Genomic DNA, 54,853 nt, shown 5'->3' on the forward strand with positions numbered 1-54,853 from the left:
GTCCTTGTCCAGCCCGGCCCGCTCCAGCTGGCGCGGGAGCAGGTGGTCGCGGGCGATGACGACCTTCTCGTCCTCGGTGTAGCCGTCCAGGCGGACGATCTCCATCCGGTCGGCCAGGGCCTCCGGGATCGCCTCCAGGACGTTGGCCGTGGCCAGGAAGACGACGTCGGACAGGTCGAGCTCGACCTCCAGGTAGTGGTCCCGGAAGGTGTGGTTCTGCGCCGGGTCGAGCACTTCCAGCAGGGCGGCGGCCGGGTCGCCGCGGAAATCGGAGCCGACCTTGTCGATCTCGTCGAGCAGCACGACCGGGTTCATCGACCCGGCCTCCTTGACCGCCCGGACGACCCGGCCCGGCAGCGCGCCGACGTAGGTGCGCCGGTGCCCGCGGATCTCGGCCTCGTCGCGCACACCGCCGAGGGCGACGCGCACGAACTTGCGGCCCATAGCGTGGGCGACGGACTCGCCGAGGCTGGTCTTGCCGACGCCGGGCGGGCCGACGAGCGCGAGCACGGCACCGCCGCGCCGGCCGCCGACGACGCCCAGCCCCCGGTCGTTGCGCCGCTTGCGCACCGCCAGGTACTCGGTGATGCGCTCCTTGACGTCCTCCAGACCGGCGTGCTCGGCGTCCAGCACGGCCTTGGCGCCCTGGATGTCGTAGGCGTCCTCGGTGCGCTCGTTCCACGGCATCTCCAGGACCGTGTCGAGCCAGGTGCGGATCCAGGAGCCCTCGGGCGACTGGTCGGAGGACCGCTCCAGCTTGTCGACCTCCTTGAGGGCGGCCTCGCGGACCTTCTCGGGCAGGTCGGCGGCCTCCACACGGGCGCGGTAGTCGTCGGACTCCTCGCCCTCCTGCTCGCCGTTCAGCTCGCGCAACTCCTTGCGGACCGCCTCCAGCTGACGCCGCAGCAGGAACTCGCGCTGCTGCTTGTCGACGCCCTCCTGGACGTCCTTGGCGATGGACTCGGCCACGTCCTGCTCGGCGAGGTGGTCGCGCAGGTGCTGGGTGGCGAGCCTGAGCCGGGCCACCGGGTCGGCGGTCTCCAGCAGTTCGACCTTCTGCTCGGTGGTCAGGAACGGCGAGTAGCCGGAGTTGTCGGCGAGCGCCGAGACGTCGTCGATGGCCTGCACGCGGTCGACGACCTGCCAGGCGCCGCGCTTGCGCAGCCAGGCGGTGGCCAGGGCCTTGTACTCCTTGACCAGTTCGGCCACCTGTCCGGGCAGCGGCTCCGGGACGGTCTCGTCGACGCTGGTGCCCTCGACCCAGAGGGCCGCGCCGGGGCCGGTGGTCCCCGCACCGATCCTCACCCGCCCCCGGCCGCGGATCAGCGCGCCCGGGTCGCCGTCGGCCAGCCGGCCGACCTGCTCGACGGTGCCGAGGACACCGGTGTTCGCGTACGTCCCGTCGATGCGCGGCACCAGGAGTACCCGGGGCTTCCCGGGCGTTGTCCGAGCGGCGGCCTGCGCGGCCTCCACCGCCGCACGGACCTCGTTGTCGCTCAGGTCCAGCGGGACCACCATCCCGGGCAGCACGACCTCGTCGTCGAGCGGCAGCACGGGCAGGGTGAGCGGTGTGGACGTCGAAGCCATGATCTCCCCTTCGGCAGTCAAGTTGAGCTATGCCGACTCAATGCTTGGGGAGGGCCGGTTGTTCCCCGAGAGGTGTTCGCTCTGAGCGATCCGCCCGCGGCGCGTGCCCCGGGTCCCGTGCGGGCGCCGGGTCCACGTACGGGGGGCGGCTCCGCGTACGGGGGCGGGTCCGCGCAGGGGGGCGCCGGGCCGGCCTAAGGGAATTTGCCCCTGGAAAGTGCCCACGGGAAGCAACGCCAGGCGGCGGCGCGCACCGCCGCCGCCCCGCCCCGCGAAAACCCCGGCGCCGGACGCCCCGGACCTGCCAGGATTCCCCCATGTCCCCCTCGTACGACATCCCCGACGTGCTGGACCGCCGCGAAGGCCCTCACGGAGAGGTGGTGCTGCGGCGGCGGCCCGGCGGGCGGCTGGAGATCATCGCCAACGGCTGCTTCCTGATGGACACCTCCGACGGCCGCTCGGAACGGCGGCTGGTGGACGCGGCGCTGGCCGCCCTGCCCGGCGGGACACGGCCCGACGTGCTGATCGGCGGACTCGGCGTCGGCTTCTCCCTCGCACACGCGGCCGCGAACCCGCGCTGGGGGCGGATCACCGTGGTGGAGCGTGAGCGCGCGATCGTCGAATGGCATCGGGACGGCCCGCTCTCCGCGTTCTCCGCCCGGGCCCTCGCCGACCCCCGTACCCATGTCGTCGAAGCAGATCTCGTGGCGCACGTCCATGAGACATCCGACACGTACGACGCGCTCTGCCTCGACATCGACAACGGCCCGGGCTGGACGGTCACGGAGGACAACGGAAATCTGTACAGCGGCACCGGACTCGCCGATTGCGCACGGGTGTTGAGACCCGGCGGAGTTCTCGCCGTGTGGTCCGCCCAGCCGTCACCGGAATTCGAAGAAACCTTGCGGAATGCCGGGTTCCAACAGGTGCGTACCGAAGAGATCCCCGTTGCCCGGGGCGTTCCGGACGTCGTGCACCTCGCCATCAGCCCTGGATAGCAAAGGCGTGCTGCCTCCCCGTACGCTGCTCCTCTGACGCCGATCATTCAAGCGTCAATCGCAACCATGCGCAGACCGAGGAATCACCCCACTGATTCCGGAAAGCACACCCCAGGGGCGGGCGATGGAGCAGACACAGACCTCCCACAACGGTTCGGCGACGGCTACCCCGGGCGCGCAGCGCCGGGTTCTCGTCGTCGAGGACGACGCCACGATCGTGGACGCCATCGCGACCCGCCTGCGAGCCGAGGGATTCCTCGTGCAAACGGCGGGTGACGGCCCGGCCGCTGTCGACACGGCCGAGGCCTGGCAGCCGGACCTGCTGATCCTCGACATCATGCTGCCCGGCTTCGACGGTCTGGAGGTCTGCCGGCGCGTGCAGGCCGCCCGCCCGGTGCCGGTGCTGATGCTCACCGCGCGCGACGACGAGACCGACATGCTGGTCGGGCTCGGGGTAGGCGCCGACGACTACATGACCAAGCCGTTCTCGATGCGGGAGCTGGCGGCGCGCGTGCACGTGCTGCTGCGCCGTGTGGAGCGGGCCGCGATCGCCGCCGCGACGCCGCGCAGCGGCATCCTGCGCCTCGGCGAGCTGGAGATCGACCACGCCCAGCGCCGGGTCCGGGTGCGCAGCGAGGACGTCCACCTCACGCCGACCGAGTTCGACCTGCTGGTCTGCCTGGCGAACACCCCGCGCGCGGTGCTCTCCCGCGAGCAGCTGCTCGCCGAGGTCTGGGACTGGGCGGACGCCTCCGGCACCCGCACGGTCGACAGCCACATCAAGGCGCTGCGCCGGAAGATCGGCGCCGAGCGGATCCGCACCGTGCACGGTGTGGGCTACGCCCTGGAGACCCCGACGCCATGAGCGGCGGGCCGGCCGCACGCAAAGACCCCGGGGAGCCGGAACCCTGGGGGAAGGTGAGCCCGTTCTCCATCAAGACCAAGCTGGGCGCGCTGGTCGTCATCTCGGTGCTGATCACCACGGGTCTGTCGGTGATCGCGGTGCACACCAAGACGGAGCTGCGCTTCATCACGGTCTTCTCGATGATCGCCACGCTCCTCATCACGCAGTTCGTGGCCCATTCGCTCACCGCGCCGCTGGACGAGATGACGGCCGTGGCGCGTTCCATCTCGCAGGGCGACTACACCCGCCGGGTGCGGGAGAACCGCCGTGACGAGCTGGGCGACCTGGCCGTGACGATCAACGCCATGGCCGACGAGCTGGAGGCCCAGGACCGCCAGCGCAAGGAGCTGGTGGCGAACGTCTCGCACGAGTTGCGCACGCCCATCGCGGGGCTGCGCGCGGTGCTGGAGAACATCGTCGACGGCGTCACCCAGGCCGACCCGGAGACCATGCGCACGGCGCTGAAGCAGACCGAGCGGCTGGGCCGGCTGGTGGAGACGCTGCTGGACCTGTCGCGGCTGGACAACGGCGTCGTCCCGCTGAAGCGGCGGCGGTTCGAGGTGTGGCCGTATCTGTCGGGCGTGCTGAAGGAGGCCAACATGGTCGCCTCGGTGCGCGCGGGCATCGCCACCGGCTCGGGCAGTCACACACGCACGGACGTGCACCTGCACCTCGACGTGCACCCGCCGGAGCTGACCGCGCACGCCGACCCGGAGCGCATCCACCAGGTGGTGGCCAATCTCATCGACAACGCGGTCAAGCACAGCCCGCCGCACGGCCGGGTGACGGTCAAGGCGCGGCGCGGGGCGCAGCCGGAGTCGCTGGAGCTGGAGGTCCTGGACGAGGGCCCCGGCATTCCCAAGTCGGAGTGGCACCGCGTCTTCGAGCGGTTCAACCGCGGCAGCGCCAAGCGGCAGGGGCCGGGCAGCGACGGCGGCACGGGGCTCGGGCTGGCGATCGCCCGCTGGGCGGTCGATCTGCACGGAGGCCGGATAGGAGTGGCCGAATCCGAGCGAGGTTGCCGGATTCTTGTCACTCTTCCGGGAGAGCCATCAGTACCAAGTTGACGTAAAGTTCGAAGCGGAGCCCCAAGATCCACCGGCGTCCGCGCTGACGGACACGTGTGATCAGGCACAGGCCCGCGCCATCGGTGCGACGGGCCCTGCCCCGCTCTTGCCTCCTTGAGCGGAACCACGCTTGTTTCCCGCCATTTCAAGCCCCGAAACACGCTCCAAGATGTGACTTGCGCGACGTTGAACGGGCCCGGCCTGACCTTCCCGGTCCGGGAGGCGTAGCCTTGATTCCCGCTGTCCATCATCTTGTGAAGCGGAAGAGGGCGGTTGCCGCCGTGTCGCCACAGTCCCCCAGTAACTCGAGCATCTCGACCGAGACCGACCAAGCGGGCAAGAACCCCGCGGCGTCCTTCGGTGCCAACGAGTGGCTCGTCGACGAGATCTATCAGCAGTACCTCCAGGACCCGAACTCGGTGGACCGAGCCTGGTGGGACTTCTTCGCCGACTACAAGCCCGGGGCGGCCGCCGCCCCGGCTCCGGCGGGTACCGCGGCCGCGGGGGCCGCGGGGACCACCACCGCTCAGCCCACGGCCCCGGCCCAGCCCGCGGCCCCCGCTCAGGCCGCTCCGAAGCCCGCCGCCGCGCCGGCCGCGAAGCCGGCCGAGGCCAAGCCCGCCGCGCAGGCCCCGGCCCAGGCCGCCGCCCCGGCGAAGGCCGCCCCGGCCCCGAAGCAGGCCGCCGCCAAGCCGGCCGCCCCGAAGGCCTCGCCCGACGGCGCGGGCCCCTCGGCTCCGGAGCAGGTCGTGCTGCGCGGCCCGGCCGCCGCGGTCGCGAAGAACATGGACGCCTCCCTGGAACTGCCCACGGCCACCTCCGTGCGCGCGGTCCCGGTGAAGCTGCTGTTCGACAACCGCATCGTCATCAACAACCACCTCAAGCGGGCGCGCGGCGGGAAGATCTCCTTCACGCACCTCATCGGCTACGCCATGGTCCAGGCGATCAAGGCCATGCCGGCGATGAACCACTCGTTCGCGAAGGTCGACGGCAAGCCCACCCTGGTCAAGCCGGACCACGTCAACCTCGGTCTCGCCATCGACCTGGTCAAGCCGAACGGCGACCGCCAGCTCGTCGTCGCGGCGATCAAGAAGGCCGAGACGCTGAACTTCTTCGAGTTCTGGCAGGCCTACGAGGACATCGTCCGCCGCGCCCGCGACGGCAAGCTGACGATGGACGACTTCACCGGGGTCACGGTCTCCCTGACCAACCCCGGCGGCCTCGGCACGGTCCACTCGGTGCCGCGCCTGATGCCCGGCCAGTCCGTGATCATGGGCGTCGGCGCCATGGACTACCCGGCGGAGTTCCAGGGCACCTCCCAGGACACCCTGAACAAGCTCGGCATCTCGAAGGTCATGACGCTCACGTCGACCTACGACCACCGGGTCATCCAGGGCGCCGCCTCCGGCGAGTTCCTCCGTCAGGTCGCGAACCTCCTCCTCGGCGAGAACGGCTTCTACGACGACGTCTTCGAGGCGCTGCGCATCCCCTACGAGCCGGTCCGCTGGCTCAAGGACATCGACGCCAGCCACGACGACGACGTCACCAAGGCCGCCCGCGTCTTCGAGCTGATCCACTCCTACCGCGTCCGCGGCCACGTCATGGCCGACACCGACCCGCTGGAGTACCAGCAGCGCAAGCACCCCGACCTGGACATCACCGAGCACGGCCTCACGCTCTGGGACCTGGAGCGCGAGTTCGCCGTCGGCGGTTTCGCCGGCAAGTCGATGATGAAGCTGCGCGACATCCTCGGCGTCCTGCGCGACTCGTACTGCCGCACCACCGGCATCGAGTTCATGCACATCCAGGACCCCAAGCAGCGCAAGTGGATCCAGGACCGCGTGGAGCGCCCGCACTCCAAGCCGGAGCGCGAGGAGCAGCTGCGCATCCTGCGCCGGCTGAACGCGGCCGAGGCGTTCGAGACGTTCCTGCAGACGAAGTACGTCGGCCAGAAGCGCTTCTCCCTGGAGGGCGGCGAGTCCGTCATCCCGCTGCTGGACGCGGTGCTGGACTCGGCCGCCGAGTCCCGCCTGGACGAGGTCGTCATCGGCATGGCCCACCGCGGCCGCCTGAACGTCCTCGCCAACATCGTCGGCAAGTCGTACGCGCAGATCTTCCGCGAGTTCGAGGGCAACCTCGACCCGAAGTCGATGCACGGCTCCGGCGACGTGAAGTACCACCTGGGCGCCGAGGGCACCTTCACCGGCCTCGACGGCGAGCAGATCAAGGTCTCCCTGGTCGCGAACCCCTCGCACCTGGAGGCGGTGGACCCGGTCCTGGAGGGCGTCTCGCGCGCCAAGCAGGACATCATCAACAAGGGCGGCACGGACTTCACGGTCCTGCCGGTGGCGATCCACGGCGACGCGGCCTTCGCGGGCCAGGGCGTGGTGGCCGAGACCCTGAACATGTCGCAGCTGCGCGGCTACCGCACCGGCGGCACGGTCCACATCGTCATCAACAACCAGGTCGGCTTCACGGCGGCGCCCGAGTCCTCGCGCTCCTCCATGTACGCCACCGACGTGGCCCGCATGATCGAGGCCCCGATCTTCCACGTGAACGGCGACGACCCGGAGGCGGTCGTGCGCGTCGCGCGCCTGGCCTTCGAGTTCCGCCAGGCGTTCAACAAGGACGTGGTGATCGACCTCATCTGCTACCGCCGCCGCGGTCACAACGAGTCGGACAACCCGGCCTTCACCCAGCCGCTGATGTACGACCTGATCGACAAGAAGCGCTCGGTGCGCAAGCTGTACACCGAGTCCCTCATCGGTCGCGGCGACATCACCCTGGAAGAGGCCGAGCAGGCGCTGCAGGACTACCAGGGCCAGCTGGAGAAGGTCTTCACGGAGGTCCGCGAGGCCACCTCGCAGCCGGCGACCATCGAGCCGTCGGACCCGCAGGCCGAGTTCCCGGTCGCCGTGAACACCGCGGTGACCACGGAGGTCGTCAAGCGGATCGCCGAGTCCCAGGTCAACATCCCCGACCACATCACCGTCCACCCGCGTCTGCTGCCGCAGCTGCAGCGCCGGGCGGCGATGGTCGAGGACGGCACGATCGACTGGGGCATGGGCGAGACCCTCGCCATCGGCTCCCTCCTGCTGGAGGGCGTCCCGGTCCGCCTGGCCGGCCAGGACTCCCAGCGCGGTACGTTCGGCCAGCGCCACGCGGTCATCATCGACCGCAGCACGGGCGAGGAGTACACGCCGCTGCAGTACCTCTCCGAGGACCAGGCGCGGCTGAACGTCTACAACTCCCTCCTGTCCGAGTACGCGGCGATGGGCTTCGAGTACGGCTACTCGCTGGCCCGTCCCGAGGCGCTCGTGATGTGGGAGGCGCAGTTCGGCGACTTCGTCAACGGCGCCCAGACGGTCGTGGACGAGTTCATCTCGTCGGCCGAGCAGAAGTGGGCCCAGACCTCCGGCGTCGTGCTGCTCCTGCCGCACGGCTACGAGGGCCAGGGCCCGGACCACTCCTCGGCCCGCCCGGAGCGCTTCCTCCAGATGTGCGCGCAGAACAACATGACGGTCGCCATGCCGACGTCGCCGTCGAACTACTTCCACCTCCTGCGGTGGCAGGTGCACAACCCGCACCACAAGCCGCTGGTGGTCTTCACGCCGAAGTCGATGCTGCGCCTGAAGGCGGCGGCCGCGAAGGCGGAGGAGTTCACGACCGGGCAGTTCCAGCCGGTCATCGGCGACGCGACGGTCGACCCGGCCGCCGTGAAGAAGGTCGTCTTCTGCGCCGGCAAGGTCTACTACGACCTGGAGGCCGAGCGGCAGAAGCGCGGCGTCACGGACACGGCGATCATCCGCATCGAGCGCCTGTACCCGCTGCCGGGTACCGAGCTCCAGGCGGAGATCAAGAAGTACCCGAACGCCGAGAAGTACCTGTGGGCCCAGGAGGAGCCGGCGAACCAGGGTGCCTGGCCGTTCATCGCGCTCAACCTGATCGACCACCTGGACCTGGCGGTCGGCGCGGAGGTCCCGCACGGCGAGCGGCTGCGCCGCATCTCGCGCCCGCACTCCTCGTCCCCGGCGGTGGGTTCCGCGAAGCGGCACCAGGCCGAGCAGGAGCAGCTGGTGCGGGAGGTGTTCGAGGCGTGAGCCTCTGAACTCCCCTGCTGTGAAGGCCCGGTCCCCGCGTGGGGCCGGGCCTTCGCGCTGGGAGGCGGAGCACGGTCGCCGGTCCGGTACGTAGGCTGTCTCCGGCACCACCATCCGGGACGAACGCAGGAGAACAACCCCATGTACTTCACCGACCGCGGCATCGAGGAGCTGGAGAAGCGGCGCGGCGAGGAGGAGGTCACCTTCGAGTGGCTGGCCGAGCAGCTTCGGACGTTCGTCGACCTCAACCCCGACTTCGAGGTGCCGGTGGAGCGGCTGGCCACGTGGCTGGCGCGGCTGGACGACGAGGACGACGAGTAGGCGATCAGGGGTCCGGCCGGGCCCGGGGGATCAGCGGTCCCCCTCCCGTCCGGGGTCTGCGGACTCGACGGGCTCGCCGAACGCGCCGGGCTCGCCGAGGGGCCACTCGGGCGGGAGCGCGGACCGTCCGGGGCGCCACTCGCTGGGCAGCGTGAGCCCGTAGGACAGGCCCATCGCGCCGTGGGCGAGGAGCAGGACCCCGGCCGCGGTCCAGCCGCCGGCGTGCTGCCGCAGGCCCCGGACCAGGAGCGGCACGCCCACCGCCATCTGGGCGAAGGCCAGGGCGCGGGCCCGGGGGCCGCCGGCCCAGGGCATCCAGGGGCCGAGGCGGGTGTGGTCGACGGTGTGCCGCGCCGTGACGGTCTCGCGCCGGCCCTGCCGGCCGGCCGGGAGACCGTGGGACCGGTGGGCGACGGCCTCCATCAGGCGGCCTGCGGGCTCGCCGAGGGTGAGTTCGGGCGGCAGCGCGACGCCCACGCGCGCGAGGACCGCGAGCAGACCGCGCAGGCGGGCGGGCGCGTCGGCCGCGGGGTCCGGTTTCGTCAGCCGGTCCAGGGCCTGGACGTCCAGGACGGGGTCGAGGCCCAGGCGTGCGGCGAAGGTGCGCATCGCCTCGTCCTCTCCGGCCGGGACGCCGCTGGCGAGCCAGTCGAAGCCGACCGGGCGGCGGAAGCCGGAGGCGAGGGTGAACCCCGCGTGGTCGCCGTCCCACCACAGCGCGAGGACCGGCCAGGGCGCTCCGACGGCGAGGGCCGTGGCCCAGCCGGTGACCACGCGGTCGACGGGCTCGGCGGCGTCCCGCCAGGGCCGGCCGTCGGGGACCAGGACGCTCCACGAGTCGCCGGCGCGGGTGAGCCGCATGGGTGCGCGCAGCAGGTGCGCGACGGGGGCGACGGCACCGGGCGCCGCCCGGCACAGCAGCAGGGCTCCGGGCCCGGTGCGAGCGGCTTGCGTCGACATGGTCACACGGTAGGGCGAATCGCCCGACTTCGAATACTTATGAGCGCCCCGTCATCCTCAGAACGGGTGCCTTGACTTTCCCCCAGCGCGATATATCGTGAATGAAAGAAGACGCGATATGGCGCGTCGAGTCGGGGAGGTCCCACCATGTCCGAGTGGTCCGTCGCGGAGCCGAGCAAGCTCACCTTCGACGAGCCCGTGAGCGATCTTCACGTGCGCCTCGTCAACGGAACGGTGAACGTGGTGGGCACGGACGAAGGTTCCGCCCGCCTGGAGATCTCCGAGATCGAGGGCCCGCCGCTGGTGGTGACCCAGCAGGGCGGCGTCCTGACGGTCGCTTACGAGGATCTGCCCTGGAAGGGCTTCCTCAAGTGGCTTGACCGCAAGGGCTGGCGCCGCAGCGCGGTGGTCTCCCTCGCCGTCCCGGCCGGTACGCGCGTCGAGGTGGGCGTGGTCGGCGCGGCGGCCGTGGTCTCCGGGATCCAGGGCCCGTCGCTGGTGAAGGGCGTCACGGGCGACACGACGCTGGTGGGCCTGTCCGGCCCGGTCCGCGCCGAGACGGTCTCGGGGAACCTGGAGGCCCAGGCCGTGACGGGCGACCTCCGGTTCAACTCGGTCTCCGGCGACCTCACCGTGGTGGAGGGCTCCGGCCCCTCCGTGCGGGCCGACTCGGTGAGCGGCTCCATGATCATCGACCTCGACCCGGACGGCCCCACGGACGTGCGGCTGACCAGCGTCTCGGGCGAGATCGCGATCCGGCTGCCGTACCCGGCGGACGCGGACGTCGAGGCGAACACGGCGAGCGGCTCCGTCTCCAACGCCTTCGACGGCCTGCGGGTGCACGGCCAGTGGGGCGCCCACAAGATCACGGGCCGCCTCGGCGCGGGCACCGGCAAGCTGCGGGCGACCACCGTCTCCGGATCGATCGCCCTGCTGCGCCGGCCGTCCCGCGAGGACGACGAGCCGGCCGGCACGCGCCCCGGCACCGGCGGCTCACCGGCAGCCCCCGGGAGCGGCCCCCAGGACGACTCGGGAGACAATTCCGTCTCCGGCCCGGGCGACGGCGCCACCGGCGTCCCGGCCGACGGCACGACCGACAAGAAGGTGCTCTGACATGCCCCCCGTCTTCGCCCACGGCCGTCTCCGCCTGTACCTGCTGAAGCTGCTGGACGAGGCCCCCCGGCACGGCTACGAGGTGATCCGCCTCCTCGAGGAGCGCTTCCAGGGGCTGTACGCGCCGTCGGCGGGCACGGTCTACCCGCGCCTGGCCAAGCTGGAGGCCGAGGGCCTGGTCACCCACACCACCGAGGGCGGCCGCAAGGTCTACTCGATCACGGACGCGGGCCGCGCCGAACTGGCCGACCGCAGCGGCGAGCTGGCCGACCTGGAGCTGGAGATCCGCGAGTCGGTCGCGGAGCTGGCGGCGGAGATCAGGGCCGATGTGCGCGGGGCCGCGGGCGACCTGCGGCGCGAGATGCGCGCGGCGGCGACCGAGGCCCGCCGGGACACCGGCGGGCGCGGCACCCCGGGCACCCCCTTCGGCGACTTCACCGACCCCGGCGACAAGGAGGCCTGGCGGGTCGCCAAGGAGGAGATGCGGCGCGCCCGCCAGGAGTGGAAGGAGCAGGCCCGCCGCGCCAAGGACGAGAGCCGCCGCGCCCGCGAGGACGCCCAGCGCGCCCGCCGCCAGGCGAAGGAGGCCCAGGAGCAGGCCCGCGCCCAGGCCCAGGAGCAGGTGCAGCGCATCGCCCGCCGGGTCCAGGAGCAGGTGCAGGACCACTTCACCCGGGGCGACTGGCCGACGGGCCTGCGCGAGGGCCTGAGCGAGCTGGTCAAGGAGGTCGGCGAGTTCGGCAAGGACTACGGCAAGGACTTCGGCTTCGACTGGACCGGCACGGGCGCGCCGGAGCCCGGGGCGTCCCGTCCGGCGTCCTCACCCCCCGCCGAGGACTTCCCGGCCTCCTACGAACCGGCCTGGGCCCATGAGGACGCCGCCGCGTCCACCGGCGACCCCGCCCGCGACCTCGACCGTCTGCTCGACCGTTTCCGGGACGACATCCGCGACGCGGCCCGGGACCACGGTGTCACCCCGGACCAGCTGCGTGACACCCGCCGCCATCTGTCGACGGCGGCAGCCCACATCGGAGCGCTGCTGCGCGCACCGAAGAAGTAGGCGCCCCGCCGCTCAGCCGGCCTTGGCCTCGCCGCCACGCCCGTACAGCACGCGCGTCAGCGACGCGTACGTCACCCCGTGGTCGGCGAGGACCTCGGACGGCACGCCCGGGCGCAGGGTCAGGGCCAGCAGCAGGTGCTCGTCGCCGATGTGCCGGTCCCGCTGGGCGAGCGCCACCCGCAGCGACCTCTCCAGCACGTCCTTGGCGTCCCGTCCGAAGGAGGGCCTCCCCGACCACCAGCGTGTGTCCCTGCGGTCGCCGGCCATCGCCCCGACGCCGTGGGCCTCCTCGACCCGGGCGACGATCTCGGCCACGTCGATCCCCAGCCCGGCGAGCGCGTCGCTCTCGGCCCGGGACAGCCCGGCCCGCCTCCGCGCCCGCGCCAGGGCCTCACGCACGGACTCGCGCGCTTCGGGCCCAAGCCCCAGCGCGGCGAGCGCGAAGGACCCCCGGCTGCCCTCCCGGTCGAGCAGGGCCAGCAGCAGATGCCCGGGCTCCACAGTCGGCGCGCCGCTGCCTGCCTCCACGTGCTCGAACGCGCTCTTCACCACGTCCCGGGCGTCCTTCGTGAACCGTTCGAACATCAATGCCTCCCGTACTTCTTGTGCACGGCCTGCCTGCTCACACCGAGTTCGGTGGCGATCTCCTGCCAGGACCAGCCCTGGTTGCGGGCGTTGCGCACCTGTACGGCTTCCAGCTGTTCCAGCAGCCTGCGCAGCGCGGCGACGGCCCGCAGGCCGACCCGTGGATCGCGGTCACCGGCGCGCTCGGCCAGATCGGTTGCTTCGGTCATGATGTCAACATAGGTTGACAGGGAGGGTTCGTCAACCCCAGTTGACATGCCGAACGGCCGGCCCGTTCCCGGACCGGCCGTTCCAGCACCGCGCGGCGCGAAGCTCAGGGGTTGGTGAGCACGACCTTCCCGAACTGCTCACCGGAGGCGAGCCGCTCGAAGCCCTCCCGGGCGCGGTCCATGGGCAGCACCTCGTCGATCACCGGCCGCACACCCGTGGCGGCACAGAAGGAGAGGAGGTCCTCCAGTTCGTCCTTGGTCCCCATGGTCGAACCGACGACCTTCAGCTCCAGGAAGAAGATCCGGGTCAGTTCGGCGTGCGAGGGCCGGTCCCCGCTCGTGGCACCGGAGATCACCAGCGTGCCGCCGGGCTTCAGCGACTTCACGGAGTGCGACCAGGTCGCGGCCCCGACGGTCTCGATCACCGCGTCGACCCGCTGCGGCAGCCGCGCCCCGGACTCCAGCGCCTCCACGGCGCCCAGTTCCAGGGCCCGCTTGCGCTTGGCCTCGTCCCGGCTGGTGGCGAAGACCCGGAGCCCGGCGGCCTTGCCCAGCACGATGGCGGCCGTGGCGACACCGCCTCCGGCGCCCTGCACCAGCACGGAGTCACCGGGCCGGACGCCCGCGTTCGTGAACAGCATCCGGTAGGCGGTCAGCCATGCCGTGGGCAGGCAGGCGGCCTCCTCGAAGGACAGCTCCTTCGGCTTGGGCAGGATGTTCCAGGTCGGCACGGCCACCTGCTCGGCGAAGGTGCCCTGGTAACGCTCGGTCAGGATGGAGCGGGGCTCCGCGGGGCCGACCCCGTGCCCGCTCTGGCCGATCACGGAGTGCAGGACGACCTCGTTGCCGTCCTCGTCGATCCCGGCGGCGTCGCAGCCGAGGATCATCGGCAGCTTGTCCTCCGCGAGGCCGACGCCGCGCAGGGACCAGAGGTCGTGGTGGTTGAGGGAGGCGGCCTTGACCGTGACGGTGCTCCAGCCGGGACGGGGTCCGGGAGCCGGGCGCTCCCCCAACTCCAGGCCGGACAGCGGCTGGTCGCGGTCGATTCGGGCGGCGTAGACAGCGAACATGACCTTGACGATAGGTTCCGGACCGACCTCACGGAACCACCGGCCGCTGTGAGACACACCCTCTTGCCAGAATCCCGGCGGGCGTTGCCGCACACCGGGGCCGCGCGCTCACGGCCGCCGGACCGGCCACCGCGGCCGCGCAGCCGCCCCCACCACAGAAGAAGGACCCCGCCCGATCCCGGACGGGGTCACCTCGTACGACCGGTGGCGTCAGCGCCGGGCCACGCCCTCGGCGCGGGCCGCCGCCGCGACGGCGGCCGTCACCGCCGGCGCCACCCGCTCGTCGAACGGCGAGGGAATGACGTAGTCGGCCGAGAGGTCGTCCCCGACCACCGCCGCCAGCGCCTCGGCGGCCGCCAGCTTCATCCCCTCGGTGATCCGGGAGGCCCGCACCTGCAGCGCACCGGCGAAGATGCCGGGGAACGCCAGCACGTTGTTGATCTGGTTCGGGAAGTCCGACCGCCCGGTGGCGACCACGGCCGCGTACTTGTGCGCGATCTCGGGATGCACCTCGGGGTTCGGGTTCGCCATGGCGAACACGAACGCGCCCTCGGCCATCGACGACACCGCCGACTCCGGCACGGTCCCGCCCGAGACACCGATGAACACGTCGGCGCCGGCGAGCGCCGACTCCAGCGACCCGGTGATCCCGCCCTTGTTCGTGAACCCGGCCAGCTCCCGCTTCACGGGCGTGAGGTCGTCCCGGTCCGCCGACACGACACCCTTGCGGTCGGCCACGGCGACGTCCCCGATCCCGGCCTCGACCAGCATCTTCGCGATGGCGACACCGGCCGCGCCCGCACCGGAGATGACGGCGCGCAGATCGCCCAGCGCCCGCCCGCTCAGCCGCGCGGCGTTCCGCAGGGCGGCGAGGGTCACCACCGCCGTACCGTGCTGGTCGTCGTGGAAGACCGGGATGTCCAGCCGCTCCTGCAGCTTCCGCTCGATCTCGAAGCACCGCGGCGCCGAGATGTCCTCCAGGTTGACTCCGCCGAACGAGGGCGCGAGCCGCACCACCGTCTCGACGATCTCGTCCACGTCCGTGCAGTTCAGCGCGATCGGGACCGCGTCCACGCCACCGAACTGCTTGAACAGGATGGCCTTGCCCTCCATCACCGGGAGGGAGGCCTCGGGCCCGATGTCACCGAGCCCCAGAACGGCCGTACCGTCCGTCACGACGGCCACGACCGACGACTTCCACGTGTAGTCGTGCACGAGCTCCGGCTGCTCCGCGATCGCGCTGCACACCTTCGCGACGCCGGGCGTGTACGCCAGGGACAGGTCGTCCTTGTCACGGACCGGCACGGTGGCCTGCACAGCCATCTTGCCGCCGCGGTGCAGCGCGAACGCCGGGTCGAAGGAGTCGAGGGGCTCCGCACCGCCCTCGCCGCCCGTATCGCCGGTCTTGCTCTCGCTGCGAGGATTGACGATCTCCGCTGCCACTTCGTTTTACCCCTTAAATCTTCATTGGTTTGAGGGTGGCCACTCCTGGTGAGGGGTGGGCGGGACCGCGTACGGCCGTGGACGTGCTCTGTACGTGATACGTACGGGCGCGTACGCGACGGGCGCGCCGCACACGCGCCCTGAGCCCCGGATGAGGGGTGTAAAGACCCTTCTTACCGGACGAGAGCCACCGAGGACGAGTCCATAACGCCAAGGTCACATGACGGTGCCCCGACTCTTCGTCCAATTTCGGTACAACCTCTGGACAAACCAGCGACAACCACTCAAGCATCCGCGAAGCTCGCGCGCCTCATGCTGAAATCCCTGGTTGCGCCGAAGATCTTCCGGCCGGAAGCACTGATTCCCATAGAAGGTCCAGCCGTGGGAGACCGGGGTGATGCGGTTCGGGGATCGCCCGTTATCCGATTTTGACATGGCTGGCCCCCAGAATCGCGCAGTCCGAATGGCAAGATGCCGTAATCACACGAGGTCGCGACACTCGAAGGCGTGTGCTCTCGTCGACCCCATGGCGCGCTGCCTTTCCGGCAGTCGCCGGCCCCATCGGCAACTCCACCCATCCGCCGGAGGAACCCACCATGACCGCAAGCTCCACCCGTCGTACCACCGCCGCGCGTTCCCGGCTAGCAGCGGTCGGCGCGATCGCGGTCGCAGGCGCACTGATGCTCACCGGATGCGGTGACCAGACCAAGGACACGGGCTCGGGCAGCGACACCGCCGCCTCGGCCCCGCTCGCCGACAAGCTGCCCAAGGCGATCCGCGACAAGGGCGTCATCAAGGTCGGCTCGGACATCGCCTACGCCCCGGTCGAGTTCAAGGACAGCTCCGGCAAGGTGGTCGGCATCGACCCCGACCTCGCCGCCGCCATGGGCAAGCAGCTCGGGGTCGACTTCCAGTTCGAGAACGGCACCTTCGACACGCTGATCACGGGTCTGCGCTCGAAGCGGTACGACATCGCCATGTCAGCGATGACCGACACGAAGGACCGCCAGGAGGGCATCGACTCCGACACCGGCAAGAAGGTCGGTGAGGGCGTCGACTTCGTGGACTACTTCACCGCCGGTGTCTCGATCTACACCAAGAAGGGTGACGACCAGGGCATCAAGACCTGGTCCGACCTGTGCGGCAAGAAGATCGTGCTGCAGCGCGGCACGGTCTCCGAGGACCTGGCCAAGGCCGAGTCGAAGAAGTGCGAGAAGGGCGAGAAGATCGCCATCGAGGCCTTCGACAACGACCAGCAGGCCCAGACCCGCCTGCGCGCGGGCGGCGCCGACGCCGGCTCGTCCGACTTCCCGGTCGCCGCGTACGCGGTGAAGACCTCCGGTGGCGGCAAGGACTTCCAGCTGGTCGGCGAGCAGGTCGAGGCCGCTCCGTACGGCATCGCGGTCGCCAAGAACCAGACGGAGCTGCGGGACGCCCTCAAGGCCGCCCTCGACGCGATCATCGAGAACGGCGAGTACGAGAAGATCATGAAGAAGTGGGGCGTCACCGACGGCTCCATCGACGAAGCCACCATCAACGGCGGCAAGTGACCGCGACGCAGCGGCACTGAAAGGCAACACCCGTGACTGTTGACATCGACAAGACGGCGGGCGACACGCCCCCGGCCGGGCCGGAGGCCATCAAGGCCATCCCGGTCCGGCACTACGGGCGGTACGTCTCCGCCGTCGTCGCCCTCGCACTGCTGGGCGGCATCGTCTACGCGTTCTCCCAGGGCAAGATCAACTGGGGCGCGATCCCGGACTACTTCTTCGACGACCGCATCCTGGACGGCGTCGGCAAGACCCTGCTCCTGACCGTGCTGTCCATGGTCATCGGCATCGTCGGCGGCGTGCTGCTCGCCGTGATGCGCCTGTCGAAGAACCCGGTGACCTCGTCGATCGCGTGGTTCTACATCTGGTTCTTCCGCGGCACCCCGGTCCTGGTCCAGCTGATCGTCTGGTTCAACCTGGGCCTGGTCTTCGAGTACATCAACCTCGGGCCGTTCTACAAGGACGAGTGGTCGGACTTCATGACCCCGTTCCTGACGGCGCTGCTGGGCCTCGGCCTGAACGAGGCCGCCTACATGGCGGAGATCTGCCGTGCCGGTCTGCTCTCGGTCGACGAGGGCCAGACGGAGGCGTCGCACGCGCTGGGCATGAGCCACACCAAGACGCTGCGCCGCATCGTCATCCCGCAGGCGATGCGCGTGATCGTGCCGCCGACGGGCAACGAGGTCATCAACATGCTGAAGACGACCTCGCTGGTCTCGGTCGTCCAGTATCCCGAGCTGCTGCGGGCAGCTCAGGACATCGGCCAGACCTCCGGCGCCCCCGCCGAGATGCTGTTCCTGGCGGCTGCCTGGTACCTGCTGCTGACCTCGATCTTCAGCATCGGCCAGTACTACCTGGAGCGGTACTACGCGCGTGGTTCCAGCCGGGCGCTCCCGGCCACCCCGTTCCAGAAGATCAAGGCGAACGTGCTGTCCCTGTCCAGCCGCTCGAAGCCGACGGGAGGCACCGCATGACCGCCATGGTCAAGGCCGAAGGCGTCCACAAGTCGTTCGGCCCCGTAGAGGTCCTCAAGGGCATCGACCTGGAGGTGAAGTCCGGCGAGGTGTTCTGTCTCATCGGCCCCTCCGGTTCCGGCAAGTCGACCTTCCTGAGGTGCATCAACCACCTGGAGAAGATCAACGCCGGCCGCCTGTACGTGGACGGCGAGCTGGTGGGCTACCGCCAGAAGGGCGACAAGCTCTACGAGCTGAAGGACAGCGAGGTCGCCGTCAAGCGCCGGGACATCGGCATGGTCTTCCAGCGCTTCAACCTGTTCCCGCACATGACGGCCGTCGAGAACGTCATGGAGGCCCCGGTCCAGGTCAGGGGCACAAACCGGGGGCAGGCGCGGCAGCGGGCCCTGGAGCTGCTGGACCGGGTGGGGCTGGCCGACAAGGCGGGCAACTACCCCTCCCAGCTCTCCGGCGGCCAGCAGCAGCGTGTCGCCATCGCCCGGGCGCTCGCCATGGACCCGAAGCTGATGCTCTTCGACGAGCCGACCTCGGCGCTGGACCCGGAGCTGGTGGGTGACGTCCTGGACGTCATGCGCGACCTCGCCGAGTCCGGCATGACGATGATCGTCGTCACCCACGAGATGGGCTTCGCCCGCGAGGTGGGCGACAGCCTGGTCTTCATGGACGGCGGTGTGGTGGTCGAATCCGGTCACCCGCGCGAGGTGCTGACCAACCCGCAGCACGAGCGGACGAAGTCGTTCCTGTCCAAGGTGCTCTGACGGTACGCACGGCCAGGGGGCGGTACGGGATGCCCGTACCGCCCCCTCGGTCTGTGCTACTTCAGGGCCAGCAGCAGGGTGTCCGAGGGCGAGCACCACACGGGCCTGGCCTCGCCGAAGCCCATCTCGCGCAGCACGCGCGCGTGCCACCGCACCGACGGCATGTCGCCTTCCGCGTGTTCGCCGTAGATCTCGTAGCGGCGGGCCGTGGGGCCGGCGAGGTGGGGGTCCCGGGCGGCGAGCTGCCACCATTCGGCCCAGTCCAGGGCTCCGTCCCGCTTGGTCTGATCCATACGGGCGTGCCGCTGTGCCCGCTCGGCGGCGTTGATCCGGGGCGTGGTCTCGTCGATCATGTGGTCCGCGTTCATGAAGACACCGCCGTCGCGGACCAGCCCCGCGACCCGGCCGTAGAGGTCCGCGAGGGGTTCCCGGTGCAGCCAGTGCAGGGCCGTCGCGGTCAGGACGGCGTCGTACGACGTGTGCGGCAGCTTCGCCGGCCAGCCGGGGTCCTTCAGGTCGGCGGTGACCAGGCGGACCCGGTCGTCACCGGCGAAGGTGCCCTCGGCGATGGCCAGGAGCGCCGGGTCGAGGTCGACGCCGGTGCTGGTGGCGTCCGGGAGGCGGGCGAGCAGCCGGGCGGTGATGCTGCCGGTTCCGCAGGCGAGGTCGAGCACGCGCGGTGCGATGCCGACGAGCGCTTCCACCATGTCGAGCATGATCTCGAACCGCTTCTCGCGGTCGGGCATGTACCACTCCTGCTGCCGGTCCCAGCTCTCCTGCCAGGCACGCCAGTCGGTGGTGGCCGTGGTGGTGTCGGCGTCCGTCATCGAGCCCCTCCCTCGTAATACCCTGGAAGCACCATCAGCTCTTACCAGTGCACGCTCACGACGATAAAGCCCCTCCGTAAGGACTACAAGTGGAACTGGCCTATTACTCGGACTACGCCGTGCGCCTCGTCAACACCGAGGAACCGGCCCGGGGCAAGGACACCCTGACGTCGGTCGAGGCCGTTCGTGACCTGTTCGGCGGCAGCCAGTCGGCGGCCCGGCGTGCCACCGACGCGGACGTGACGCGGTTCCGCTCGATCCGGGCGCGGCTGCGCGCGGTCTTCGAGGCGGCCGACGCGGGCGACGAGACGCTCGCCGTCGACCTGCTCAACTCACTGCTGCTGGAGTTCCCGGTGAGCCCTCAGATCTCCGGGCACGACTTCCGCGACGACGACGGCCGTCCGCTGTGGCACATGCACCTGGCGGACCACCCGTCCAACGCGACCGCGGGCTATGCGGCGATCGCCGCGATGGGCCTGGCGTTCCACCTGACCGAGTACGGCGTGGACCGGCTCGGCCTGTGCGAGGCCGCGCCCTGCCGCAACGCCTACCTCGACACCTCCACCAACCGCTCCCGGCGCTACTGCTCCGACCGCTGCGCGACCCGCGCCAACGTCGCCGCCTACCGGGCCCGCAAACGCCTGGAGGCCGCCCGGCCCGGCCTGCCCGAGAGGACGGGCCTGGCCGCGGAGAGCGCCCAGCCGAGCAGCACCCAGGGCGAACGGCGGGCGGACCTGAGCGGCCGGTAGCGGAGCCTGACCCGCCCCAACACCAGGTCGTCGGGCACGACGCCGTAGTCGGTGCTGTCGCCCCCCGCGTACGCGTTGTCCCCGAGCACCCACCAGCCGCCCTCGCGCCGCTCGGCGACCCGCTTCACCACGAGCAGGTCCTGCTGGAAGGGATGCCGCAGCACGACGACGTCGCCGGGCCTGACCCGGGTCCCGTAGTGCACCAGGAGCCGGTCCCCGTGGTACAGGGTCGGCACCATGGACGGCCCGGTCACCTCGGCGACGCCGAACGGCGCGCCCGGCCTCTCCCGTCCGGGCTCCTGCGACAGCTCCGGCATCACCCGGCACCTCCCCGTCTCTTCGTCCACCAGTCTCAGTCTCACCCCGGACTTTTGTCCTAAGCCCATGGGGGCACCCGCGAAAAGCCGTCCCTCACGGAGTAATGTCCCCTGTGAGAAGACGATCACGAGGAAGGAATGCTCCATGCTTTCCCGCCTGTTTGCCCCCAAGGTCAAGGTCAGCGCGCACTGCGACCTTCCCTGCGGTGTGTACGACCCCGCCCAGGCCCGCATCGAGGCGGAGTCGGTCAAGGCCGTCCAGGAGAAGATGGCCGGTAACGACGACCCGCACTTCCAGGCGCGCGCCACCGTCATCAAGGAGCAGCGTGCCGAGCTCGCGAAGCACCACGTCTCGGTGCTCTGGAGCGACTACTTCAAGCCGCCGCACTTCGAGAAGTACCCGGAGCTGCACCAGCTGGTCAACGACACCCTGAAGGCCCTCTCGGCCGCCAAGGCGTCGACCGACCCGGCCACCGGCCAGAAGGCGCTGGACTACATCGCCCAGATCGACAAGATCTTCTGGGAGACCAAGAAGGCCTGATCGGCGAGTACGACGAAGGGGCCCGGCCGGACGCACGGCCGGGCCCCTTCGTCGTGCCGGCTCGGTGAACCGAGTACGGCTCGGGTCAGGCGACCGTGCCGACCTTGGCGGGCGGGTCGGTGCGCAGGGAGGTGCCCGGCGCGTCGTTGACGTTGCCGGCGTGCACCGGGTTGCGGCGTGAGACCAGCACGATGCCCGCCGCGAGTGCCGCCCCGCTCACGGCGACGACGGCCGTGCCCAGGTCCCCGCCGCTGCGGACGACGGCGGCGGCCAGCCCTCCGATCAGCGCGGCGGCCGGCAGGGTGATCACCCAGGCGACCGCCATCCGGCCCGCGACGCCCCAGCGGACCCGCGCGAGCCTGCGGCCGAGCCCGGCGCCGAGGATGCTGCCCGAGGCGACCTGGGTGGTGGACAGGGCGAAGCCGAGGTGGGCGGAGGTCAGGATGACGGCCGTGGAGGCGGTCTCGGCGGCGAAGCCCTGCGGCGACCGGATCTCGGCGAGGCCCTTGCCCATGGTGCGGATGATGCGCCAGCCGCCGAGGTAGGTGCCGAGACCCATGGCGAGGCCGGCGGAGGCGACGACCCACAGCGGCGGGCCGGCGTCGTGGCCGAGGGCGCCGGCCGCGATCAGAGTCAGGGTGATGACGCCCATGGTCTTCTGTGCGTCGTTCGTGCCGTGGGCGAGGGAGACCAGCGAGGCGGAGGCGATCTGGCCGGCGCGGAAGCCCTTGGTGACGGTCTCCTCGCGGGCGCGGGCGGTGAGGCGGTAGGCGAGACCGGTGGCGAGCAGCGCGGCGACACCGGCCACGACGGGCGAGACGACCGCCGGCACCAGCACCTTCTCGACGACCTTGCCGAAGTCGACGCCCCGGCTGCCCGCCCCGATCCACACGGCCCCGATCAGCCCTCCGAACAGGGCGTGGGAGGAGCTGGAGGGCAGGCCGACGAGCCAGGTCAGCAGGTTCCACAGGATCGCCCCGACCAGCCCCGCGAAGATCATGGCCGGGGTGACGAGGGTGTCGTCCACGATGCCACCCGAGATGGTCCTGGCCACCTCGGTGGACAGGAAGGCACCGGCGACGTTGAGGACACCGCTGATCAGGACCGCGGTACGGGGCGCGAGCGCGCCCGTGGCGATGGAGGTGGCCATCGCGTTCGCCGTGTCGTGGAAACCGTTGGTGAAGTCGAAGGCGAGTGCCGTGACGATGACGACTGCCACGAGGAACGTGATGTGGTCCATTGCTGCATGCAAACAAGCACGGACCGGTGGGCGGGGAGCGGCGAGGCGGGGCGGGTCGAGGTTCACGCAGGTGGCCGTGGCGGGGCCCTCTACGATCACGCCCATGACGATCCGCTGGACGTACGCCTTCATCGACCGGCCGCGCCCGGCCTTCGATGCCGCCTGTGACTTCTGGACGACGGTCACCGCCACCCGCCTGTCCGAACTCCGCGGGGAGGGCTCGGAGTTCGCGACGCTGCTCCCGGACGGCGCGGACGCGTGCGTGAAGGTCCAGGCGGTGGCGTCGGGGACCGGCGGCGCGCACCTCGACTTCTGCGTGGACGACGTGGGGGAGTTCGCCGCTTCGGCCGTGCGGCTCGGCGCGGAGGTGGTGGCGGACCTGGGGTCGCTCGTCGTGATGCGGTCGCCCGGCGGGCAGTTGTTCTGCGGCGACCCCTGGCGCGGTCAGACGGCCCGTCCGGGCGTGGTGCGGGGCAGCCGCCTCGACCAGGTGTGCCTGGACGTCCCGCCCTCCGTTTACGGCACCGAAGTCGCCTTCTGGAGCGCGCTCCTGGCCGGCTGGACGTCACTGCCGGGCGCCCTCCCGGAGTTCCACGTGGTCAAGCCGCCGCCCGGCCTGCCGCTCCGGCTGCTCCTGCAACGCCTCGACGGGGAACGGCCCGCCTCCGCCCACCTCGACCTCGCCTGCGCGGAGGTCGCGGCGACCCGGGCGTGGCACGAGGAACACGGCGCCGCGTTCGTGGCCGCCTTCTCCGGCTGGACGGTGATGCGGGACCCGGCCGGGGGCACCTACTGCCTGACGACCCGCGACCCGGAGACGGGCGCGCTGCGGGTTCAGCGCGAGTCGATGTAGGCGCACGCCTGCGCGACGGCCGTGTCCGGCGTCGGGCAGGGCGGCAGGTCATGCCGCTCGCCGGGCTTGTTCTCCTCCCAGACGTACGGACCCCCGGGTTCGGTGGAGTCCTGCAGCCAGACGGTCAGCCCGCCCGCGACGGCGACGGCCAGCGCCCACGCGATCACCAGCCAGCGCCACGCCCTGCGACGCCGTCCCCCCGTCATGCTCATGCTCTCCACGTGCGTCAAGGACCCGGTGGCCGGCCGGCGCATCCAGGTCGGACGGTCCTCGGCGCCCGGCACGGGACCGGGCTCAGGAATTCTCCGCGACGGATTCTCCTGGAGGTCTCTCCGGTTCACCAGGCGGCTCAGCGGCAGGGGCCGCCGCGGCGGGGCGGGTGTCCTCGCCCGTGGCGGCTCCCTGGGCGCTCTCCGCGCTGTACGTCGCGCACTCGGTGTTGCGGCAAGGGCCCGGCACCCACCGCGGGACCCATGTGCCCAGCGTCTTGTGGCGCCGGACGACCGTTTCCACTGGCTGTCCACAGCGGGGACAGACGTGTTCTTCGCTGCCCATGTCCTCAGCGTAGGCCGGTCGGCGGTTCAGCGCTTCCTGCTGTAGGTGCGCACCAGGACGCCGTTGCCGAACGTGCGCACCGACTCCAGGGTGAACTCCGTGAGCCCGGCCCCGGCCTCGAACATCGGCATGCCCGAGCCGTAGACGATCGGGTAGGTCTTGATGACGAGTTCGTCGATCTCGTCGAGCAGGGCGCCCGCGATCCGCGCGCCGCCGCACAGGTAGATGCCGGATGTGCCGTCCTCGGCCTTCAGCTCGCGGACCTTGCCGATCAGGTCGTCCGCGATGATCTCGACGTTCGGGTCGGGCGACTCCCTCAGGGTGCCGGAGGCGACGTACTCGCGCAGGTGCGCGTAGGGGCTGGTGATGCCTTCCTTCAGGGCGATGCCGTAACTGCCGCGGCCCTGGATGACGGTGTCGAACCGCTGGTTCGGCAGGTCGTCGATGCCCATGGCACGGCGGCCCTGCGTGTAGATGGTCTCCGGATACTCCGCCTTCAGGAAGGCGAGGAACTCCTCGTCGACGAAGGGGTACATCGACGACGCGTCGCCGCCGGGGTCCCCGATGAAGCCGTCGATGGAACAGGCGATGAAGTACGTGAGCTTTCGCAAGCCGGTCTCTTTTCGTAGGCTGCCGGTGCAACAACTGCATTTGTAGTACTCCGAGTGTAGTGGTTGCAAGGGAATTACCGCGGACCGCCGAAAGTGACAGAAGGGACTCCGCATGGCCAGCAACCCCGAGCGCCGGGCCGCGCTCGTCGACGCCGCCGTCGAGGTGCTCGCGCGCGAGGGTGCGCGCGGGCTGACGTTCCGCGCGGTGGACGCGCAGGCCGGGGTGCCCGTGGGCACCGCCTCCAACTACTTCACCGGCCGCGCCGACCTGCTGCGCCAGATCGACACCCGGCTGCACGTACGGCTCGCGCCGGACCCGGACGTGGTCGCCGGGCTGCTGTCCCGGCCGAAGGACCGCGCCCTGGTCGCGGCCTTCATGCACGACCTCATGGGCCGCGCGACCCGCGACCGCACCGGCTATCTCGCCCTGATGGAGCTGCGCCTGGAGGCCACCCGGCGCCCCGAACTGCTCGACTCCTTCACCAGGTCGGTGCGCGGGGACCTGGAGGAGGGCATGCGGTTCCACGGCGCGGCCGGGCTGCCGGGCGGCGACGAGACCGTCGCCGTGCTGTACCTGGCCATGCTCGGGCTGCTCCTGGAGCATCTGACCCTGCCGGGCGTGCTGGAGGGCGTGCTGCCCGGGGTGTCCGTGCCGGACGGGCTGGTGGAGCGGATCGTGGCGACGGTTCTCCCGGAGACGGCCGGGGCTGCGGAAGCCGCGGGGCCGGGAACCGCGGAGGTTCCGTAGACGGCGGTGCTTGCGGTGGGGAGTCGGGCGGGGCGGTCCTAGGCGGTCCGGTGCGCTCTCGGCTCGCGCCACATCGGCCACATGGCCGGGCCGTCGGGAAGCTCGAGGACCGGCCCGGCGAGTGCGAAGCCGAGGCGCTCGTACAGCTTGCGGCTGCGGGCGCTGCTGGCCTCCAGGTAGGCGGGCAGTCCCTCGCGGTCGCAGCGCTCCAGGACCGAGCCGATCAGCGCGGTCCCGAGCCCTTCGCCCTGGCGGTCCGGGGCCACGCCGATCATCCACAGGTACTCGTGGGCCCGCCCGGAGGGGTGGACGGCCGCCGTCAGCCGGCCGATCAGCTCGATGCGTTCGTTGTCCGGATCGACGGCCTGCCGCACCTGCGCCGGACCCTCGTCCTCGCCGTCGTGACCGTCCTCGGCCGGTACGGACAGCCACAGCGCGCAGGCCGAGCCGTCCTCGGTGACGTCCACGCGGCCGGCCGCGAGCACGATGTCGGTGAAGGCGGCCATGAGCCCGGGGTGCTTGGCACGGCGGTCCTCCACTCCGGGGAAGACCCAACCGCTCACGGGGTCGTCCTGGAACGCCCCGTCCAGGAGCCGGACGACCAGGTCCCGGTCCGCCTCGCCCGCCGTCCGGATCGCCACGCCCATGCCCCGCCCCTTCGATCGTCCCGACGGGCGTCGATCGTAGGGCGGTCGGCGGCCCGGGCGGGGAGCCCGGCGGGACCTTGGCGCAAACCCGCCGGACGCGTGTCCCGAACCCGGTCGCGCGAGGTGAGGGGAAGGGGGGCGGGCCCCGCACACCGTGGGGCAGTGCGGGACCCGCCGGCCGGAGCCCGGGGACCGTGCGGGGTCAGGAACCGCACAGCCCCCGGGACTCCGGGGTCCGGTCCTTCGGTCACCCGAAGGGACGCCGGGCGCCACCGGCAGCCGATGCGCGCCGCGCGCCCGGTGGTGCCTCGCCGGCCGAGGACCGGGCGTTCGCCTCCGGCCCACGACCGCCGCCACGGCGCTCACGAGCCGGTCCGCGGACCGTCGGCCGCCGCCTCGTCAACTGCCGCGCCTGGTCACGAACTCGGCGAGGGCCAGCAGACCGCCCGCCGCCTCCGGATCGGGTACGGCGCGTGCCAGTTGCTGCACCGCCCGGGCCATCCGGTCGGCCGCCTGCTCCTGTGCCCAGTCACGGCCGCCCGCGCGCTCCACGGTCAGGGCGAGGTGCTCCAGGTCCACCTTCCCGCCGGGGCGTGCGGACAGTTCGGCGAGCCCGGCCGCTTCCGGGCTGCCTGAAGTGAGGGCCGCGACCACCGGCAGGGACTTGCTGCGGGCGGCCGGATCCGCACCGACGGGTTTGCCGGTCCGGCCCGGGTCGCCCCAGAGGCCGATGACGTCGTCGATGAGCTGGAAGGCGAGCCCGGCCTCCCGGCCGAACGCGTCCAGCGCCGCCACGTCCGCGGCCCCGGCGCCCGCGTACAGCGCGCCGATCGCGCAGGCCCCGCCCAGCAGAGCACCCGTCTTGGCCTCGGCCATGGCGAGCACCTCGTCGAGCGTGACCTCGCCGGGGCCGCGCCGCTCCATGGCCGTGTCCGCGTGCCGCCCGGCGCACAGCTCGACCACGCAGTCCGCGAGCCGGGCGGCGGCGGCCGAGGACGCCGGATGGGGGTCCTCGGCGAGCAACCGCAGTGCCAGTGCCTGCAGGGCGTCCCCGGCGAGGATCGCGTCGGCGTCTCCGAACACGGTCCACGCGGTGGGCCGGTGCCGGCGGACGGCGTCACGGTCCATCGTGTAGTCGTGCAGCAGCGTGCAGTGGTGGACCAGCTCCACCGCGGCCGCCGCCCGGACCGCACGCGCCCGGGCCTCGGATCCCCCCAGGGCGGCCGCCGCGACGAGGACGAGCGCGGGGCGGATGGCGCTGCCCGAACCGCCCTTGCCCGGACTGCCGTTCGCTGGACCGCCCATCACCGGCCTGCCCTTGCCCGAACCGCCCCTGCCCGGACCGCCGTTCCCCGGACCGCCCTTGTCCTGACCGCCGTTCCCCGAACCGCCCATCACCGGACTGCCCTTGCCGGAACCGCCCCTGCCCGGGAAGCCGTCCCCCCGGTCCCAGCCGAAGTGGTGGAGCGCGACGCGGCGCATCGGGCCGGGCAGCGAGTCGATCGCGGCCCGCAGCACCGGGTCGACCTCCGCACGGGCCCGCTCCAGGAGCACGACCGCCTCGTGAGCCTCGGCCGGCTCCGGCCGGCTGCCGCGCCGCGCCGTGACGAGCCCCCGCCTGTGCGGCGACCTGGCTGGGTGCCAGGGCTCGGCGCGCTGCCCACCGGGGGCGGGCAGCGTCGTCTCCGTCCTGGACTCCGTAAGGGACTCACCCATGGGACCGCCTCGGAGGACGAGCGGACGGTGGCGCCTGCGCTGCCGTCGGACGCGTGCCCCGAGGATCTACCCGCCCCGCCGGGCGCGGACACAGCGGGCACACCGGAAGCGTCACCGCCAGCGGCCGATCTCGACGTTCTCCAGGACGCCCAGCGCGTCCGGTACCAGGACCGCCGCCGAGTAGTAGGCCGTGACCAGGTACTTGATGATGGCCTGTTCGTTGATGCCCATGAAGCGCACCGACAGACTCGGCTCGATCTCGTCCGGGATGCCCGAGGCGCGCAGACCGATGACGCCCTGGTCGCTCTCGCCGGTGCGCATCGCGATGATCGACGTCGTACGCGCTTCGGTCACCGGGATCTTGTTGCACGGGAAGATCGGCACGCCGCGCCAGGTCGGGATGCGGTTGCCGGACATGTCGATGGTCTCCGGGACCAGTCCGCGCTTGTTGAGCTCACGGCCGAACGCGGCGATGGCGCGCGGGTGGGCGAGCAGCAGTCTGGTGCCGCGGCGCCGGCTGAGCAGCTCGTCCAGGTCGTCCGGGCCGGGCACGCCGTCGTGCGGCTGGATCCGCTGGTCGTACTCGCAGTTGTGCAGGAGGCCGAAGTCCCGGTTGTTGACCAGCTCGTGCTCCTGACGCTCCTTCAGCGCCTCGACCGTCAGCCGGATCTGCTGCTCGGTCTGGTTCATGGGCTGGTTGTAGAGGTCGGCCACGCGCGTGTGGATGCGCAGTACGGTCTGGGCGACGCTCAGTTCGTACTCGCGGGGGCTGGCCTCGTAGTCGACGAAGGTGTGCGGGATGTCCGGCTCGCCGGAATGGCCGGAGGAGAGGTCGATCGCCTTCTCGCCGTACTTGTTGGAGCGCTGCGCGGGGATCGAGCGGAGCTGCCGGAGGTGCTCGCGCAGTGTGTCCGAGCGCTCGGCGATCCGCGCGAACTCCTGGCGGGGCAGCACGAGCAGGGTGCACGCGGTGAGCGCGCGGGCCGTGTACTCCCAGATCGCGTCGTCGTTCAGCAGGGCGTCGTCGCCGAAGTAGGACCCGTCGGCGAGGACGCCGAGGGACTCGTCCTCCCCGTACGGGCCCGTGCCGACCTTCTCGACCCTGCCGTGCGCCAGCAGGTACACCTCGTCGGCCTGGCTGCCGAACGAGGCGATCACGTTGCCCGCCGGGATCTCGCGCTGATCGCAGCGGCGGGCGATCTCGCGGAGCACCTCTTGGTCCTCGTAGGACCGCAGGGCCGGCAGCTCCCCCAGCTCCGCGGGGATGATCTCGACCCGGTCGCCGGTCTGCACGAACGTCAGCCGGCCGTCGCCGACGGCGAAGGTCAGTCGCCGGTTCACCCGGTACGTACCGCCCTGGACGTCGACCCAGGGCAGCATGCGCAGCAGCCAGCGGGAGCTGATCTCCTGCATCTGCGGCACGGACTTGGTCGTGGTGGCCAGGTTCCGCGCGGCCGCCGTGCCGAGACTCTGCTGCGGCCTGGTCTGCTCGGTGCGGGCCTCTTCGCCTACCGACATAGAGAACTGCCCTCCAGGTTGTGACCGACGCCCACATGCCCCGGGCATCGAGGTGCACGCCCCAGCCTTCCTCACGCAGCGTCGCCAGGCCATTACACGAAAGAGCGGGAATGGATCTTCGACACGCTGGGCAGAAGGCGCGCGTCGTGGTGCATGGCATGAGGGGCGGGTCGGGCCAGGGCGGCTGGGGGCGCCTCCCCGCCCCGAGCCCGGGCGGCCGCTCCCCCTGTCCGGCATCCGGGTGACAATGGCCCGGTGACCAGCCCCGACACTCCCGGCCTCGCCGCGCTGCGGCCCCGGCTGCCCTCGCCGGTGCAGGAGGTCGCCGACCCCCGGTTCGAGCGCCGGGGCGTGCGGCTGCTGCTGAAGCGGGACGACCTGATCCACCCGGAGCTGATCGGCAACAAGTGGCGCAAGCTGGCGCCGAACCTGGCAGCGGCGGCCGGCCGGACCGTCGTCACGTTCGGCGGCGCGTGGTCCAACCACCTGCGCGCCACGGCCGCCGCCGGCCGGCTGCTCGGCATCCGAACAGTGGGTGTCGTGCGCGGCGACGAGCTGGCCGGCAGGCCCCTCAACCCGTCCCTGGCCCGCTGCGCGGCCGACGGCATGCGCCTGCACTTCGTCGACCGGGCGACCTACCGCCGCGCGTCCGATCCACGCACCCTCACCGGCATCCTGACCGGCGCCCTGGGCGCGGCGGACGCCGAGGACGCGTACGTCGTCCCCGAGGGCGGCAGCAACGCCGAGGCGGTACGCGGCTGCCGGGAGCTCGGCGCCGAACTGCGCGGCCGGGCCGATGTAGTCGCCGTGGCCTGCGGAACCGGCGGCACCCTGGCGGGGCTGGCCGCTGGCCTCGCCCCCGGGCAGCGCGCCCTGGGCGTCCCGGTCCTCAAGGGCGGCTTCCTGACGGCCGGCACGGAGGCCCTGCAACAGCGGACCTTCGGCGGCAGGCGAGGTGACTGGAGCCTGGACGACCGCTTCCATTTCGGCGGCTACGCGCGCGTGCCGGACGAGCTGCACGCGTTCGCCTCGGACTTCGAGGACCGCCACGGCCTGCCCGTCGAGCGCCTGTACGTGGCCAAACTGCTGTACGGGCTCGTCACCCTGGCGGGGGAAGGCGCCTTCCCTCGCGGCACGGCGGTGGCGGCGGTGATCACCGGCCGCCCGTTTCCGTGACGACCGCCGCAGGCACGCGTGCGTGCCGGCACAGCCGTGCGGCTCGTCGGCACGCACGCGTGCCCTGAGGCGACGCCCTCCCTACGCCGCCTCCCGGAAGGCCGCCGCCTCCTCCAGGTCCAGCCTGCGCAGCAGGGTCCGCAGCATCTCGTCGTCGATGTACCGGGCGTCCCGGAGCTTGACGAAGACCTCGCGCTCGGCGCCGATCATCTCCCGCGACAGCCGCCGGTAGGTGTCGTCGACGGACTCCCCGGTGACCGGGTTGGACTGCCCGAGCCGTTCCCAGACGGCGTTGCGGCGGCGTTCCAGGACGGTGCGCAGCCGGTCGGCGAGCGGTGCGGGCAGGGCGTTGCGCTCGTCGGTGAGGAGTTCGTCCAGGCGCCGCTCGGCGGCCCGGGACGCCTGCGCCTGGGCGTTGGCCTCGGCGAGCGTCTCGGCCTGCGCGTCCCGCCCGGGGAACTTCAGCAGGCGGATCAGCGGGGGCAGGGTGAGGCCCTGCACGACCAGGGTGCCGATGACGGTCGTGAAGGTCAGGAAGAGGATCAGGTTCCGCTGCGGGAAGGGCTCCTCGCCGTCGTGCATGGTCAGCGGGATGGAGAAGGCGATGGCCAGCGAGACCACGCCCCGCATCCCGGCCCACGCGATGATGAACGGCCCCTTCCAGGTGGGGTTGTCCTCCCGCTCGCGGATCCGCGCGGACAGCAGCCGCGGCAGGAAGGTCGCGGGGTACACCCACACGAACCGGGCCGCGACCACCACCAGGAAGACGGCGACCGCGTACCAGGCGGCCTCGGATCCCTCGTACTCCCCCAGTCCCCTGAGCACCACCGGCAACTGCAGCCCGATCAGCGCGAACACCGCCGACTCCAGGACGAAGGCGACCATCTTCCACACCGCTTCCTCCTGGAGGCGGGTGGCGAAGTCGACCTCCCACGCGCGGTGCCCCAGGTAGAGCGCGACGACGACGACCGCGATGACGCCGGAGGCGTGCACCTCCTCGGCGACGGCGTACGCGACGAACGGGATCAGCAGCGAGAGCGTGTTCTGCGGCAGCGCGTCCTTCACGTGCGTGCGCAGCCAGTGGATCGGCGCCATGAGCACCAGGCCGACCGCCAGGCCGCCGACCGCGGCGAGCAGGAACTCGCCGATGCCCGCGGCCCAGGTCGCGCCCTCGCCGACGGCGGCGGCCAGGGCGACGCGGTAGGCGGTGATCGCGGTGGCGTCGTTCAGCAGGGACTCGCCCTGGAGGATCGTGGTGATCCGCGACGGCAGCCCGACCCGGCGCGCCACCGCCGTCGCCGCGACCGCGTCCGGGGGCGCCACGATCGCGCCGAAGACCAGGGCCGCGGTCAGCGGCAGGCCGGGCACGATCAGGTACAGGGCCCAGCCGACGACGAACGTCGCGAACAGCACGTACCCGACGGACAGCATCGCCACCGGCCTCAGCTGGGCCCGCAGGTCGAGGTACGAACTGTCGGTGGCGGCCGTGTGCAGCAGCGGGGGCAGGATGAGCGGCAGGACGATGTGCGGGTCGAGCGCGTAGTCGGGCACCCCGGGGATGTAGCTGACCGCCAGCCCGGCGGCGACCAGCAGCAGCGGCGCGGGCACGGGTGTCCGACGCCCGGCCGCGGCGATCGCCGCACTGCCCGCCACCAGCAGCAGCAGTGGCATCACGTCCATCGTTCTCGCCCGCCCTCTTTTTTCGACGCGGTCTTCCGCTCGGCCGTCGTAACCTGGCAATCATGAAACAGTGCACGCACGCCGACGCGCTGCCGCATCCCGCACCCGTCCCGCTCAGCGAGACGTGTCCGGAGTGCCTGGCGGAGGGCACGGATCCGGTGCAGCTGCGGCTGTGCCTCACCTGTGGCCACGTCGGTTGCTGCGACTCCTCGCCGGGACGGCACGCGGCGAGGCACCACAAGGAGTCCGGGCACCCCGTGATGCGGACGCACGAGCCCGGCGAGAGCTGGCGGTGGTGTTTCGTCGACCATGTCCTGGTGTGACCCGGCAGAACCCCGACGCAGGACGGTCCGACCAGGACGGTTCGACGGTCTGGCGTCTGGGTACGTCAACCCGGCGCGCGCTCTTCCCATTTGGGCCCGCCCAACCCCTAGACACGGAGCGTGTCCACAGGTTTACTGTGAGTGACGGCAAGGGGTTGGGGTCCCGGGGACAGGACCGTTGAGAGCGCGATAGCGTCACCGCTGAACCACGTATCGCGTTATCCCGAGGGTCGACCCTCGGCCCTGAAACGCTTGTACCACCATGGAGGTGAGGGTGTCCGAGATCGCAGGCGAGCCCGCGACCCAGGACTTCGTGGAAGTCCGGCTGCCGGCCGCGGGTGCCTACCTGTCGGTGCTGCGTACGGCCACGGCCGGCCTCGCGGCCCGTTTGGACTTCACCCTCGACGAGATCGAGGATCTGCGCATCGCGGTGGACGAGGCCTGCGCGATCCTGCTGCAGCAGGCCGTGCCCGGCTCGGTGCTCAGCTGTGTGTTCCGCCTCGTCGACGACTCGCTCGAGGTCACCGTCTCGGCGCCGACCACGGACGGCCACGCGCCTTCGCGGGACACCTTCGCCTGGACCGTCCTGTCCGCCCTGGCGGGCAAGGTCTCCTCCGCCGTGGACAAGGACAAAACCGTTTCGATCAGCCTCTACAAACAGCGCGGCGCGGGACCCGGGCCGGCGTGAGGAAAGAGGACGGGCCGGTGCGGGACGAAGAGCGCGGCACACGAGAGCTGCCGGCCGAGGGCACGGGCAAGGTTGGTCCGGCCGGAGCCCGGCGTATGGCGGACGGTATCGACGGCATCCCCGAGCAGGCCCGTCCGCACCCCGAGGACGACTCCCCGGAGGCCGTCCTCCCGGGCGGCGGACGGCCGGACCAGGGCGATGCCGTGCGGAGCGCGCCTCCGGGCGGCGGGATCACCGCATCCCCGGCCCAGGGGGGTCCCCCCACTCACGCGAAGCCGAGAGGGGCGGGGGAGGCGAGGGCTCGGGGAAGGGCGACGGGCGGGACGATGAGCGAGCACGAGCGACACTCCGAGGACGAGACGCCGAGCGCACACCACGCACAGGGCGCGCAGCACGGCTCTCCGGACCGCAGCGGGGCGCGCGACATGTTCCTCAAGCTGCGCACCCTGAGCAGCGGCAGCCCCGAGTACGCGGAGCTGCGCAACCAGCTGGTCCGGATGCATCTGCCGCTGGTGGAGCATCTCGCCCGGCGCTTCCGCAACCGCGGCGAGCCACTGGACGACCTCACCCAGGTCGCCACGATCGGCCTGATCAAGTCGGTCGACCGCTTCGATCCGGACCGCGGCGTGGAGTTCTCCACGTACGCGACCCCGACGGTCGTCGGTGAGATCAAGCGGCACTTCCGCGACAAGGGCTGGGCGGTGCGGGTGCCGCGCCGGCTGCAGGAGCTGCGCCTGTCGCTGACCACGGCGACGGCCGAGCTGTCGCAGCTGCACGGCCGCTCCCCCACGGTCCACGAGCTCGCCGAGAAGCTGGCGATCTCGGAGGAGGAGGTCCTGGAGGGTCTGGAGTCCGCCAACGCGTACTCCACGCTGTCCCTGGACGTCCCCGACACCGACGACGAGTCCCCGGCGGTCGCGGACACCCTCGGCGCGGAGGACGAGGCGCTGGAGGGCGTGGAGTACCGGGAGTCCCTCAAACCACTCCTGGAGGACCTCCCGCCGCGCGAGAAGCGGATCCTGCTGCTGCGGTTCTTCGGCAACATGACCCAGTCGCAGATCGCGCAGGAGGTCGGCATCTCGCAGATGCACGTCTCCCGCCTGCTGGCGCGCACACTGGCGCAGCTCCGGGAGAAGCTCCTCGTCGAGGAGTGAGGGCTACTTGTCGCCGGCGTTACCGGGCCCGCGGATTCCGAGGGCCCGGGTCGTCTCGGGGTTCACCAGCAGCACGAGCGACACGACGGCCACGACCGCGAGCGCGATCCCACCGGGAATGGCCATGCTGTCGGCCTGCAGCAGGTTGTAGGCCACCGGGAGCGCCAGGAGCTGGGTGATCACGGCCGGGCCGCGGCTCCAGCTGCGCAGGGCGAGCAGTCCGCGGGCGGCGAGCAGCGGCAGCAGCGCGAGCACGACCAGCGTGATGCCCCCGGTGACGGCCTGCTGCCGGTCGTCCGGATGCCCCGTGAGACCGAGGACGAGGATCCAGACGCCTCCCACGACCAGCGCCAGCCCCTCCAGTGCGGCCAGCAGCGCCGCGTACGTCAGACGCCGGGGGCGGGGGCCGGTGGTTTCCTGGGTCGTGGTGGTCTGCTCACTGCTCACCCCTGAAGGGTAGCCCTCGCCCGGCGCGCCCCCCGTGGGGAGGTTCACCCCCGCTCGCCCACCTGATCCCCACCTCGCTCTGGGCCAGGTACCACCCAGTAGGTACGCTGCCAGTCATGCGTGCACTCCTCGTGGTCAACCCGGCGGCAACCACCACAAGTGCGCGCACACGCGACGTACTGATCCACGCGCTCGCCAGCGAGATGAAGCTGGAAGCGGTCACCACGGAGTACCGCGGCCACGCACGCGACCTGGGCCGGCAGGCGGCGGACAGCGACGACATCGACCTGGTGGTGGCCCTCGGCGGCGACGGCACGGTCAACGAGGTGGTCAACGGCCTGCTGCACGCCGGCCCCGCTCCGGGGCACGTCCCCGGCCTCGCCGTGGTCCCGGGCGGTTCCACGAACGTCTTCGCCCGCGCGCTCGGTCTGCCGAACGACGCGGTGGAGGCCACCGGCGCCCTGCTGGACGCCCTGCGCGACGGCAGCGAACGGACCGTGGGCCTGGGTCTGACGTCGGGCACTCCGGGCACGGAGGACGAGGCGGTGCCGTCCCGCTGGTTCACCTTCAACGCGGGCCTGGGCTTCGACGCGGGTGTGGTCGGCCGGGTGGAACAGCACCGCGAGCGCGGCCGGAAGTCCACCCACGCTCTGTACGTGCGCCAGGTCGTGCGCCAGTTGCTCGGCGAGCCGAACCGCAAGAGCGGGACGATCACCCTGGAGCGGGCCGGCGAGGATCCGGTCACCGATCTGGTGCTGTCCATAGTCTCGAACACCTCCCCGTGGACGTTTCTGGGGAATCGCCCGATCTACGCGGCGCCTAAGGCCTCGTTCGATACCGGCCTCGACATCTTCGCTCTCAGCCGCCTGTCGACCGCGGCGGTTGCCCGGTATGGCACCCAGTTGCTCACTTCGTCCCCCGAGCGCGGACCCCAGGGAAAGCACGCCACCTCACTGCACGACTTGACACAGTTCACCTTGCATTCGAAGGTCCCGCTCCCCCTCCAGATGGACGGTGACCACCTGGGGCTGCGAACCAGCGTGACGTTCACAGGCGTACGCCGTGCACTGCGTGTGATTGTGTGAGCAGAACTGGCTAAAGTCCTTTCACTCGAACGTTTAGGCCAGGATCCACCCCATGGAAGTACGGCTGTGACCTAGTCGACACCGAAGAATCAAAAAAAACTTTCCAGAAGGGGTTGTATCCGCCGCTGAGGTTTGCGAGTCTCTACGTGGCGATCGGGACGGCCCGCAACACCGGCCTCCACTGGTCACCAGAACCCCTCTTCAACTCACAGGACCCACGCCAGGGAACCTGGCGGTCGGCCCTTCACTTGTTGAGGGATTCGTGAAAGCGTTCACATTCACAAGCACCTGCACGTAATACCAAGGAGAGGTAGCAGCCATGGACTGGCGTCACAACGCCGTTTGCCGCGAGGAAGACCCCGAGCTCTTCTTCCCCATCGGCAACACCGGTCCTGCGCTGCTGCAGATCGAGGAAGCCAAGGCCGTCTGCCGTCGCTGCCCGGTGATCGAGCAGTGTCTGCAGTGGGCGCTCGAGTCCGGCCAGGACTCCGGCGTCTGGGGTGGTCTCAGCGAGGACGAGCGCCGCGCGATGAAGCGCCGCGCCGCCCGCAACCGGGCCCGTCAGGCCTCCGCCTGACAACCCACCCCTGCTGACAGCCTGAGCTTGGCGGCGCGTACAGCGAGTACGCATCTCCCGCCCCCGAGCCGCAGCGCGCAGTTCCCCCGATGCGCTTAGTCAAGCAGCAACGAGCTTAAGCCCCGGGCCACTTGGTGGCCCGGGGCTCAATGCTGTGCGCGGCCCGCCGGTGTCTCCGGCCCGGGTCAGGAGCCGGTTCACTTCTGGGCACGCACCGGGATGTCCAAGATCACACGGGTGCCGCGTTCCGGGGCCGGGACCATGTCGAAGGTGCCACCCAACTCCCCCTCCACCAGCGTCCGTACGATCTGCAGCCCGAGATTGCCGGCCGTGTGCGGGTCGAAGCCCTCCGGCAGACCGACCCCGTCGTCCTGGACGGTGACCAGCAGCCGGGCCTCCTTCGTCGTGCCACCGCGGACCGCCGACACCTCGACCGAGCCGGTGTCGCCCTCGCGGAAGCCGTGCTCCAGCGCGTTCTGCAGGATCTCGGTCAGCACCATCGACAGCGGAGTGGCGACCTCCGCGTCGAGGATGCCGAAGCGTCCGGTGCGCCGGCCGGTGACCTTGCCCGGGGAGATCTCCGCCACCATCGCCAGCACGCGGTCGGCGATGTCGTCGAACTCGACGCGCTCGTCCAGGTTCTGAGAGAGCGTCTCGTGCACGATCGCAATCGATCCGACGCGCCGCACCGCCTCCTCCAGGGCTTCCCGGCCCCGGTCGGACTCGATGCGCCGGGCCTGGAGCCGGAGCAGGGCCGCCACCGTCTGGAGGTTGTTCTTGACCCGGTGGTGGATCTCGCGGATGGTCGCGTCCTTGGTGATCAACTCGCGCTCCCGGCGGCGCAGTTCCGTCACGTCGCGGAGCAGCACCAGCGAGCCGATGCGGGTGCCCTTGGGCTTGAGGGGGATGGCCCGGAACTGGATCACCCCGTCGCTGGACTCGATCTCGAACTCCCGCGGCGCCCAGCCGCTGGCGAGCTTGGCCAGCGCCTCGTCCACCGGACCTCGTGTCGGGGCGAGTTCGGCGGTGGTCCTGCCGAGGTGCTGCCCGACGAGGTCGGAGGCGAGCCCGAGCCGGTGGTAGGCGGACAGGGCGTTCGGGGAGGCGTACTGGACGATGCCGTCGGCGTCGACCCGGATCAGGCCGTCACCCACACGGGGAGAAGCGTCCATGTCGAGCTGCTGGTTCGCGAACGGGAAGGAACCGGCCGCGATCATCTGTGCGAGGTCGGAGGCGCTCTGCAGGTACGTGAGCTCCAGCCGGCTCGGGGTGCGCACGGTGAGGAGGTTGGTGTTGCGCGCGATGACCCCGAGGACGCGTCCCTCCCGTCGCACGGGGATCGACTCGACGCGGACGGGGACCTCCTCGCGCCACTCCGGGTCGCCCTCGCGGACGATGCGGCCCTCGTCGAGGGCGGCGTCCAGCATCGGCCGGCGGCCGCGCGGGACGAGGTGGCCCACCATGTCGTCCTGGTACGAGGTCGGGCCGGTGTTGGGCCGCATCTGCGCGACCGAGACGTACCGGGTGCCGTCGCTGGTGGGGACCCACAGGACCAGGTCGGCGAAGGAGAGGTCGGAGAGCAGCTGCCACTCCGAGACCAGCAGGTGCAGCCACTCGAGATCGGTGTCGTCGAGTGCGGTGTGCTGGCGTACGAGTTCGTTCATGGAGGGCACGGGGCCGAGCGTACCCGGGCGTTTGTACGGCACTGAAATACCCGGAGCGGGACATCGGTGGCCCGGACGGGCGGGACCTGCCGGGGCACCCGCGGGCCGCGGCGCCTGAGAGGGACCCTCAACCCTCCCGGCACCGCAGCCCGGAGCAGCATCGGCCGTGGGGTGTGCGGTCCCGGTCGGCCGAAGGATGAGGAGCCGGGGCAGTCAGGGCAGAGAGCCTCGGTTCCTCGGTCCGCCTTCCTGTGCGGGGAAGGCGGAGGCTGGCTGCGCGTCGTACGCGCTCTCGTAACGCATTGTGGACTAGACCACTCGGGGTGTCCATGCGTGGGAGGCTGTTCGTTTGTGTCAATTCCGCGACCCGCCCGGCAGCCGAGCGTCCACCACGCAGCCTAACCCGTGTGGGTTCCTGTGCGGGGCCAGATGGACATGGCAATTTCCGCGACGGCCGCCAGTTCCTCCCGGCTCGCCCCGTCGCGCGCCTGTTGTGACATGCCCTGGATCATCGCCCCGGTGTGACGCGCCAGCGCGGAGGCGTCGGTGTCCGGCGGCAGGACGCCGGCGGCCACGTCGGCCCTGATACGGCTCTCGAACGCGGCGATGTTGGCGTTGCGGCGCTCCCGGAGCGACTGTTCGACCTCGGGGGTCGAGCAGTTGGCGGCGGCGTGCACGACGAGGCAGCCGTGCGGGTGGCCCGGTTCCGTGTACGCCGTGGCGGCCTCGCGCAGGATGCGTTCGACGGCGGCCCGCGCGGTGGGCTCCTCGGCGAGGGCCCGGTCGGTGAACGACCCGTAGCGCGTGCCGTAGACGCGCACGACCTCGTCGAAGAGGGACCGCTTGTCCCCGAAGGCCGCGTAGAGGCTGGGGGCGCCGATGTCCATGACGCGGGTGAGGTCGGAGACGGACGTCGCCTCGTAGCCGTGCTCCCAGAAGGCGAGGAGTGCCTTCTCCAGCGCGGTCTCGCGATCGAAGGAGCGGGGGCGGCCCCGCGGCCTGCCCTTGGCCTTGACCGGCGCCTGCGTTCCGTCCTCGTTCACCATGGGGTGCATTTTATAGCGGGCACTAGAGAAATGTCAGCGGGCTGCGGTACGGTCATTTCTGTAGCGACCGCTAGGCAAATGCGAAGGGGGCGTCGCCATGGGCGTGCTCACGGGCAGGACGGCACTCGTCACGGGGGCGAGCAGGGGCATCGGGCGAGGGATCGCCGAGCGGCTGGCGCGGGACGGCGCCCGGGTCGCGGTGCACTACGGCAGGAACGAGCGGGCGGCGAAGGAGACGGTGGCGGCGATCGAGGCGGCGGGCGGTTCGGCGTTCGCCCTGGGCGTCGAGCTGGGCACTCCGGGGGACGCGGAGGCGCTCTGGGAGTTGTTCGACCGGCAGGCGGACGGCCTGGACATCCTGGTGAACAACGCGGGGATCGGCACCTCGCGCCCGATCCGGGAGTTGGAGGAGCGGGAGTTCGACGAGGTGTTCGCGGTGAACGTGAAGGCGCCCTTCTTCCTCCTCAAGCACGGCATGGAGCGACTGCGGGACGGCGGCCGGGTCGTCAACATCTCGTCGGGACTGGCCCGCACCGCCGTGATGCCGGACAACGTGGCGTACGCGATGACGAAGGGCGCGCTGGACGTCCTCTCCCGTGACCTGTCCAAGGTGCTGGGCCCCCGGGGCATCACGGTGAACTCGGTGGCGCCGGGGATCATCGACACGGACAACACGGCCGGCCTGCTGCGCGAAAGCCCCGGCGGCTGGGAGAAGGCCGCGGCGATGTCGGCGCTAGGCGGGGTGGGCGAGCCCGCGGAGGTCGCCGACGTGGTGGCGTTCCTGGTGTCGGACGCGGGGCGCTGGGTGACGGGGAGCTGGGTGGATGTGACAGGGGGTTCACTGACCTAGGCGGCGCCGGGCTCGGGACCAGCACCCTCGACCCTCGCAGCCGGCCCCGGAAGCCGCCGTCATCCACCCTGGGAGGGACGCCCCCGCTCTGTTAGATTGGTCTAAACCACATGATCCTCGACCCCTCCCAGGTCAGTCCCAGGTGAGCATCCCTCTCAGATCGGCAGGTCCAGCGTGGAAGTTGTCATCGTCCCGGACGCCAAGGCGGGCGGCGAACTCATCGCCGAGGCCATGGCTCAGCTGCTCCGCCGCCGGCCCGACGCCCTGCTCGGCGTGGCCACCGGTTCGACGCCGCTGCCCGTGTACGAGGCACTGGCGGCCAGGGTGCGCTCCGGTGCCGTGGACGTCTCGCGGGCGCGCATAGCCCAGCTCGACGAGTACGTGGGGCTGCCCGCCGACCACCCGGAGTCCTACCGCTCGGTGCTGCGGCGGGAGGTGCTGGAGCCGCTCGGCATCGGCATGGACCAGTTCACGGGACCGGACGGCACGGCCGAGGACGTGCCGGGGGCGTGCGAGGCGTACGACAAGGCGCTGTCGGACGCCGGGGGTGTGGACCTCCAGCTCCTCGGCATCGGGACCGACGGGCACATCGGGTTCAACGAGCCGTGCTCGTCGCTGGCGTCGCGGACGCGGATCAAGACGCTGACCGAGCAGACCCGGATCGACAACGCCCGCTTCTTCGACGGCGACATCGACCAGGTGCCGCACCACGTGATCACCCAGGGCATAGGCACCATCCTGGAGGCCCGGCACCTCGTGCTGCTCGCCACGGGCGAGGGCAAGGCGGACGCGGTGGCGGCGACGGTGGAGGGGCCGGTCGCGGCGGTCTGCCCGGCGTCCGCGCTCCAGCTTCACCCGCACGCGACCGTCGTCGTCGACGAGGCCGCCGCGTCGAAGCTGAAGCTGGCGGACTACTTCCGGCACACCTACGCCAACAAGCCGGAGTGGCAGGGGATCTAGCCGCCCAGGCCCTTCGCGCCGGGGATGCCGTCCTCGGCCGGCTCGTCCTGGGCGCGCAGGCCGGCCACCCACAGGGGCATGACCCAGTGGACGACGAGGACGGCGATGAGCAGGGGCGCCGCATAGACGGTCGGGGCGTCACCGGCGGCCCCGCCCATGACCAGCAGGGTGCCCGCCGCGGCGAGCAGGAGCAGGGTCGTGATGCGGTGGGAGCGGGCCAGGACGCGGTCGCGTTCCGCCGACTGCCGCTCGTCCAGCACGTGCCCGCGCAGCTCCAGCAGGCCCCGGGTGGCGCCGTTGATGACGCCGGTGGCGACCATCCAGGGCAGGAGCAGGACCGCCATCACGGCGACGGTCCACAGCGGCTCGCCCTCGGCGAGGAACAGGTGGGTCATCAGCCCGCCGAGGGCCAGGGTGAGCGTCACGTGGGCGGCGACGGCCAGGCGGCGGCGCGCCGCGGTGGCGTACCAGGCGGCTCCGCGGCGGTCGTTCATCAGCCGCAGCATGCTCCGGTCGTAGCGGCTCAGGCGGGGCGTCGTCATGGCTGGTTCCTCCCGTAGACCTCGTCCGTGAGCGGCCGGAACGGTTCGAGGGAGAACAGCGCCTCGACCGGCAGTCCGAAGAACTTCGCGATCTTCAGCGCCAGGTCGAGGCTCGGGTTGTACTGACCCCGCTCGATGTAGCCGATGGTCTGGTAGTGGGCTCCCACTGCCTCGGCCAGGCTCTGGCGCGACACCTTCCGTTCGGCGCGCACCATGGCCAACCTGTTGTGCACCTGCTCGCTCATGTATAAGAAGTACTACATTCAGGCGCAGCTGTACAACAGGTGATCCGGAGTGTGCGGTCTACGGACCCGTGACGCCGGCGATCACCTCGGCCGCTGCCCGGCCGCAGACGCGGGCCGCGCCGTGGGTGGCGATGTGCAGGGCGCCGCGCGGGCAGGCCTGGGGGACGCCCATCTCGACGACGATCGTGTCGGGGCGGGCGGCGAGCAGGGTGTCGAGGGCGCGGGACATCCAGGGGTGGCGGTGTTCGTCGCGGACGACGGCGACGATACGGCGCGGCCCGGCCGCCTGGAGGGCGGCGCGGCCGGCGTCCTGCCCGGCCGCGCTCCCCGTGCCGTCCCCGGCGGAGAAGCTGCCCGTCACCGTGCCGGGCAGGAGGTGGGCGAGTTCGGCGGCGACGCCCCAGGGGGTCTCGTCGCCGACCGCGATGTTGGCGACGGGGGTGAGGGCGGCGACGAAGGGCGGTTCGGTGAGGGGTGCGAAGGCCGACGGGCTTCCCAGGCCCGGGGCGGCGGTCACCGTCAGGGCGCGGCGGGCGGCGTGCAGGCCGATCTCGCTGCCGTGGGTGCCCTCGGGCGAGCGGCCTGCCGTGCCCGTCCAGCGGGCCAGGGCGCGGACCCGCCCGGCGGCTTCGGCGAGGCGTTCCTCCGCGAGGTCGCCGGTGCGGACCGCCGCGACCAGGGCGTCCCGCAGGCGGAGCACGGTGGCGTCGTCGGCCAGGCCGCCGCCGACGCAGATGGCGTCGGCACCGGCGGCGACGGCGAGGACGCTGCCGCGTTCGATGCCGTAGGTGCCGGCGATGGCCCGCATCTCCATGCCGTCGGTGACGATGAGGCCGTCGTAGCCGAGTTCGCCGCGGAGCAGGCCGGTGAGGATGCGGCGGGAGAGGGTGGCCGGGTGGTCGGGGTCGAGGGCCGGGACGAGGATGTGGGCGCTCATGACGGCCCGGGTGCCGGCGGCGATGGCCGCGCGGAACGGGGTCAGTTCGCGTTCGGCCAGCACCTCGGCGGAGACGTCGATGCGCGGCAGGGCGTGGTGGGAGTCGACGGCCGTGTCGCCGTGGCCCGGGAAGTGCTTGGTGCAGGCGGCGACCCCGGCGGACTGCAGACCGGTGACGTAGGCGGCGGTGTGCCGGGCGGCCAGGGCGGTGTCGGCACCGAAGGAGCGCACGCCGATCACCGGGTTGCGCGGATCGGAGTTGACGTCGGCGGAGGGGGCCCAGTTGAGGTTGACGCCGCAGGCGGCGAGGCGGCGGCCCAGTTCGTGGGCGACCTGCTGGGTCAGCTCCACGTCGTCGACCGCGCCGAGGGCGTGGTTGCCGGGGAAGGAGGAGCCGCTGCGCACCTCGAGGCGGGTCACGTCACCGCCCTCCTCGTCGATCGCGACGAGGACGTCGTCGCGCTCGGCCCGCAGCTGGGCGGTCAGGGCGGCCAGTTGGGCGGGTGAGGCGATGTTGCGGCCGAACAGTCCGACGGAGGCCAGGCCCTCACCGAGCCGGCGCAGCAGCCAGTCGGGGGCGGTGGTCCCGGTGAAGCCGGGCTGCAGGACGGTCAGCGCGTCGCGGGTGAGCGTGTCGGTGCCGCTGGCGAGTGTCGTCATCGGGTGAGGTCATCCCTTCACGGCGCCCGCGGTCAGGCCCGCGGCCATCTTGCGCTGGACGAGGAGGAAGAGGGCGACGATCGGCACGGCCATCATCGTGGCTCCGGCCATCATCGGGGCGTATTCGGTGCCGTGCTTGGTGGTGAAGTTGCCGAGCCAGACGGTCGCGGTCTGGTTCTTCTGGCTGAGGAGCATCAGGGCGTAGAGGTACTCGTTCCAGGCCTGGATGAAGCCGTAGACCGAGGTGGCGACCATGCCGGGGGCCAGGAGCGGGAAGACGACCCGGAGGAAGGCGCCGGTGCGGGAGCAGCCGTCGACCATGGCGGCCTCCTCCAGTTCCTTCGGGATGTTGACGATGAATCCCCGCAGTGTCCAGACCGTGAACGGCAGGACGAAGGTCAGGTACGTGATGATGAGGCCGGTCAGCCGGTCGTACTGGCCCAGGTCGTTGAGCAGCAGGAACACCGGGATGATCATGGCGACCAGCGGGACCATCTGGACGGCCAGGATGCCCACGATCACGATCTTGCGGCCGCGGAAGGCGAACCGGGAGATGGCGAGCGCGGCCAGCAGCCCGACGACCATGCCGATGACGACGACCGCCAGCGACACGACCATGCTGCGGCCGACCGGGCCCCAGAAGTCGGAGATGTCCAGCGCCCGGCCGAAGTTGGCGAGGGTGAGGCCGGTCGGCAGCAGGCTCGGGTCCGGGTCGATGGCGTCCTTGGCGGGCTTGAACGCCGTGTTGAGCATCCAGTAGAGCGGGAAGCCCGCGGTGACGAAGACCAGGAGGCCGAGGAGGTTCCAGCCGAGCCGTGCGTTCCTCCGGCGGCCGGCTCCGGTGAGCGTGCTCATTCGACCTCTCCGATCTTCAGCATCTGCCGCATGTAGACGGCGACCACGCCGAGCAGCAGCAGGACGGTGATCAGCGCGATGGCCGAGCCCTGCGCGTAGTCGTTGACCACGAAGGCGCGGTCGTAGGAGTAGGTGTTGAGGACCTGGAACTCCGGCTCCGGGTGGCCGCCCCGCATCACGAACACCTGGGGGAAGACGCCCATGTCCCAGATGACCGACAGGGTCGTGAGCATCACGATGATCGGCTTGAGGACGGGCAGGGTGACGTAGCGGAAGACGCCCCAGGAGGTGGCGCCGTCCAGGCGGGCCGCCTCCTCCAGTTCCTTCGGCACCTGGGTGAGGCCCGCGCTGAGGGTGATGACCACGAACGGCACGGCTCCCCAGACCACCAGCAGCATGATCACGGCCAGGCCCTGGGGGCCGCTGGCGAACCAGTTGTGTCCGATCATGTCGACGCCGGGCAGCTTGCTGAGCAGCGCGTTGAAGACGCCGTAGTCGGAGTCGAAGAGCCACTTGAAGACGGTGGTCGCCACGATGACGGGCATGCCCCAGCTGGCCACCAGCACGATGCTGATGAGGATCCGCAGCCAGCCCGAGACCCGCTGGAGCAGCAGGGCGAGGGCCATGCCGATCACCATCGTGAGGACGACGGCTCCGCCGGCGAAGACGATCGTGCGCAGGACGACGGCCCAGAACTCGCCGTCGCCGAGCACCTTGGCGAAGTTGTCGAACCCGACCGACTCGGCGGGCTGGAAGCCCCACAGCTGGGACTGGCCGAACTTCTGGAAGGACAGGGTGACCAGGCGGACCAGCGGGTAGCCCATGACCAGGGCGAGGACCAGCAGGCAGGGCGCGAGCAGCAGCCAGGGGACCCCGGCCCCGCCCGATGTCTTGCGCTGCCCGCGCGGCCGCCGGTCCCCGGGGGGCGGCGCTGGTACCTGCCGCGGTGGCGGCACCTTGGCGGGGGTGGTGGTGTGTGCGGCACTCATCGCGCGCTCCTCGGCGGTCCCTCAGGTCGGTCGGACGGCGGGGCTCCACGACCGGGAGCCCCGCCCTCCGGGCCCGTCGTCCGGATCGTGCCGCGGCTGCGGGGAGGCACCGCGGCTCGTCCGGCCCGGACGACGGGCCCGCGGGTCACTTGGTGTTGATGACCTTGTCGATCGCGGCGTCCGCCTCCTTGGCGGCGGCTTCGACCGACTTCTTGCCGGTGCCGATGCTCTGCAGCATGGTCTGCAGGATCTGCGCCTTCTCGACCTGGCCCCAGCCGGGGGCCATCGGGACGAACCAGTTGGACTCGGCGGCGGTGGCGGGGACCGCCGTCTTCGGGTCGTTCTTGAGGGTCGCCAGGTCCGTCTTGTTGTTGGGCAGGTTGCCCTTGGCCATCAGGCCCTTCTGCCCGGAGGAGCCGGCGAAGGCGTTGATCCACTCGGCGGCCAGGTCCTGCGCGTCGGACTTCACCGGCACGGCGAGGTCGGAGCCGCCCAGGAAGACGGGCATGTTCTTGCCGGACGGGCCGGGCATCACGAAGTTCTCGAGGTTGCCCTTGAGCTTGCCGCTCTTGTCGTTCTTCGGGTCCTCTGCGGTCGCGCCCTCCCAGGCGGCCGCGAAGATCATGGCGGACTTGCCCTGGCCGTAGACGATGTAGCGGTCGGACTCGTCCTTGGTCTTGTCGCCGTGCATGTACGTGTCGACGACGTTCTCGAACTCCTTCAGGCCCTTGAGGGACTCGGGCGAGGAGAGCGAGGCCTTCCACTGGCCGCCCGACTCGGTGGCGATGGCGCCGCCGGCGTCGTAGACGAAGGACATGGCCGCGTACCAGTCGCGGGTGGGCTGGTACCAGGCGCTGAACTTGTCGCCCTGCTTCTTCTGGATCTTGTCCAGGGCGGCGGTCAGCTCCTTGTAGGTCTTCGGCGCCGACTTCACACCGACCGAGGCGGCGACGTCCTTGCGCCAGTTGGCGACGCGGCCGCCGGCGTAGTACGGGACGCCGTAGGTCTTGCCCTCGTAGGTGACGGAGGCCCTGAGGCCGTCGAGCCAGGCGTCCGAGTTGTCGAACGTGCCCTGGTCGAGGGGGGCGAAGGCGCCCTTGACCATGTAGCCGAGCATCTCGGTGTTGCCCATCTCGACGACGTCGGGGACCTTGTCGGTGGCGAGGACGGCGTCGAGCTTGGCGTTCTTGTCGGGCCAGCCGTAGTACTCGTGGTTGATCTTGAGGCCGGGGTGCTTCTTCTGCACCGCGGCGTCGGCGGCCTTGACCAGCTCCGGCCAGTTGTTCTGGGCGTCGACGGTGAGCCAGACGGTCAGCTCCTTGGCGTCCGCGCCCTTGTCGGAGCCCCCGTCGCCCTCGCCGCCGCACGCCGCGATGGAGACCATCATGCCCGCGACACCGATCGCGGATATCAGCTTGCGCTTCACGCCACCCTCCTCAGGGATGCCACAACCCCCCTGCTCCCCGCGGTGAGACGTGGGGCGCCAGGACCTGGACCAATGGTGTAGACCAGTACGGGGAGCTTGGACCAGACCAGGAGGCCTGTCAAGGGTCGCGATACCGCCCTGACCAGCCGTTATGCGACCTACATATGCAGGAACCTTTAAGTAAGAAGTCAGCGAAAACCCAGGGAGACACGGCATACTGCAGGTAGACCACAGGGAATGGTGGACTAGACCAAAAGAGGCGCCGACGGTATACAAGTGAGATCGTGTCGGCACACCCAGCCGGGAAGGCGGAGCATGAGCACCGACGTCAGCAGTGCGGAGAACGAGACCGGGGCGCCCGTCCGTACCGCACGCGTGCCCAAGTACTACCGCCTGAAGAAGCACCTGCTCGACATGACCGAGACCCAGGCGCCCGGCACACCCGTCCCGCCCGAGCGCACGCTGGCGGCGGAGTTCGACACCTCGCGCACGACCGTGCGCCAGGCGCTGCAGGAGCTGGTCGTCGAGGGCCGGCTGGAGCGCATCCAGGGCAAGGGCACGTTCGTGGCCAAGCCCAAGGTGTCGCAGGCCCTGCAGCTGACCTCGTACACCGAGGACATGCGCGCCCAGGGCCTGGAGCCCACCTCCCAGCTGCTGGACATCGGCTACATCACCGCCGACGACCGCCTGGCCGGGCTGCTCGACATCACGACCGGCGGGCGCGTGCTGCGCATCGAGCGGCTGCGCATGGCCAACGGCGAGCCGATGGCCATCGAGACCACGCACCTGAGCGCGAAGCGCTTCCCGGCCCTGCGCCGGTCCCTGGTGAAGTACACGTCGCTCTACACCGCGCTCGCCGAGGTCTACGACGTCCATCTCGCGGAGGCCGAGGAGACCATCGAGACCTCCCTGGCCACCCCGCGCGAGGCCGGCCTGCTCGGCACGGACGTCGGCCTGCCGATGCTGATGCTGTCCCGGCACTCGCTGGACCGCGAGGGCCGGCCGGTGGAGTGGGTGCGGTCGGTGTACCGCGGGGACCGGTACAAGTTCGTCGCCCGTCTGAAGCGCCCTCAGGAGTAGTGCGCGCGGAGCGGCAGCGGAAGGACCCCTTGCAGGGCGTCCGTTGGGCTGCCGAGCACACCTGTGAAGAGCTGATTGCTTTTGAGTACCGCATGACGGACGAGGGGTTCCGCTGTCGGCACACCCTGACCTAGATTGCCTGCGCATTACACAGGTGATCACTGAGGGGACGGAGCCGCCTGATGTCGCAAGCCCCAGATTCCAGCAGAGGTCCGGTGGTGACGCCCGTGCGCGTCGTCATCGCCGTCTGCCTCGTCGCGCCCTTCGTGGCCATGCTGTGGGTCGGCTCGTACGCCAAGACCGACCCGGCCTTCATCGGGATCCCGTTCTTCTACTGGTACCAGATGGCGTGGGTGCTGATCTCGACCGCGCTGACGATGATCGCCTTCAAGCTCTGGCAGCGTGACCAGCGTGCCCGTTCGGCCTCGAAGGGCGGTGCGTCGCAGTGAAGGACGGCGTGAACGGCGTCGCACTCGCCGTCTTCATCTTCTTCTTCCTGGCCGTGACGGTCATGGGCTTCCTGGCCGCCCGCTGGCGCAAGGCGGAGAACGAGCACAGCCTCGACGAGTGGGGTCTGGGCGGCCGGTCGTTCGGCACCTGGATCACCTGGTTCCTGCTCGGCGGCGACCTGTACACGGCCTACACCTTCGTGGCGGTCCCGGCGGCCATCTACGCGGCGGGCGCGGCCGGCTTCTTCGCGGTGCCGTACACGATCCTGGTGTACCCGCTGATCTTCACCTTCCTGCCCCGCCTGTGGTCGGTGTCCCACAAGCACGGCTACGTCACGACGTCCGACTTCGTGCGCGGCCGCTTCGGCTCCAAGGGCCTGTCCCTGGCGGTGGCGCTCACCGGCATCCTGGCGACGATGCCGTACATCGCGCTCCAACTGGTCGGCATCCAGGCCGTGCTGGACGTGATGGGCGTCGGCGGCGGCGAGAACACCAACTGGTTCATCAAGGACCTGCCGCTGCTGATCGCGTTCGGCGTGCTCGCGGCGTACACGTACTCGTCGGGCCTGCGGGCGCCCGCGCTCATCGCGTTCGTCAAGGACACGCTGATCTACATCGTCATCGCGGTGGCGATCATCTACATCCCGATCAAACTGGGCGGCTTCGACGACATCTTCGCCAAGGCGAGCGAGGCGTACAGCCAGACCAACCCGGCCACCGGCGCCCCGCGCGGTGCGCTGACACCGCCGGAGGCGGGCCAGTGGACCTACGCCACGCTGGCGCTGGGCTCCGCGCTCGCGCTGTTCATGTACCCGCACTCCATCACGGCGACGCTGTCCTCCAAGAGCCGTGAGGTGATCCGCCGCAACACCACCATCCTGCCGCTGTACTCGCTGATGCTGGGTCTGCTGGCACTGCTGGGCTTCATGGCGATCGCGGCCGGCATCAAGGTGCAGAACGGGCAGCTGGCGATCCCGCAGCTGTTCGAGACGATGTTCCCGGACTGGTTCGCCGGGGTGGCCTTCGCCGCCATCGGCATCGGCGCGCTCGTGCCCGCGGCCATCATGTCCATCGCGGCCGCGAACCTGTTCACCCGCAACATCTACAAGGACTTCATCAAGCCGGACGCCACGCCCGCGCAGGAGACCAAGGTCTCCAAGCTGGTGTCCCTGCTGGTGAAGGTCGGCGCCCTGGCCTTCGTCCTCACCATGGACAAGACGGTCGCCATCAACTTCCAGCTGCTCGGCGGCATCTGGATCCTGCAGACCTTCCCGGCCCTGGTCGGCGGCCTGTTCACCCGCTGGTTCCACCGCTGGGCGCTGCTCGCCGGCTGGGCGGTCGGCATGGTCTACGGCACGGTCGCCGCCTACGGCGTCGCCTCCCCGACCCAGAAGCACTTCGGCGGCTCGTCGAAGGAGATCCCCGGCATCGGGGAGATCGGCTACATCGGCCTCACGGCGTTCGTCCTGAACGTGGTGGTGACGGTGGTCCTGACCTTCGTCCTGAAGGCCGTCAAGGCCCCCGAGGGCATCGACGAGACCAAGCCCGAGGACTACACGGCGGACGCGGGCGACCCCGGTGTCCAGGTGGAACTCCCGCCCGCCACCGCAGGAAGCGCCCACTAGCGGGCGCCGGGCACCGGGCGACGAGCCACGGACCACACCCCGCAGCGGGCCGCCGGAAAATGCAGCACACCGGCGGCCCGCTGTCGTACACACTCACGCCATGGACCTCCTCATCCGCCCGGCCGAGCCCGCCGATTACGAAGAACTCGGCGACATCACCGCCCGGGCCTACCTCCGGGACGGCCTCCTCGACTACGGCGAGGACGACGCCTATCTGCACGTCCTGCGGGACGTCGCCGCACGGGCCGCCGCCGCGGACGTCCTGGTGGCCGTCAGGGACGGCCGGGTGCTCGGCGGCGTCACGTTCGTCCCGGCCGGCGGCCCGATGGCCGACCTCGCCCGCCCGGGAGAGGCGGAGATCCGCATGCTGGCGGTCGCGCACGCGGCCCGCGGGCAGGGAACCGGCGAGGCCCTGGTCCGCTCCTGCCTCGACCGGGCCCGGGCCACTCCGGGCTGCCGGAGCGTCGTGCTGTCGACCCAGCGCACCATGCACACGGCCCACCGCATCTACGAACGTCTGGGCTTCACCCGCACACCCGAGCGGGACTGGCAGCCCGTACCGGAGCTGGGGGAGATCACTCTCCTCACCTACCGGCTGACGCTCTGAAACCGGCGCGACACAACATCTGGGGGTGACACCCGAACCCGGCACAAGATGTATGCTCATGCTCGCTGTCGCCGCAGGGGAATCCGGTGCGAATCCGGAACTGTCCCGCAACGGTGTACTTGTGCCTGTCCGTCCCCCGTGGGCGACGTCGCGCACAGGAGTCAGTCCGAGGACCTGCCGACAGCGCACCCGGCCGACCGGCCGGTGTGCCTGACGTCCGGGCCTCGTGGAATGGGCCGGTGGACGCGGCGCCGCGTGCGCTCGTGCCGCCCCCTGCCCTCGCCGAGGCCCCGTGCCGAGCGAGGGAGAGCCCCACGTGACCATCGCGCCAGCCGATCCGGTCTCAGCCGCCGAAGAAGAGCACGACGCTCCCGGTGCCGCGCTGCTGCGGATCCTGACCGAGCTGACCGCCGACCTGCCCGACGCCGACCCCGGCCGGGTCGCCGCCGCCGCGCTGCGCGGGCGGTCGGCGAGGGCCGACGAGGCGGAGTTGCGCGAGCTGGCCACCGAGGCCGCCGCCGGTCTCATCTCCGAGGACCCCGCCTACTCCCGGCTGGCCGCCCGGCTGCTCACCCTCGGCATCCGCGAGGAGGCCGCCTCCCAGGGCGTCACGTCCTTCACGGAGTCCGTCGCGGCGGGCCACCGCGAGGGTCTGATCGCCGACCGCACCGCGGAGTTCGTCCGGCTGCACGCGGAGCGGCTCGACGCCCTGATCGACACCGCCGCCGACGACCGCTTCGGCTACTTCGGCCTGCGCACCCTGCACAGCCGCTACCTGCTCCGGCACCCGCTCACCCGCAAGGTCGTCGAGACGCCCCAGCACTTCATGCTGCGCGTCGCCGCCGGTCTCGCCGAGGACGACACCGGCCGCTCGGTCGACGAGGTCGCCGCGCTCTACCGGCTCATGAGCCGCCTCGACTACCTGCCCTCCTCCCCCACCCTCTTCAACTCCGGCACCCGGCACCCCCAGATGTCGTCCTGCTACCTCCTCGACTCCCCGAAGGACGAGCTGGACTCCCTCTACGACCGGTACCACCAGGTGGCCCGCCTGTCGAAGCACGCGGGCGGCATCGGCCTGTCGTACTCCCGCATCCGCGCCCGCGGTTCGCTGATCCGCGGCACGAACGGCCACTCCAACGGCATCGTGCCGTTCCTGAAGACCCTCGACGCCTCGGTCGCCGCCGTGAACCAGGGCGGCCGGCGCAAGGGCGCCGCCGCGGTCTACCTGGAGACCTGGCACTCCGACATCGAGGAGTTCCTGGAGCTGCGCGACAACACCGGCGAGGACGCCCGCCGTACGCACAACCTCAACCTCGCCCACTGGGTCCCGGACGAGTTCATGCGCCGCGTGAACGCCGACGCGCAGTGGTCCCTCTTCTCGCCCTCGGACGTGCCCGAGCTGGTCGACCTGTGGGGCGGGGAGTTCGACGCCGCGTACCGGGCCGCCGAGGCCAAGGGCCTGGCCAGGAAGACCCTGCCGGCCCGCGAGCTGTACGGCCGGATGATGCGCACCCTCGCGCAGACCGGCAACGGCTGGATGACCTTCAAGGACGCCGCCAACCGCACCGCCAACCAGACGGCCGAGCCCGGCCACGTCGTGCACTCCTCCAACCTCTGCACGGAGATCCTGGAGGTCACCAGCGACGAGGAGACGGCGGTCTGCAACCTCGGGTCGGTCAACCTCGGCGCCTTCGTGAGCGGCGGGGACATCGACTGGGAGCGCCTCGACGAGACCGTCCGCACGGCCGTGACGTTCCTCGACCGGGTCGTGGACATCAACTTCTACCCGACCGAGCAGGCGGGCCGCTCCAACGCCCGCTGGCGTCCGGTCGGCCTGGGCGCGATGGGTCTGCAGGACGTCTTCTTCCAGCTGCGCCTGCCCTTCGACTCGCCCGAGGCCAAGGCGCTGTCCACCCGTATCGCCGAGCGGATCATGCTCGCCGCGTACGAGGCCTCCGCGGACCTCGCCGAGCGCAACGGCCCGCTGCCCGCCTGGGAGAAGACCCGCACCGCCCGGGGCGTGCTGCACCCCGACCACTACGACGTGGAGCAGGCCTGGCCGGAGCGCTGGACCGCCCTGCGCGAGCGCATCGCCACGACCGGCCTGCGCAACTCCCTGCTCCTCGCCATCGCGCCCACGGCCACCATCGCCTCCATCGCGGGCGTCTACGAGTGCATCGAGCCGCAGGTGTCCAACCTGTTCAAGCGCGAGACGCTGTCCGGCGAGTTCCTCCAGGTCAACTCCTACCTGGTGGACGAGCTGAAGCGGCTCGGCGTGTGGGACGCCCGCACCCGGGAGGCGCTGCGCGAGGCCAACGGCTCGGTGCAGGGCTTCGCCTGGATCCCCGAGGACGTCCGCGCGCTCTACCGCACGGCCTGGGAGATCCCGCAGCGCGGCCTGATCGACATGGCGGCGGCCAGGACCCCGTTCCTGGACCAGTCCCAGTCGCTGAACCTGTTCCTGGAGACGCCGACCATCGGCAAGCTCTCCTCGATGTACGCCTACGCCTGGAAGTCCGGGCTGAAGACGACGTACTACCTGCGCTCGCGCCCGGCGACCCGCATCGCCCGCGCCGCCCGGGCCACCGTCCCCGTGCAGGCCACCCCCGACCCCGAAGCGGTCGCCTGCTCCCTGGAAAACCCCGAGTCCTGCGAGGCCTGCCAGTAATGAGCACCCAGAACCTTCTCGACCCCGGCTTCGAGCTCACCCTGCGACCCATGCGCTACCCGGACTTCTACGAGCGCTACCGGGACGCCATCAAGAACACCTGGACCGTGGAGGAGGTCGACCTCCACTCGGACGTCGCCGACCTCGCCAAGCTCTCCCCCGCCGAGCAGCACCTGATCGGCCGGCTGGTGGCGTTCTTCGCGACGGGCGACTCGATCGTCGCGAACAACCTGGTGCTGACGCTGTACAAGCACATCAACTCCCCCGAGGCGCGGCTGTATCTGAGCCGTCAGCTCTTCGAGGAGGCCGTGCACGTCCAGTTCTATCTGACGCTGCTCGACACCTACCTGCCCGACCCGGAGGACCGCGCGGCGGCCTTCGCGGCGGTGGAGAACATCCCGTCCATCCGCGAGAAGGCGGAGTTCTGCTTCCGGTGGATGGACTCGGTGGAGAAGCTCGACCGGCTGGAGACGCAGGCGGACCGCCGGCGTTTCCTGCTGAACCTCATCTGCTTCGCCGCGTGCATCGAGGGCCTGTTCTTCTACGGGGCCTTCGCGTACGTCTACTGGTTCCGCAGCCGGGGTCTGCTGCACGGCCTGGCCACCGGCACCAACTGGGTGTTCCGCGACGAGACGATGCACATGTCGTTCGCGTTCGACGTGGTCGACACCGTCCGCAAGGAGGAGCCGGAGCTGTTCGACGACCGGCTTCAGCAGCAGGTGACGGACATGCTCCGGGAGGCCGTCGAGGCCGAGCTGCAGTTCGCGCGCGACCTGTGCGGTGACGGTCTCCCGGGCATGAACACCGAGTCGATGCGGCAGTACCTGGAGTGCGTCGCCGACCAGCGGCTGACCCGCCTCGGCTTCGCTCCGGTGTACGGCTCCGAGAACCCCTTCTCCTTCATGGAGCTCCAGGGGGTTCAGGAGCTGACCAACTTCTTCGAGCGGCGGCCCTCCGCGTACCAGGTGGCGGTGGAGGGCACCGTCGACCTGGACGAGGACTTCTGAGCCGGCTCTCCTTCGCGGGTCTCCTGGGCCTCCCGGATCTGCCGGTCGATGCGCCGGTCGCGCATCATGCCGAGCACGGACGGGAGGACCAGGAGGGCCAGCGTCCCGAGTACGAAGATCATGGCGATGAGTGTCTGCGTCTGGTTCGTATCCATGGACACCACTGTCGCGCCGGATGCTCCTTACCGGCAGTGGCAGTCCTGCCGTAGACCCTCGAATTACTGCCACCGTCGAGGCACACTGGGGACATGCTGCAGAACGTGGCCGTCGCCCTGCTCGACGGTGTGAACCCCTTCGAACTGGGTGTGGTGTGCGAGGTCTTCGGCACCGACCGCAGCGACGACGGCCTGCCGGTGTACGACTTCGCGGTCGCCTCGGCCGAGGGTCCGACGCTGCGCATGAACTCGGGCTTCTCGCTGCGGGTCGACCACGGCATCGAGCGCCTGGAGGCGGCCGACCTGATCGCCGTGCCGGCCGGGCGCAGCTTCGCGACCCGGGACTTCCCGCCGGAGCTGCTGGACGCCCTGCGCCGCGCGGTCGACCGGGGTGCCCGGGTGCTCAGCGTCTGCTCCGGCGTCTTCGTGCTGGCCGCGGCCGGGCTGCTGGACGACCGGCGCTGCACCGTGCACTGGAAGCACGCCGAGGACCTCGCCCGGCAGTACCCGCGGGTGACCGTGGAGCCGGACGTGCTCTACGTCGACGAGGACCCGGTGATCACCTCCGCCGGCACGGCCGCCGGCATCGACGCCTGTCTGCACCTGGTCCGCAAGGAGCAGGGCACCGAGGTCGCCAACAAGATCGCGCGGCGCATGGTGGTGCCGCCGCACCGCGACGGCGGCCAGGCCCAGTACATCGAGCGCCCGCTGCCGCGCTCCGAGGCCGACACGATCGGCGAGGTGCTGGCGTGGATGGAGCGGCACCTCGACGAGGAGGTCACCGTCGAGCAGCTCGCCGCCCGCGCCCACATGTCCCCGCGCACCTTCGCCCGCCGCTTCCAGCAGGAGACCGGGACGACCCCCTACCGCTGGGTCCTGCGCCAGCGCGTGCTGCTGGCCCAGCGGCTGCTGGAAGCGACGGACGAGACGATGGACG

Annotated in this window: 54 protein-coding genes, 1 pseudogene and 1 riboswitch (2 of these 56 cut by a window edge); of the genes and pseudogenes, 29 read left to right on the plus strand and 26 right to left on the minus strand. The window is 71.0% G+C overall.

Translation table 11 applies throughout. The annotated features are described in order from the left end of the window. Positions 1 to 1,587, minus strand: the 5' portion of a protein-coding gene (gene lon, locus ABZY20_RS04145) for an endopeptidase La (protein ID WP_356436255.1). Its footprint begins 828 nt before the window's first position; 1,587 of the gene's 2,415 nt are visible here — the first part of the coding sequence; the start codon lies at positions 1,585 to 1,587; its stop codon lies beyond the left edge, outside the window. A gap of 317 nt (positions 1,588 to 1,904) precedes the next feature. On the opposite strand from lon, the gene ABZY20_RS04150 reads away from it, so the two are divergent. The 5 genes from ABZY20_RS04150 to ABZY20_RS04170 all read left to right on the plus strand — a co-directional run bounded on the left by ABZY20_RS04150 (position 1,905) and on the right by ABZY20_RS04170 (position 8,977). After that, on the plus strand, positions 1,905 to 2,585 hold the full coding sequence (locus ABZY20_RS04150) for a spermidine synthase (protein WP_356436258.1): 681 nt from the start codon (positions 1,905 to 1,907) through the stop codon (positions 2,583 to 2,585). A 124-nt stretch (positions 2,586 to 2,709) separates the two neighbouring features. Then, positions 2,710 to 3,450 carry a response regulator transcription factor gene (locus tag ABZY20_RS04155; RefSeq protein ID WP_356436261.1) on the plus strand — a complete coding sequence of 247 codons (741 nt, stop codon included), beginning with the start codon at positions 2,710 to 2,712 and terminating at the stop codon, positions 3,448 to 3,450. Further along, positions 3,447 to 4,556: a HAMP domain-containing sensor histidine kinase gene (locus ABZY20_RS04160; RefSeq protein ID WP_356436264.1), complete on the plus strand. Its 1,110-nt coding sequence runs from the start codon at positions 3,447 to 3,449 to the stop codon at positions 4,554 to 4,556. Before ABZY20_RS04155 ends, ABZY20_RS04160 begins: the two co-directional genes overlap by 4 nt. Before the next feature lie 281 nt (positions 4,557 to 4,837). Further along, positions 4,838 to 8,656, plus strand: coding sequence for a multifunctional oxoglutarate decarboxylase/oxoglutarate dehydrogenase thiamine pyrophosphate-binding subunit/dihydrolipoyllysine-residue succinyltransferase subunit (locus ABZY20_RS04165; protein WP_356436267.1), 3,819 nt, complete (start codon positions 4,838 to 4,840; stop codon positions 8,654 to 8,656). Between the two features lie 141 nt (positions 8,657 to 8,797). Further along, positions 8,798 to 8,977, plus strand: a complete 180-nt coding sequence (locus tag ABZY20_RS04170) for a DUF6104 family protein (protein ID WP_003992906.1) — start codon at positions 8,798 to 8,800, stop codon at positions 8,975 to 8,977. A 30-nt stretch (positions 8,978 to 9,007) separates the two neighbouring features. On the opposite strand, the gene ABZY20_RS04175 is transcribed toward ABZY20_RS04170, so the two are convergent. After that, entirely contained in the window at positions 9,008 to 9,937 is a 930-nt protein-coding gene (locus ABZY20_RS04175) for a hypothetical protein (RefSeq protein ID WP_356436270.1), read from the minus strand. 147 nt (positions 9,938 to 10,084) lie between these two features. Between ABZY20_RS04175 and ABZY20_RS04180 the strand changes: the two genes are divergently transcribed. Together ABZY20_RS04180 and ABZY20_RS04185 are read left to right on the plus strand one after the other, a co-directional pair. Continuing rightward, entirely contained in the window at positions 10,085 to 11,050 is a 966-nt protein-coding gene (locus ABZY20_RS04180) for a hypothetical protein (RefSeq protein ID WP_356436273.1), read from the plus strand. Position 11,051: 1 nt separating this feature from the next. After that, on the plus strand, positions 11,052 to 12,110 hold the full coding sequence (locus ABZY20_RS04185; RefSeq protein WP_356436276.1) for a PadR family transcriptional regulator: 1,059 nt from the start codon (positions 11,052 to 11,054) through the stop codon (positions 12,108 to 12,110). Between the two features lie 12 nt (positions 12,111 to 12,122). Here ABZY20_RS04185 and ABZY20_RS04190 read toward each other — a convergent pair whose 3' ends face one another. From ABZY20_RS04190 to ABZY20_RS04205, 4 genes are all read right to left on the minus strand, one after another. Next, positions 12,123 to 12,695, minus strand: a complete 573-nt coding sequence (locus tag ABZY20_RS04190) for a Clp protease N-terminal domain-containing protein (protein WP_356436279.1) — start codon at positions 12,693 to 12,695, stop codon at positions 12,123 to 12,125. Further along, positions 12,695 to 12,904: an HTH domain-containing protein gene (locus tag ABZY20_RS04195; RefSeq protein ID WP_003992902.1), complete on the minus strand. Its 210-nt coding sequence runs from the start codon at positions 12,902 to 12,904 to the stop codon at positions 12,695 to 12,697. Before ABZY20_RS04195 ends, ABZY20_RS04190 begins: the two co-directional genes overlap by 1 nt. A 104-nt stretch (positions 12,905 to 13,008) precedes the next feature. Continuing rightward, positions 13,009 to 13,974 carry a zinc-binding dehydrogenase gene (locus ABZY20_RS04200; protein WP_356436282.1) on the minus strand — a complete coding sequence of 322 codons (966 nt, stop codon included), beginning with the start codon at positions 13,972 to 13,974 and terminating at the stop codon, positions 13,009 to 13,011. A gap of 210 nt (positions 13,975 to 14,184) precedes the next feature. Then, on the minus strand, positions 14,185 to 15,417 hold the full coding sequence (locus ABZY20_RS04205) for an NADP-dependent malic enzyme (RefSeq protein ID WP_356436285.1): 1,233 nt from the start codon (positions 15,415 to 15,417) through the stop codon (positions 14,185 to 14,187). A gap of 596 nt (positions 15,418 to 16,013) precedes the next feature. On the opposite strand from ABZY20_RS04205, the gene ABZY20_RS04210 reads away from it, so the two are divergent. Genes ABZY20_RS04210 through ABZY20_RS04220 form a run of 3 tightly spaced genes read left to right on the plus strand, consistent with a single transcriptional unit; the run spans position 16,014 to position 18,699 of the window. Next, positions 16,014 to 16,967 (plus strand): ABC transporter substrate-binding protein, encoded by a 954-nt coding sequence (locus tag ABZY20_RS04210; protein WP_356436288.1) that lies wholly within the window; start codon positions 16,014 to 16,016, stop codon positions 16,965 to 16,967. Positions 16,968 to 16,999: 32 nt separating this feature from the next. Next, positions 17,000 to 17,941 (plus strand): amino acid ABC transporter permease, encoded by a 942-nt coding sequence (locus tag ABZY20_RS04215; protein ID WP_356436291.1) that lies wholly within the window; start codon positions 17,000 to 17,002, stop codon positions 17,939 to 17,941. Beyond that, positions 17,938 to 18,699 (plus strand): amino acid ABC transporter ATP-binding protein, encoded by a 762-nt coding sequence (locus tag ABZY20_RS04220; protein ID WP_356436293.1) that lies wholly within the window; start codon positions 17,938 to 17,940, stop codon positions 18,697 to 18,699. Before ABZY20_RS04215 ends, ABZY20_RS04220 begins: the two co-directional genes overlap by 4 nt. Before the next feature lie 56 nt (positions 18,700 to 18,755). Here ABZY20_RS04220 and ABZY20_RS04225 read toward each other — a convergent pair whose 3' ends face one another. Further along, the gene (locus tag ABZY20_RS04225) at positions 18,756 to 19,526 is read right to left on the minus strand and encodes a class I SAM-dependent methyltransferase (protein WP_356436295.1); all 771 of its coding nucleotides are present in this window, start codon (positions 19,524 to 19,526) and stop codon (positions 18,756 to 18,758) included. A gap of 89 nt (positions 19,527 to 19,615) precedes the next feature. On the opposite strand from ABZY20_RS04225, the gene ABZY20_RS04230 reads away from it, so the two are divergent. Beyond that, complete coding sequence (locus ABZY20_RS04230; RefSeq protein ID WP_356436298.1) at positions 19,616 to 20,275, plus strand: CGNR zinc finger domain-containing protein; 660 nt, start codon at positions 19,616 to 19,618, stop codon at positions 20,273 to 20,275. Positions 20,276 to 20,292: 17 nt separating this feature from the next. On the opposite strand, the pseudogene sodX reads toward ABZY20_RS04230, so the two are convergent. Beyond that, positions 20,293 to 20,826 (minus strand): annotated as a pseudogene (gene sodX / locus ABZY20_RS04235) (nickel-type superoxide dismutase maturation protease); the annotation flags it as partial. Here sodX and sodN point away from each other — a divergent pair. Further along, positions 20,738 to 21,133, plus strand: a complete 396-nt coding sequence (gene sodN / locus ABZY20_RS04240) for a superoxide dismutase, Ni (protein ID WP_004983535.1) — start codon at positions 20,738 to 20,740, stop codon at positions 21,131 to 21,133. The pseudogene sodX and the gene sodN sit on opposite strands and share 89 nt — an antisense overlap. Before the next feature lie 85 nt (positions 21,134 to 21,218). On the opposite strand, the gene ABZY20_RS04245 is transcribed toward sodN, so the two are convergent. After that, positions 21,219 to 22,373, minus strand: a complete 1,155-nt coding sequence (locus tag ABZY20_RS04245; protein ID WP_356436301.1) for an inorganic phosphate transporter — start codon at positions 22,371 to 22,373, stop codon at positions 21,219 to 21,221. 103 nt (positions 22,374 to 22,476) lie between these two features. Here ABZY20_RS04245 and ABZY20_RS04250 point away from each other — a divergent pair, with 103 nt between their 5' ends. Beyond that, complete coding sequence (locus tag ABZY20_RS04250; RefSeq protein ID WP_356436303.1) at positions 22,477 to 23,226, plus strand: VOC family protein; 750 nt, start codon at positions 22,477 to 22,479, stop codon at positions 23,224 to 23,226. Here the strand turns inward: ABZY20_RS04250 and ABZY20_RS04255 are convergent. From ABZY20_RS04255 to ABZY20_RS04265, 3 genes are all read right to left on the minus strand, one after another. Further along, positions 23,208 to 23,438 (minus strand): hypothetical protein, encoded by a 231-nt coding sequence (locus ABZY20_RS04255; protein ID WP_356436306.1) that lies wholly within the window; start codon positions 23,436 to 23,438, stop codon positions 23,208 to 23,210. The genes ABZY20_RS04250 and ABZY20_RS04255 overlap by 19 nt on opposite strands. 82 nt (positions 23,439 to 23,520) lie before the next feature. Continuing rightward, positions 23,521 to 23,781 carry a hypothetical protein gene (locus ABZY20_RS04260; RefSeq protein ID WP_356436308.1) on the minus strand — a complete coding sequence of 87 codons (261 nt, stop codon included), beginning with the start codon at positions 23,779 to 23,781 and terminating at the stop codon, positions 23,521 to 23,523. A gap of 26 nt (positions 23,782 to 23,807) precedes the next feature. Beyond that, a complete protein-coding gene (locus ABZY20_RS04265; RefSeq protein WP_356436311.1) occupies positions 23,808 to 24,392 on the minus strand; it encodes a dihydrofolate reductase family protein in 585 nt (194 codons plus the stop codon). 112 nt (positions 24,393 to 24,504) lie between these two features. On the opposite strand from ABZY20_RS04265, the gene ABZY20_RS04270 reads away from it, so the two are divergent. Continuing rightward, on the plus strand, positions 24,505 to 25,140 hold the full coding sequence (locus ABZY20_RS04270) for a TetR family transcriptional regulator (RefSeq protein WP_356436313.1): 636 nt from the start codon (positions 24,505 to 24,507) through the stop codon (positions 25,138 to 25,140). A 38-nt stretch (positions 25,141 to 25,178) separates the two neighbouring features. Here ABZY20_RS04270 and ABZY20_RS04275 read toward each other — a convergent pair whose 3' ends face one another. From ABZY20_RS04275 to ABZY20_RS04285, 3 genes are all read right to left on the minus strand, one after another. Further along, the gene (locus ABZY20_RS04275) at positions 25,179 to 25,787 is read right to left on the minus strand and encodes a GNAT family N-acetyltransferase (protein ID WP_356436316.1); all 609 of its coding nucleotides are present in this window, start codon (positions 25,785 to 25,787) and stop codon (positions 25,179 to 25,181) included. A gap of 399 nt (positions 25,788 to 26,186) precedes the next feature. After that, a complete protein-coding gene (locus ABZY20_RS04280; protein WP_356436317.1) occupies positions 26,187 to 27,503 on the minus strand; it encodes a polyprenyl synthetase family protein in 1,317 nt (438 codons plus the stop codon). 111 nt (positions 27,504 to 27,614) lie between these two features. Next, a complete protein-coding gene (locus tag ABZY20_RS04285; RefSeq protein ID WP_356436320.1) occupies positions 27,615 to 29,021 on the minus strand; it encodes a family 2B encapsulin nanocompartment shell protein in 1,407 nt (468 codons plus the stop codon). 255 nt (positions 29,022 to 29,276) lie between these two features. Here ABZY20_RS04285 and ABZY20_RS04290 point away from each other — a divergent pair, with 255 nt between their 5' ends. Next, the gene (locus ABZY20_RS04290) at positions 29,277 to 30,197 is read left to right on the plus strand and encodes a pyridoxal-phosphate dependent enzyme (RefSeq protein ID WP_356436323.1); all 921 of its coding nucleotides are present in this window, start codon (positions 29,277 to 29,279) and stop codon (positions 30,195 to 30,197) included. A gap of 81 nt (positions 30,198 to 30,278) precedes the next feature. Here the strand turns inward: ABZY20_RS04290 and ABZY20_RS04295 are convergent, their stop codons facing one another. Further along, entirely contained in the window at positions 30,279 to 31,877 is a 1,599-nt protein-coding gene (locus tag ABZY20_RS04295; protein WP_356436325.1) for a Na+/H+ antiporter, read from the minus strand. Between the two features lie 62 nt (positions 31,878 to 31,939). Here ABZY20_RS04295 and ABZY20_RS04300 point away from each other — a divergent pair, with 62 nt between their 5' ends. The 3 genes from ABZY20_RS04300 (at position 31,940) to ABZY20_RS04310 (ending at position 34,042) form a co-directional block, all read left to right on the plus strand. Continuing rightward, the gene (locus ABZY20_RS04300) at positions 31,940 to 32,200 is read left to right on the plus strand and encodes a UBP-type zinc finger domain-containing protein (protein WP_356436326.1); all 261 of its coding nucleotides are present in this window, start codon (positions 31,940 to 31,942) and stop codon (positions 32,198 to 32,200) included. Between the two features lie 274 nt (positions 32,201 to 32,474). Beyond that, positions 32,475 to 32,888, plus strand: a complete 414-nt coding sequence (locus tag ABZY20_RS04305) for an anti-sigma regulatory factor (protein WP_356436328.1) — start codon at positions 32,475 to 32,477, stop codon at positions 32,886 to 32,888. A 17-nt stretch (positions 32,889 to 32,905) separates the two neighbouring features. After that, positions 32,906 to 34,042, plus strand: coding sequence for a SigB/SigF/SigG family RNA polymerase sigma factor (locus tag ABZY20_RS04310; protein WP_356436329.1), 1,137 nt, complete (start codon positions 32,906 to 32,908; stop codon positions 34,040 to 34,042). 3 nt (positions 34,043 to 34,045) lie between these two features. Here the strand turns inward: ABZY20_RS04310 and ABZY20_RS04315 are convergent, their stop codons facing one another. Then, the gene (locus ABZY20_RS04315; RefSeq protein WP_356436330.1) at positions 34,046 to 34,489 is read right to left on the minus strand and encodes a hypothetical protein; all 444 of its coding nucleotides are present in this window, start codon (positions 34,487 to 34,489) and stop codon (positions 34,046 to 34,048) included. A 116-nt stretch (positions 34,490 to 34,605) separates the two neighbouring features. Here ABZY20_RS04315 and ABZY20_RS04320 point away from each other — a divergent pair, with 116 nt between their 5' ends. Together ABZY20_RS04320 and ABZY20_RS04325 are read left to right on the plus strand one after the other, a co-directional pair. Then, on the plus strand, positions 34,606 to 35,574 hold the full coding sequence (locus ABZY20_RS04320) for a diacylglycerol kinase family protein (RefSeq protein WP_356436333.1): 969 nt from the start codon (positions 34,606 to 34,608) through the stop codon (positions 35,572 to 35,574). A 319-nt stretch (positions 35,575 to 35,893) separates the two neighbouring features. After that, on the plus strand, positions 35,894 to 36,151 hold the full coding sequence (locus tag ABZY20_RS04325; RefSeq protein WP_003992873.1) for a WhiB family transcriptional regulator: 258 nt from the start codon (positions 35,894 to 35,896) through the stop codon (positions 36,149 to 36,151). A gap of 197 nt (positions 36,152 to 36,348) precedes the next feature. Here ABZY20_RS04325 and ABZY20_RS04330 read toward each other — a convergent pair whose 3' ends face one another. Together ABZY20_RS04330 and ABZY20_RS04335 are read right to left on the minus strand one after the other, a co-directional pair. Further along, complete coding sequence (locus tag ABZY20_RS04330; RefSeq protein ID WP_356437382.1) at positions 36,349 to 37,815, minus strand: PAS domain-containing sensor histidine kinase; 1,467 nt, start codon at positions 37,813 to 37,815, stop codon at positions 36,349 to 36,351. 398 nt (positions 37,816 to 38,213) lie between these two features. Further along, positions 38,214 to 38,861 carry a TetR/AcrR family transcriptional regulator gene (locus ABZY20_RS04335; protein ID WP_356436336.1) on the minus strand — a complete coding sequence of 216 codons (648 nt, stop codon included), beginning with the start codon at positions 38,859 to 38,861 and terminating at the stop codon, positions 38,214 to 38,216. A gap of 97 nt (positions 38,862 to 38,958) precedes the next feature. Here ABZY20_RS04335 and ABZY20_RS04340 point away from each other — a divergent pair, with 97 nt between their 5' ends. Next, positions 38,959 to 39,711 (plus strand): SDR family oxidoreductase, encoded by a 753-nt coding sequence (locus tag ABZY20_RS04340; RefSeq protein ID WP_356436338.1) that lies wholly within the window; start codon positions 38,959 to 38,961, stop codon positions 39,709 to 39,711. A gap of 174 nt (positions 39,712 to 39,885) precedes the next feature. Continuing rightward, positions 39,886 to 40,671 carry a glucosamine-6-phosphate deaminase gene (nagB, locus tag ABZY20_RS04345; RefSeq protein WP_356436341.1) on the plus strand — a complete coding sequence of 262 codons (786 nt, stop codon included), beginning with the start codon at positions 39,886 to 39,888 and terminating at the stop codon, positions 40,669 to 40,671. Here nagB and ABZY20_RS04350 read toward each other — a convergent pair. The 6 genes from ABZY20_RS04350 to ABZY20_RS04375 form a co-directional block, all read right to left on the minus strand. Beyond that, complete coding sequence (locus ABZY20_RS04350; RefSeq protein ID WP_356436343.1) at positions 40,668 to 41,213, minus strand: hypothetical protein; 546 nt, start codon at positions 41,211 to 41,213, stop codon at positions 40,668 to 40,670. The genes nagB and ABZY20_RS04350 overlap by 4 nt on opposite strands. Continuing rightward, on the minus strand, positions 41,210 to 41,458 hold the full coding sequence (locus ABZY20_RS04355) for a helix-turn-helix transcriptional regulator (protein ID WP_356436346.1): 249 nt from the start codon (positions 41,456 to 41,458) through the stop codon (positions 41,210 to 41,212). Before ABZY20_RS04355 ends, ABZY20_RS04350 begins: the two co-directional genes overlap by 4 nt. A gap of 58 nt (positions 41,459 to 41,516) precedes the next feature. Continuing rightward, complete coding sequence (locus ABZY20_RS04360) at positions 41,517 to 43,055, minus strand: glycoside hydrolase family 3 protein (RefSeq protein WP_356436349.1); 1,539 nt, start codon at positions 43,053 to 43,055, stop codon at positions 41,517 to 41,519. Positions 43,056 to 43,064: 9 nt separating this feature from the next. Continuing rightward, positions 43,065 to 43,910, minus strand: a complete 846-nt coding sequence (locus ABZY20_RS04365) for a carbohydrate ABC transporter permease (protein ID WP_356436352.1) — start codon at positions 43,908 to 43,910, stop codon at positions 43,065 to 43,067. Then, positions 43,907 to 44,899: a sugar ABC transporter permease gene (locus tag ABZY20_RS04370; RefSeq protein ID WP_356436354.1), complete on the minus strand. Its 993-nt coding sequence runs from the start codon at positions 44,897 to 44,899 to the stop codon at positions 43,907 to 43,909. Before ABZY20_RS04370 ends, ABZY20_RS04365 begins: the two co-directional genes overlap by 4 nt. 145 nt (positions 44,900 to 45,044) lie before the next feature. Further along, complete coding sequence (locus ABZY20_RS04375) at positions 45,045 to 46,325, minus strand: extracellular solute-binding protein (RefSeq protein ID WP_356436357.1); 1,281 nt, start codon at positions 46,323 to 46,325, stop codon at positions 45,045 to 45,047. A 315-nt stretch (positions 46,326 to 46,640) separates the two neighbouring features. Here ABZY20_RS04375 and ABZY20_RS04380 point away from each other — a divergent pair, with 315 nt between their 5' ends. From ABZY20_RS04380 to ABZY20_RS04405, 6 genes are all read left to right on the plus strand, one after another. Next, on the plus strand, positions 46,641 to 47,405 hold the full coding sequence (locus ABZY20_RS04380) for a GntR family transcriptional regulator (protein ID WP_356436360.1): 765 nt from the start codon (positions 46,641 to 46,643) through the stop codon (positions 47,403 to 47,405). A gap of 182 nt (positions 47,406 to 47,587) precedes the next feature. Beyond that, entirely contained in the window at positions 47,588 to 47,854 is a 267-nt protein-coding gene (locus ABZY20_RS04385) for a DUF3311 domain-containing protein (RefSeq protein WP_356436363.1), read from the plus strand. Continuing rightward, positions 47,851 to 49,479, plus strand: coding sequence for a monocarboxylate uptake permease MctP (mctP, locus tag ABZY20_RS04390; protein WP_356436365.1), 1,629 nt, complete (start codon positions 47,851 to 47,853; stop codon positions 49,477 to 49,479). The genes ABZY20_RS04385 and mctP overlap by 4 nt, the downstream gene beginning before the upstream one ends. 100 nt (positions 49,480 to 49,579) lie before the next feature. Then, positions 49,580 to 50,086 (plus strand): GNAT family N-acetyltransferase, encoded by a 507-nt coding sequence (locus ABZY20_RS04395; RefSeq protein WP_356436368.1) that lies wholly within the window; start codon positions 49,580 to 49,582, stop codon positions 50,084 to 50,086. A gap of 77 nt (positions 50,087 to 50,163) precedes the next feature. Further along, a riboswitch (cobalamin riboswitch) is annotated at positions 50,164 to 50,261 on the plus strand. A 141-nt stretch (positions 50,262 to 50,402) separates the two neighbouring features. After that, entirely contained in the window at positions 50,403 to 52,754 is a 2,352-nt protein-coding gene (locus ABZY20_RS04400) for a ribonucleoside-diphosphate reductase subunit alpha (RefSeq protein WP_356436371.1), read from the plus strand. Further along, positions 52,754 to 53,761 carry a ribonucleotide-diphosphate reductase subunit beta gene (locus ABZY20_RS04405; RefSeq protein ID WP_356436372.1) on the plus strand — a complete coding sequence of 336 codons (1,008 nt, stop codon included), beginning with the start codon at positions 52,754 to 52,756 and terminating at the stop codon, positions 53,759 to 53,761. Before ABZY20_RS04400 ends, ABZY20_RS04405 begins: the two co-directional genes overlap by 1 nt. On the opposite strand, the gene ABZY20_RS04410 is transcribed toward ABZY20_RS04405, so the two are convergent. Next, on the minus strand, positions 53,674 to 53,916 hold the full coding sequence (locus ABZY20_RS04410; RefSeq protein ID WP_356436374.1) for a hypothetical protein: 243 nt from the start codon (positions 53,914 to 53,916) through the stop codon (positions 53,674 to 53,676). The genes ABZY20_RS04405 and ABZY20_RS04410 overlap by 88 nt on opposite strands. Before the next feature lie 93 nt (positions 53,917 to 54,009). Between ABZY20_RS04410 and ABZY20_RS04415 the strand changes: the two genes are divergently transcribed. Next, a protein-coding gene (locus ABZY20_RS04415) for a helix-turn-helix domain-containing protein (RefSeq protein ID WP_356436376.1) crosses the window boundary here: on the plus strand, positions 54,010 to 54,853 show its 5' portion. 119 nt of this gene lie beyond the right edge of the window; 844 of the gene's 963 nt are visible here — the first part of the coding sequence; the start codon lies at positions 54,010 to 54,012; its stop codon lies beyond the right edge, outside the window.

The organism is Streptomyces sp. NPDC006624, from assembly GCF_040611555.1.
Classification (GTDB): Bacteria; Actinomycetota; Actinomycetes; order Streptomycetales; family Streptomycetaceae; genus Streptomyces.

What these genes read in the sequence shown, in the direction of transcription:
- ABZY20_RS04410 (WP_356436374.1), bottom strand. Translation starts at nt 53,916, where the DNA reads ATGGATACGAACCAGACGCAGACACTCATCGCCATGATCTTCGTACTC.
- ABZY20_RS04350 (WP_356436343.1), bottom strand. Translation starts at nt 41,213, where the DNA reads ATGACGACGCCCCGCCTGAGCCGCTACGACCGGAGCATGCTGCGGCTG.
- ABZY20_RS04155 (WP_356436261.1), top strand. Translation starts at nt 2,710, where the DNA reads ATGGAGCAGACACAGACCTCCCACAACGGTTCGGCGACGGCTACCCCG.
- ABZY20_RS04285 (WP_356436320.1), bottom strand. Translation starts at nt 29,021, where the DNA reads ATGTCGGTAGGCGAAGAGGCCCGCACCGAGCAGACCAGGCCGCAGCAG.
- ABZY20_RS04210 (WP_356436288.1), top strand. Translation starts at nt 16,014, where the DNA reads ATGACCGCAAGCTCCACCCGTCGTACCACCGCCGCGCGTTCCCGGCTA.
- ABZY20_RS04195 (WP_003992902.1), bottom strand. Translation starts at nt 12,904, where the DNA reads ATGACCGAAGCAACCGATCTGGCCGAGCGCGCCGGTGACCGCGATCCA.
- ABZY20_RS04370 (WP_356436354.1), bottom strand. Translation starts at nt 44,899, where the DNA reads ATGAGTGCCGCACACACCACCACCCCCGCCAAGGTGCCGCCACCGCGG.
- ABZY20_RS04250 (WP_356436303.1), top strand. Translation starts at nt 22,477, where the DNA reads ATGACGATCCGCTGGACGTACGCCTTCATCGACCGGCCGCGCCCGGCC.
- ABZY20_RS04175 (WP_356436270.1), bottom strand. Translation starts at nt 9,937, where the DNA reads ATGTCGACGCAAGCCGCTCGCACCGGGCCCGGAGCCCTGCTGCTGTGC.
- ABZY20_RS04245 (WP_356436301.1), bottom strand. Translation starts at nt 22,373, where the DNA reads ATGGACCACATCACGTTCCTCGTGGCAGTCGTCATCGTCACGGCACTC.
- ABZY20_RS04330 (WP_356437382.1), bottom strand. Translation starts at nt 37,815, where the DNA reads ATGAACGAACTCGTACGCCAGCACACCGCACTCGACGACACCGATCTC.
- ABZY20_RS04365 (WP_356436352.1), bottom strand. Translation starts at nt 43,910, where the DNA reads ATGAGCACGCTCACCGGAGCCGGCCGCCGGAGGAACGCACGGCTCGGC.
- ABZY20_RS04190 (WP_356436279.1), bottom strand. Translation starts at nt 12,695, where the DNA reads ATGTTCGAACGGTTCACGAAGGACGCCCGGGACGTGGTGAAGAGCGCG.
- ABZY20_RS04395 (WP_356436368.1), top strand. Translation starts at nt 49,580, where the DNA reads ATGGACCTCCTCATCCGCCCGGCCGAGCCCGCCGATTACGAAGAACTC.
- ABZY20_RS04225 (WP_356436295.1), bottom strand. Translation starts at nt 19,526, where the DNA reads ATGACGGACGCCGACACCACCACGGCCACCACCGACTGGCGTGCCTGG.
- ABZY20_RS04185 (WP_356436276.1), top strand. Translation starts at nt 11,052, where the DNA reads ATGCCCCCCGTCTTCGCCCACGGCCGTCTCCGCCTGTACCTGCTGAAG.
- sodN (WP_004983535.1), top strand. Translation starts at nt 20,738, where the DNA reads ATGCTTTCCCGCCTGTTTGCCCCCAAGGTCAAGGTCAGCGCGCACTGC.
- ABZY20_RS04280 (WP_356436317.1), bottom strand. Translation starts at nt 27,503, where the DNA reads ATGGGTGAGTCCCTTACGGAGTCCAGGACGGAGACGACGCTGCCCGCC.
- ABZY20_RS04360 (WP_356436349.1), bottom strand. Translation starts at nt 43,055, where the DNA reads ATGACGACACTCGCCAGCGGCACCGACACGCTCACCCGCGACGCGCTG.
- ABZY20_RS04200 (WP_356436282.1), bottom strand. Translation starts at nt 13,974, where the DNA reads ATGTTCGCTGTCTACGCCGCCCGAATCGACCGCGACCAGCCGCTGTCC.
- ABZY20_RS04340 (WP_356436338.1), top strand. Translation starts at nt 38,959, where the DNA reads ATGGGCGTGCTCACGGGCAGGACGGCACTCGTCACGGGGGCGAGCAGG.
- ABZY20_RS04160 (WP_356436264.1), top strand. Translation starts at nt 3,447, where the DNA reads ATGAGCGGCGGGCCGGCCGCACGCAAAGACCCCGGGGAGCCGGAACCC.
- ABZY20_RS04405 (WP_356436372.1), top strand. Translation starts at nt 52,754, where the DNA reads ATGAGCACCCAGAACCTTCTCGACCCCGGCTTCGAGCTCACCCTGCGA.
- ABZY20_RS04170 (WP_003992906.1), top strand. Translation starts at nt 8,798, where the DNA reads ATGTACTTCACCGACCGCGGCATCGAGGAGCTGGAGAAGCGGCGCGGC.
- ABZY20_RS04295 (WP_356436325.1), bottom strand. Translation starts at nt 31,877, where the DNA reads ATGGACGTGATGCCACTGCTGCTGCTGGTGGCGGGCAGTGCGGCGATC.
- ABZY20_RS04275 (WP_356436316.1), bottom strand. Translation starts at nt 25,787, where the DNA reads ATGGGCGTGGCGATCCGGACGGCGGGCGAGGCGGACCGGGACCTGGTC.
- ABZY20_RS04260 (WP_356436308.1), bottom strand. Translation starts at nt 23,781, where the DNA reads ATGGGCAGCGAAGAACACGTCTGTCCCCGCTGTGGACAGCCAGTGGAA.
- ABZY20_RS04385 (WP_356436363.1), top strand. Translation starts at nt 47,588, where the DNA reads ATGTCGCAAGCCCCAGATTCCAGCAGAGGTCCGGTGGTGACGCCCGTG.
- ABZY20_RS04335 (WP_356436336.1), bottom strand. Translation starts at nt 38,861, where the DNA reads ATGGTGAACGAGGACGGAACGCAGGCGCCGGTCAAGGCCAAGGGCAGG.
- ABZY20_RS04150 (WP_356436258.1), top strand. Translation starts at nt 1,905, where the DNA reads ATGTCCCCCTCGTACGACATCCCCGACGTGCTGGACCGCCGCGAAGGC.
- ABZY20_RS04355 (WP_356436346.1), bottom strand. Translation starts at nt 41,458, where the DNA reads ATGAGCGAGCAGGTGCACAACAGGTTGGCCATGGTGCGCGCCGAACGG.
- ABZY20_RS04320 (WP_356436333.1), top strand. Translation starts at nt 34,606, where the DNA reads ATGCGTGCACTCCTCGTGGTCAACCCGGCGGCAACCACCACAAGTGCG.
- ABZY20_RS04180 (WP_356436273.1), top strand. Translation starts at nt 10,085, where the DNA reads ATGTCCGAGTGGTCCGTCGCGGAGCCGAGCAAGCTCACCTTCGACGAG.
- ABZY20_RS04220 (WP_356436293.1), top strand. Translation starts at nt 17,938, where the DNA reads ATGACCGCCATGGTCAAGGCCGAAGGCGTCCACAAGTCGTTCGGCCCC.
- ABZY20_RS04270 (WP_356436313.1), top strand. Translation starts at nt 24,505, where the DNA reads ATGGCCAGCAACCCCGAGCGCCGGGCCGCGCTCGTCGACGCCGCCGTC.
- ABZY20_RS04380 (WP_356436360.1), top strand. Translation starts at nt 46,641, where the DNA reads ATGAGCACCGACGTCAGCAGTGCGGAGAACGAGACCGGGGCGCCCGTC.
- ABZY20_RS04300 (WP_356436326.1), top strand. Translation starts at nt 31,940, where the DNA reads ATGAAACAGTGCACGCACGCCGACGCGCTGCCGCATCCCGCACCCGTC.
- ABZY20_RS04325 (WP_003992873.1), top strand. Translation starts at nt 35,894, where the DNA reads ATGGACTGGCGTCACAACGCCGTTTGCCGCGAGGAAGACCCCGAGCTC.
- ABZY20_RS04255 (WP_356436306.1), bottom strand. Translation starts at nt 23,438, where the DNA reads ATGAGCATGACGGGGGGACGGCGTCGCAGGGCGTGGCGCTGGCTGGTG.